This is a genomic window from Vibrio sp. 811 (assembly GCF_033339195.1).
On sequence record NZ_JAWOUB010000024.1, the window covers coordinates 1 to 54038 of the forward strand.

Annotated in this window: 47 protein-coding genes and 1 riboswitch; of the genes, 31 read left to right on the top strand and 16 right to left on the bottom strand. The window is 44.7% G+C overall.

All coding sequences use genetic code 11. The annotated features are described in order from the left end of the window. Positions 1 to 953 precede the first annotated feature (953 nt). Both R7Q46_RS21915 and R7Q46_RS21920 read right to left on the bottom strand, forming a co-directional pair. Entirely contained in the window at positions 954 to 1562 is a 609-nt protein-coding gene (locus R7Q46_RS21915) for an ImmA/IrrE family metallo-endopeptidase (protein WP_050549972.1), read from the bottom strand. Positions 1563 to 1579: 17 nt separating this feature from the next. Beyond that, a complete protein-coding gene (locus tag R7Q46_RS21920; protein WP_031779440.1) occupies positions 1580 to 2257 on the bottom strand; it encodes a hypothetical protein in 678 nt (225 codons plus the stop codon). A 343-nt stretch (positions 2258 to 2600) separates the two neighbouring features. Between R7Q46_RS21920 and R7Q46_RS21925 the strand changes: the two genes are divergently transcribed. The 4 genes from R7Q46_RS21925 to R7Q46_RS21940 all read left to right on the top strand — a co-directional run bounded on the left by R7Q46_RS21925 (position 2601) and on the right by R7Q46_RS21940 (position 5259). Continuing rightward, complete coding sequence (locus R7Q46_RS21925) at positions 2601 to 3851, top strand: site-specific integrase (protein WP_042779172.1); 1251 nt, start codon at positions 2601 to 2603, stop codon at positions 3849 to 3851. An 82-nt stretch (positions 3852 to 3933) separates the two neighbouring features. Continuing rightward, on the top strand, positions 3934 to 4317 hold the full coding sequence (locus R7Q46_RS21930; RefSeq protein WP_031829737.1) for a hypothetical protein: 384 nt from the start codon (positions 3934 to 3936) through the stop codon (positions 4315 to 4317). A gap of 12 nt (positions 4318 to 4329) precedes the next feature. Next, on the top strand, positions 4330 to 4758 hold the full coding sequence (locus R7Q46_RS21935) for a hypothetical protein (RefSeq protein ID WP_031779441.1): 429 nt from the start codon (positions 4330 to 4332) through the stop codon (positions 4756 to 4758). 60 nt (positions 4759 to 4818) lie between these two features. Beyond that, a complete protein-coding gene (locus R7Q46_RS21940; protein WP_031779442.1) occupies positions 4819 to 5259 on the top strand; it encodes a DUF2787 family protein in 441 nt (146 codons plus the stop codon). A gap of 601 nt (positions 5260 to 5860) precedes the next feature. On the opposite strand, the gene R7Q46_RS21945 is transcribed toward R7Q46_RS21940, so the two are convergent. Beyond that, the gene (locus tag R7Q46_RS21945; RefSeq protein WP_031779443.1) at positions 5861 to 6742 is read right to left on the bottom strand and encodes a WYL domain-containing protein; all 882 of its coding nucleotides are present in this window, start codon (positions 6740 to 6742) and stop codon (positions 5861 to 5863) included. A gap of 264 nt (positions 6743 to 7006) precedes the next feature. Here R7Q46_RS21945 and R7Q46_RS21950 point away from each other — a divergent pair, with 264 nt between their 5' ends. The 15 genes from R7Q46_RS21950 to thiH all read left to right on the top strand — a co-directional run bounded on the left by R7Q46_RS21950 (position 7007) and on the right by thiH (position 24455). Then, on the top strand, positions 7007 to 7273 hold the full coding sequence (locus R7Q46_RS21950) for a hypothetical protein (RefSeq protein WP_318077792.1): 267 nt from the start codon (positions 7007 to 7009) through the stop codon (positions 7271 to 7273). Between the two features lie 293 nt (positions 7274 to 7566). Further along, a complete protein-coding gene (locus R7Q46_RS21955) occupies positions 7567 to 7764 on the top strand; it encodes a hypothetical protein (RefSeq protein ID WP_017084383.1) in 198 nt (65 codons plus the stop codon). 639 nt (positions 7765 to 8403) lie between these two features. After that, entirely contained in the window at positions 8404 to 8865 is a 462-nt protein-coding gene (locus R7Q46_RS21960; protein WP_031779444.1) for a hypothetical protein, read from the top strand. Between the two features lie 19 nt (positions 8866 to 8884). Continuing rightward, the gene (locus R7Q46_RS21965; RefSeq protein ID WP_031779445.1) at positions 8885 to 9160 is read left to right on the top strand and encodes a hypothetical protein; all 276 of its coding nucleotides are present in this window, start codon (positions 8885 to 8887) and stop codon (positions 9158 to 9160) included. Positions 9161 to 9372: 212 nt separating this feature from the next. Further along, positions 9373 to 12267: a DNA polymerase gene (locus tag R7Q46_RS21970; RefSeq protein ID WP_064490065.1), complete on the top strand. Its 2895-nt coding sequence runs from the start codon at positions 9373 to 9375 to the stop codon at positions 12265 to 12267. A 332-nt stretch (positions 12268 to 12599) separates the two neighbouring features. Next, the gene (locus R7Q46_RS21975) at positions 12600 to 13721 is read left to right on the top strand and encodes a nucleoid-associated protein (RefSeq protein ID WP_031829733.1); all 1122 of its coding nucleotides are present in this window, start codon (positions 12600 to 12602) and stop codon (positions 13719 to 13721) included. Then, the gene (locus tag R7Q46_RS21980) at positions 13721 to 15229 is read left to right on the top strand and encodes a hypothetical protein (RefSeq protein ID WP_031849573.1); all 1509 of its coding nucleotides are present in this window, start codon (positions 13721 to 13723) and stop codon (positions 15227 to 15229) included. The genes R7Q46_RS21975 and R7Q46_RS21980 overlap by 1 nt, the downstream gene beginning before the upstream one ends. 685 nt (positions 15230 to 15914) lie before the next feature. Beyond that, positions 15915 to 17297 carry a multicopper oxidase family protein gene (locus R7Q46_RS21985; RefSeq protein WP_213872151.1) on the top strand — a complete coding sequence of 461 codons (1383 nt, stop codon included), beginning with the start codon at positions 15915 to 15917 and terminating at the stop codon, positions 17295 to 17297. 123 nt (positions 17298 to 17420) lie between these two features. After that, positions 17421 to 17804 (top strand): fluoride efflux transporter CrcB, encoded by a 384-nt coding sequence (gene crcB / locus R7Q46_RS21990; RefSeq protein ID WP_005378811.1) that lies wholly within the window; start codon positions 17421 to 17423, stop codon positions 17802 to 17804. 60 nt (positions 17805 to 17864) lie between these two features. Further along, positions 17865 to 17963: riboswitch (TPP riboswitch) on the top strand. A gap of 163 nt (positions 17964 to 18126) precedes the next feature. Continuing rightward, complete coding sequence (thiC, locus tag R7Q46_RS21995; RefSeq protein WP_262638963.1) at positions 18127 to 20067, top strand: phosphomethylpyrimidine synthase ThiC; 1941 nt, start codon at positions 18127 to 18129, stop codon at positions 20065 to 20067. Next, complete coding sequence (locus R7Q46_RS22000) at positions 20067 to 21482, top strand: thiamine phosphate synthase (protein ID WP_262647733.1); 1416 nt, start codon at positions 20067 to 20069, stop codon at positions 21480 to 21482. The genes thiC and R7Q46_RS22000 overlap by 1 nt, the downstream gene beginning before the upstream one ends. Then, entirely contained in the window at positions 21469 to 22242 is a 774-nt protein-coding gene (locus tag R7Q46_RS22005) for a HesA/MoeB/ThiF family protein (protein WP_213883941.1), read from the top strand. The genes R7Q46_RS22000 and R7Q46_RS22005 overlap by 14 nt, the downstream gene beginning before the upstream one ends. A gap of 38 nt (positions 22243 to 22280) precedes the next feature. Continuing rightward, positions 22281 to 22535, top strand: a complete 255-nt coding sequence (gene thiS, locus R7Q46_RS22010; protein ID WP_005378804.1) for a sulfur carrier protein ThiS — start codon at positions 22281 to 22283, stop codon at positions 22533 to 22535. 5 nt (positions 22536 to 22540) lie between these two features. Further along, the gene (locus R7Q46_RS22015; RefSeq protein ID WP_017821779.1) at positions 22541 to 23308 is read left to right on the top strand and encodes a thiazole synthase; all 768 of its coding nucleotides are present in this window, start codon (positions 22541 to 22543) and stop codon (positions 23306 to 23308) included. A 34-nt stretch (positions 23309 to 23342) separates the two neighbouring features. After that, positions 23343 to 24455 (top strand): 2-iminoacetate synthase ThiH, encoded by a 1113-nt coding sequence (gene thiH, locus R7Q46_RS22020; protein ID WP_213904156.1) that lies wholly within the window; start codon positions 23343 to 23345, stop codon positions 24453 to 24455. A gap of 157 nt (positions 24456 to 24612) precedes the next feature. On the opposite strand, the gene R7Q46_RS22025 is transcribed toward thiH, so the two are convergent. Then, the gene (locus R7Q46_RS22025; RefSeq protein WP_262628230.1) at positions 24613 to 26403 is read right to left on the bottom strand and encodes an aminopeptidase P family protein; all 1791 of its coding nucleotides are present in this window, start codon (positions 26401 to 26403) and stop codon (positions 24613 to 24615) included. Positions 26404 to 26606: 203 nt separating this feature from the next. Further along, positions 26607 to 27548, bottom strand: a complete 942-nt coding sequence (locus tag R7Q46_RS22030) for a LysR family transcriptional regulator (RefSeq protein ID WP_005378791.1) — start codon at positions 27546 to 27548, stop codon at positions 26607 to 26609. A 107-nt stretch (positions 27549 to 27655) separates the two neighbouring features. On the opposite strand from R7Q46_RS22030, the gene R7Q46_RS22035 reads away from it, so the two are divergent. Both R7Q46_RS22035 and R7Q46_RS22040 read left to right on the top strand, forming a co-directional pair. Further along, a complete protein-coding gene (locus R7Q46_RS22035; protein ID WP_005382927.1) occupies positions 27656 to 28849 on the top strand; it encodes a multidrug effflux MFS transporter in 1194 nt (397 codons plus the stop codon). 91 nt (positions 28850 to 28940) lie between these two features. Beyond that, positions 28941 to 29222, top strand: a complete 282-nt coding sequence (locus tag R7Q46_RS22040; RefSeq protein WP_005378786.1) for a hypothetical protein — start codon at positions 28941 to 28943, stop codon at positions 29220 to 29222. 31 nt (positions 29223 to 29253) lie between these two features. On the opposite strand, the gene R7Q46_RS22045 is transcribed toward R7Q46_RS22040, so the two are convergent. The 4 genes from R7Q46_RS22045 to R7Q46_RS22060 form a co-directional block, all read right to left on the bottom strand. Continuing rightward, positions 29254 to 29709 (bottom strand): DoxX family protein, encoded by a 456-nt coding sequence (locus R7Q46_RS22045; RefSeq protein ID WP_104979859.1) that lies wholly within the window; start codon positions 29707 to 29709, stop codon positions 29254 to 29256. Between the two features lie 10 nt (positions 29710 to 29719). Continuing rightward, the gene (locus tag R7Q46_RS22050; RefSeq protein ID WP_005382923.1) at positions 29720 to 30478 is read right to left on the bottom strand and encodes a DNA-binding domain-containing protein; all 759 of its coding nucleotides are present in this window, start codon (positions 30476 to 30478) and stop codon (positions 29720 to 29722) included. Beyond that, the gene (locus tag R7Q46_RS22055) at positions 30475 to 31347 is read right to left on the bottom strand and encodes a DUF692 domain-containing protein (protein WP_318077795.1); all 873 of its coding nucleotides are present in this window, start codon (positions 31345 to 31347) and stop codon (positions 30475 to 30477) included. The genes R7Q46_RS22050 and R7Q46_RS22055 overlap by 4 nt, the downstream gene beginning before the upstream one ends. A 99-nt stretch (positions 31348 to 31446) precedes the next feature. After that, the gene (locus tag R7Q46_RS22060; RefSeq protein WP_005378779.1) at positions 31447 to 31707 is read right to left on the bottom strand and encodes a DUF2282 domain-containing protein; all 261 of its coding nucleotides are present in this window, start codon (positions 31705 to 31707) and stop codon (positions 31447 to 31449) included. Between the two features lie 281 nt (positions 31708 to 31988). Between R7Q46_RS22060 and uvrD the strand changes: the two genes are divergently transcribed. After that, entirely contained in the window at positions 31989 to 34163 is a 2175-nt protein-coding gene (gene uvrD / locus R7Q46_RS22065; protein WP_005378778.1) for a DNA helicase II, read from the top strand. Positions 34164 to 35144: 981 nt separating this feature from the next. On the opposite strand, the gene ggt is transcribed toward uvrD, so the two are convergent. The 4 genes from ggt to rarD all read right to left on the bottom strand — a co-directional run bounded on the left by ggt (position 35145) and on the right by rarD (position 39560). Then, positions 35145 to 36911, bottom strand: a complete 1767-nt coding sequence (ggt, locus tag R7Q46_RS22070) for a gamma-glutamyltransferase (protein WP_171345145.1) — start codon at positions 36909 to 36911, stop codon at positions 35145 to 35147. Positions 36912 to 37022: 111 nt separating this feature from the next. Then, the gene (locus R7Q46_RS22075; RefSeq protein WP_005378776.1) at positions 37023 to 37682 is read right to left on the bottom strand and encodes a LysE family translocator; all 660 of its coding nucleotides are present in this window, start codon (positions 37680 to 37682) and stop codon (positions 37023 to 37025) included. 91 nt (positions 37683 to 37773) lie between these two features. Continuing rightward, positions 37774 to 38571: an AraC family transcriptional regulator gene (locus tag R7Q46_RS22080; protein WP_005382915.1), complete on the bottom strand. Its 798-nt coding sequence runs from the start codon at positions 38569 to 38571 to the stop codon at positions 37774 to 37776. Positions 38572 to 38642: 71 nt separating this feature from the next. Further along, positions 38643 to 39560, bottom strand: a complete 918-nt coding sequence (gene rarD, locus R7Q46_RS22085) for an EamA family transporter RarD (protein ID WP_005378774.1) — start codon at positions 39558 to 39560, stop codon at positions 38643 to 38645. A gap of 178 nt (positions 39561 to 39738) precedes the next feature. Here rarD and recQ point away from each other — a divergent pair, with 178 nt between their 5' ends. From recQ to R7Q46_RS22100, 3 genes are all read left to right on the top strand, one after another. Next, positions 39739 to 41574, top strand: a complete 1836-nt coding sequence (recQ, locus tag R7Q46_RS22090; RefSeq protein WP_005451195.1) for an ATP-dependent DNA helicase RecQ — start codon at positions 39739 to 39741, stop codon at positions 41572 to 41574. Positions 41575 to 41583: 9 nt separating this feature from the next. Continuing rightward, the gene (locus R7Q46_RS22095) at positions 41584 to 41889 is read left to right on the top strand and encodes a DUF3630 family protein (protein ID WP_017633801.1); all 306 of its coding nucleotides are present in this window, start codon (positions 41584 to 41586) and stop codon (positions 41887 to 41889) included. 233 nt (positions 41890 to 42122) lie between these two features. Next, positions 42123 to 42797: a 7-cyano-7-deazaguanine/7-aminomethyl-7-deazaguanine transporter gene (locus tag R7Q46_RS22100; RefSeq protein ID WP_033907317.1), complete on the top strand. Its 675-nt coding sequence runs from the start codon at positions 42123 to 42125 to the stop codon at positions 42795 to 42797. Positions 42798 to 43019: 222 nt separating this feature from the next. Here R7Q46_RS22100 and R7Q46_RS22105 read toward each other — a convergent pair whose 3' ends face one another. The 3 genes from R7Q46_RS22105 to rhlB form a co-directional block, all read right to left on the bottom strand. Then, positions 43020 to 44663, bottom strand: coding sequence for a sugar nucleotide-binding protein (locus R7Q46_RS22105; protein WP_262647734.1), 1644 nt, complete (start codon positions 44661 to 44663; stop codon positions 43020 to 43022). 172 nt (positions 44664 to 44835) lie between these two features. Further along, positions 44836 to 46329, bottom strand: a complete 1494-nt coding sequence (gene gppA, locus R7Q46_RS22110) for a guanosine-5'-triphosphate,3'-diphosphate diphosphatase (protein WP_053306516.1) — start codon at positions 46327 to 46329, stop codon at positions 44836 to 44838. A 20-nt stretch (positions 46330 to 46349) separates the two neighbouring features. After that, positions 46350 to 47669 carry an ATP-dependent RNA helicase RhlB gene (gene rhlB, locus R7Q46_RS22115; protein WP_213872146.1) on the bottom strand — a complete coding sequence of 440 codons (1320 nt, stop codon included), beginning with the start codon at positions 47667 to 47669 and terminating at the stop codon, positions 46350 to 46352. A 111-nt stretch (positions 47670 to 47780) separates the two neighbouring features. Here rhlB and trxA point away from each other — a divergent pair, with 111 nt between their 5' ends. From trxA to fre, 6 genes are all read left to right on the top strand, one after another. Further along, positions 47781 to 48107 (top strand): thioredoxin TrxA, encoded by a 327-nt coding sequence (gene trxA, locus R7Q46_RS22120; RefSeq protein ID WP_004745500.1) that lies wholly within the window; start codon positions 47781 to 47783, stop codon positions 48105 to 48107. Positions 48108 to 48303: 196 nt separating this feature from the next. After that, complete coding sequence (rho, locus tag R7Q46_RS22125; protein WP_005378757.1) at positions 48304 to 49563, top strand: transcription termination factor Rho; 1260 nt, start codon at positions 48304 to 48306, stop codon at positions 49561 to 49563. A gap of 106 nt (positions 49564 to 49669) precedes the next feature. After that, positions 49670 to 50662 (top strand): hypothetical protein, encoded by a 993-nt coding sequence (locus tag R7Q46_RS22130; RefSeq protein WP_262647735.1) that lies wholly within the window; start codon positions 49670 to 49672, stop codon positions 50660 to 50662. Between the two features lie 91 nt (positions 50663 to 50753). Then, positions 50754 to 52607 (top strand): 4-hydroxy-3-polyprenylbenzoate decarboxylase, encoded by a 1854-nt coding sequence (gene ubiD / locus R7Q46_RS22135; RefSeq protein WP_085570149.1) that lies wholly within the window; start codon positions 50754 to 50756, stop codon positions 52605 to 52607. Beyond that, positions 52604 to 52873: a 2Fe-2S iron-sulfur cluster-binding protein gene (locus R7Q46_RS22140; protein ID WP_206954917.1), complete on the top strand. Its 270-nt coding sequence runs from the start codon at positions 52604 to 52606 to the stop codon at positions 52871 to 52873. Before ubiD ends, R7Q46_RS22140 begins: the two co-directional genes overlap by 4 nt. Before the next feature lie 14 nt (positions 52874 to 52887). Next, positions 52888 to 53601, top strand: coding sequence for an NAD(P)H-flavin reductase (fre, locus tag R7Q46_RS22145; protein ID WP_005382872.1), 714 nt, complete (start codon positions 52888 to 52890; stop codon positions 53599 to 53601). The last annotated feature ends 437 nt before the right edge of the window (positions 53602 to 54038 follow it).

A 54038-nucleotide genomic window follows, 5' to 3' on the forward strand; every position in this document is an offset into this window, starting at 1 on the left:
GGGGTGTAGCTCCAATTGGCAGAGCAGCGGATTCCAAATCCGCGTGTTGGGAGTTCGAATCTCTCCACCCCTGCCATTTTTCCCTTAGGGGATATGAAAAGCCTCAACTTCGGTTGAGGCTTTTTGCCATCTAGTATTATGAAAATAAAGAGTTTCAGATCTCTTGCCTATCAACCCCATCAAAAGCTCATCAGAAACGTTCATAAAGCCTCTCCAAAACACTTCCGGTACATATCCTGAACTTTCAGCTTCGACCTCGTGGTGAGCTATACAGCTATGAATAGCGCTTGCGGCTACCTAGGGTTAATATTGCCAACAAACACCTTTCATAGAAATTCGCGACTGGTATGGTCTATATCCGGTCACGATGTACTACCGATCTGGTGAGCGAGACGAGTTCATATCCCACTGTTCTTTTAGTCGATAGAGCTAAGGCATGTCGACACTCATCAGACGGTGAGCTACGGGGCATCGTTTATATGGTTTACCTTTATCCGAGTTGTGTAAGGTATCCGGGGATAAATCTCAGTCCTTGTTATAGCAATGTAGGAGTGTTGCCGATGTTTGTTTATTCATGCTGTGGTGATGATTAGAAGTGAGATTACAACGCTGAGCAAAACGAGAATGACGGCAATATACTATTGCTAAAGACTGCTTTTGAGATTTATCCCGAATCCCTTCGATATAAACCGTTATAGTACTTTCTGTGAAGTATGGAGGGTGGTTAAAAGTCTATGTAAAAATTAACAAGTATCTCTATTGCTAGGTGCTTACCTTTAGGGTTATTCGAACTTTTGGAACTGAATGCGGGGCTCACACACAACCAATCACTTAAATTGTTTGAGGGGGGAGGTGTGTTTGTTGGGGGAGGGAGGCGTGTCATCACTTGAATGTGAGAACTATATACTAGTAGATATGAAAACAGCTCGGTTAGAGCCGAGCTGTTATAGATATTAGCTAATAATATTTAGGTTTTTTAACCTAAACTTCATAGCATCTTTAGATGTATCAAATTTAGATGCTAATTCTTCAATAGCTTGTTCTAGTGAAATCTTTTTATTTTGCTTTTTGTAGAGGCTTACAAGCTTAGATACTTCTTTTTTAACAAGCTGTGCAGGCATCAAAAGCTGAGCTGCAAATCTATTTGCACGTTGTTCAATGTAACTATTGCTTCCTTCTTTTCGGTTCAACCGTTCAATGAACTCTTCATTGACATTAGTGTCATTTAAAGAAGGGAATATATCGAAAACAAGGTGCCCTACTTCATGCGCTTTCGTAAAGCGCATTCTTGTGTCTGCTTCAGTCGGGTTTGTCCAGATACGCACGTCTTTGACGTTATTTTCATTGTCACGTTTTACGTGAATAAAGCCAGCAGTATTTAGATTTGATAAGTCCAGTTCTTCGCTAAGACTTACGCCTTCAATGCTGTTGATGATCAAATCAATATCGATTGGAAGCTCGATTGAATCAAGATCACCGTATACTTTTTTCAGAACATCTTGCGCTGAAGTAATTTCACTAATTTCAGAAAAGGTGATTTTTTTGTTGACAGTTATCAGCATATTACCCCCTCTTACTATTATTGTATTATGTCTGACAAATTACCGTTGTCGCTGCAATCCGGCGAATCTGTGCGCTGATTATACAGCTCTTTGTCTTTTATTCTATTGATAATCTGTTGTTCTAAGCCATCTGCGATGGTGTTCAACCTTGTATCGAGAAGTTCTGTTACTTTTGAATCAGTTAAAGATGTCTCTACAAGATTCCTCACTAAACCTTCTTTAGTCAGAGTTGCTCGTACATGAGTTAACGTTTCATCTTTTAAATCATTAATTTCTCTTTTTTTGTATGCTTTTGCTCCTAGAAAGAAAAATATACCAGCACATGCCAATATAATACTGAGCCCTGTTAGGTGATTAGCGTAGCTGTTTTGAATAGTTTCGAACATTGATGTGAAATTGTCCACACTTTGTTCCTGCACGGTCGCAACATTTTCTATCTTACTATCGAAACTCGAGGACAACATCACTATTTTGGTTTCAAATAGTTTCTCTTGATTTGAGATTGAGTCATTGAGGCTTTTGATATCAGACGAATTAGACTTTAGCGATCCTTCTAGTTCGTCGGTTTTGGTCGTAAGATTATTGATTTCATTGATTAAACACTTGTTGTACGCCACAAGTGAAGGAATGTCATTAGAAGTATATATAGACTTTCTATCAATTAGAAAGTTGAATTCGCTACAGTTGCTAGACATCTTTATCTCATATGAAATTTTGTTGCTATATTCTCGCTTAGTTAGCCAAATTCTTCAAACGTTTGATATGTTCGATAAGCATACATATTAGATTTATTACGCTAGGATTTTTGGATTATAACGTTAAGTAAATTTTCTTCGCTGTCGCGGCGGGTATCAACAATGAGATATATAGAGAATTACGAGATTTTGTTAAAGACTGTTTCTGAAATTTATCCCTGAGTCCCACCATAACAATCCACCTCAACGGCTTCCACATACTACATCCTTCACATTCGAGTATAAGTGTCCCTTCAAACATATATAAAAATTAAGTGACTGATAGAAATAGGAGCATTTTGTCATGACGCTTAATAGAACAATCAACCTGACCAATTCGATAATGAAAACCTTATCTGGTCCCAGTGCGGACTCTCGCTCTAACGATTTGGAGTGGTCTGACGGTGGAGGAGATAACAGTGTAATTGGTTTGAAGGTGCTCGTTGGACGTACTGGGAATCGGCGCTTTCATTTACGTTATTTGTCACCTGTGAGCCGGAAGAAATCAAGCATCACCATTGCTAGGTGGCCTGATCTCACGGTAGAAGAAGCTAGAGCTAAAGCGCGTAAGTTCAAGGTACAAATCGCTGATGGTATTGATCCGAAGCTAGAACGTGATTCCCGCTCTGCTATTGTGATGCCAGATGTGTACACTTTTTTCCACGAAACATATCTACCTTGGGCGAAAAATCGTAAGAGGTCATGGCGTGATGATGAAACACGGTTCTTGCGATGTAAGCCCATCTACAAAATTCCCATGGATAGACTTTCTGCTCATGCCATCATGAAGCTTCAATCCCACCTCGCCACTGAAACCTATAATGGTAAACCGTATTCTGTAGCCACGAATAACAGGGTTATTGCACTTGTTAAGGGATTTTGCTCACTATCATCTAAGGTTTTTGATCTGCCTAATCATGCAACTAAGGTTAGCTTACTGCCTGAGAATGGTGCCCGTGAGCGATTCTTAAATGTTGAGGAAACTGCTTTACTGATAAAGGTTGCTCGAACTTATTACTGTAAAGTGAAAGGGAATCTGATTGCGCTATTGTGGTTAACAGGTTGTAGAATATCTGAGTTAATGGAGAGGCAATGGAGTGACGTTGATTTTGATAATCGTACACTTTTCATCAAAACGACCAAAAATAAGAAACCCCATTTAGTCTATTTATCGCCACTGATGTTGGAGTTACTTTCTGAGCTTCAGGACTTAAAGAAACCGGGGAATCCACATGTGTTTCCCGGTAGTCGAGATGGGACACATATATCACCGCCACGTAAAGCTTTGAGGTTGATACTTGATCGTGCTGGTATCGACCCTGAGGGGGTTGTTTTCCATACTGCGAGGCATTCGGTAGCGAGTAATCTACTGAACTCTGGGATGGATGTTACGTCGGTTCAGCGCGTTTTAAACCACGCTGATATGTCGAGCACGCTTTTTTACCGAAAATTTGATAGGACAGCGCTAGAACGTGGAGCGAATGCTTTGTCTGATATGGTTGAGAGAGCCAGTGAGAATATAGCGCTACCCGAACCTAAGTCATCTGAAAACTAATATTAAATGAAATAGATAGCCCCTGAATAGTTAGTTCTATTCAGGGGCTTTTTTGTATCTGGAATTTAGATGGAGAGATCGAATGAAAATTGTGAAAAGTCTTATTGATACTGAACAGTTGGAGTTGCCCTTACCGATTAAAGAGCAACTGATGTATCAGCTATTGCTTCCTTGGTCTGGCGATCGTGATGAGGCTGAGAAATTTTGGGAGGAAGTTTCCACCTGTCTGATTTTGATTGAGCGAAATGATACCGATCAAGACTTAGTTGACGTTGATGAAGATACGGAAGTCATTCTGTCATATGCGTTAGAAAACCCTGAGTTTGTCATTTTGCTACCAGACGAGACTGAACCCTATGTCTTTGCGTGCTGTGTCCATGCTGACGATGGCAGTGGAAGTTTTGTGGTGGGTTCTACGAGTAACACTACTCAAGCGATTAAAACGTTAATTGAACTGGCTGAATAAGGGGGAATTTGTATGAGCCAAGAACCTGTAACTGAGAACGAAGTTGATCTATTCACCATTGTTAAAGAAGGGCAGAGTCCAAAGCTTAGTCCTAAATCTGAGAGCTTCCTTGAGTACCAGATTGCCTATAAAGAGGATGATCAGGAGTTCTATATACGTGTTTCTAAAAATTCGTCGTCGGGATTGTTCTCGAACAGTTGGGTGCGTCTTGAAGCTATCTTTACGCTACTTGATGGTCAAGTTGGTAAAACTCTTAAGTCAGCAGCGTTGAAACCCGTAATAACAGGTGGAAGTAGTAATTCGTGTGGGTTCTTAGCGGCTATCCTGCGAACTATCTCTATCCTCGATCCTGTACCCGATAATGTGTTCTTACATCAGGTGTCTGGGCGCTATGAAGTGGTGAAGACTGAGCTTCGAGCACTAGCCTCTAACCCTGACTAATCTTTCATACCTAGCCTCGTTCTGAGGCGGTTTACTTAATTATTACAACGAGAATTTATTATGAACTTAACTCTTCAATTTGATGTTGAGCGATTTGTGCTGCCTATTAGCATAGACCTTCAAAATGCTTTAAACCGTATTTGTAACGAGTCGGGAAAGGTGTCGTCTTCAACTCAAGCTGTAACCGTCAACTTTCGAGAGCGTGCTTACTGTCCTGAAAATGGAGGGTATCACCCTGTCGAGATTCGTATCACTAGGCTTAATGATCAATGGGTTTTCGATTACATCACTGACTTTAGTTACTGTGGATTGATGCCTGAGCTAGAGAAAGAAATCGACTTTGATTTTGGGAATGGTGTGGCTTACATCCGATATATGGGTGAAGTTCCCATTACTGAATCCAGTGTCGCTGAGTTCTATTCGATGTGGGAGAGTAATTTTCTGTCCTACCTATCAATGGACTGCTTTGATGAGATTAAGGTAATGGCGGAAGATGCATAACGCTTATTAGCGTTGCGATGAACAGGAACTTGACCGGAGCGAGTAAGGGAAAAGTGCTCTACGGCTTTATCCTGTTCATTAGTTCAAGTAGGTGAATGAGTGATGGGATATTTGCTCTTAATTGATAAACCTAACTCAAGGATTGTACATCCGTTGCACCATGTTGGAACGTTTATGGACTGATAGAAAACTCCCATTGCGTCAGTGGCAATGGGAGTGAATTTAGTGGTTCTAAAATGAAAGTTTTTATACGTCGAATTATTTGATTGGTGAACTTATTTTGCATTTAGTTGTGAGTTTGCTGATAAATTAGTCATTTAATCGGACCTGGCTCAGCCAGTTATTTATTAGTTTATTAGCGTTAGCTTAAAAACAGCATCGTTTTGAGTTTTACCTTGCTCGGTATCGGTTTGTGATTCTGCTAAATCAGTCACTTTCCATACCCAACATAGGTGACTTAAAAATCAGAGCATAGTGGTAAGTTCTTGGTGAGGGAGGGCTGTAGTGGCCCAGTGAAACATCATTATGTCGCGGTAACTGGACAGCATAGTGCTCTACCATCAAGAAGGTACTGTTCACCGTCACTCAGTGTGCTGGCCTTCTACTTGGTTGAATCTAAATACGCTTGAAGCTCTTGCTTCAACAAGTAACCTATCCAATCAGGCGAGAGTACCTCTGCATGAGGTAGCCACGTTTTAAGTTGGCGTAGTAATTCTGGAATATCCTTGGTTTGGTGACTAATTAACACATCACCGGAATCTAGCTCTTTCAACATTCGGAAGTCATCAGCGTTACCTTCATTTAAGAAGGCTTCTACCCCTTTGGCGCTCATTTGAATAAGGACATCAATGGGGGTGAGTAACTCACCTTCGTATTCACAACCAGTCAGCTTTTGCTCAATGCTAGGGTCAGGATAGTATTTATCCTCGTAACGCACTAACTCACGAATCTTAGCCACTCTGAGAGACTCTAGACGGTTTCTGTGTGTCCCAGCGATGTACCACAATCCGCGTTCATTCAACAGTTTGTAGCTGTGGAACTCCTCGTAGGTTTCCCCTTCATGGCTAAAGCTAATCACGTTTCGTCGTTGTATCGATTCGATAAGTTTCTCGAACACTGAAGCACATTCACTGATGTCCTCGACTTGTGGGTTCTTGAAGAGAAAGGGTGGTGTGGTTTTGTTGTTCAATACGCCATTGCTTAGATAGTGCTTACCCGAAAACAACGTATCGAATCCCATGTTTAACAGTAGGAGAGATAGCTCATTATTAGTCTGTCTGCCTAGGAACTTGGGGTCTAACGAGTAACAAGCACCATCACGCTGAATCGGTAGGTAGTTTAACCGTTCATTGAAGTCACGATTTAACGTCCTTCTCGCTACTCCAAATTCACGACTTAAATCGTCCAGATGCAACTTCTCACCTGTATTCAAACGGGTCAGGATGATGCCAAGTCTTTTCGCTAGTTTGTCATGCTCTTTCATTCTACGCATTGTAGTTAGGTCACTCGTCAGGTGATGTCGTGGTCGGAAAGAACCTGATTATTTCTAGCTAATTTTCATAAGGTTACTGATATTGCTATAGCTTTCATCGGTTACCCCAAGGTATGTCTTACAAGGCATTCATCAATCATTTCAATATTTCTACATCTGAGCGACACACCCTGTCGTTCACCCCTTCTAAACTAATCATTCACGTTAACGCCGTCTCTTATAAGTGGCGTCATTACGTATTTAAGGAAAACAACAATGAAAAAATCAATCATCCTGCTAGGTCTAACTTCGCTATTCGCACCTTCAGTATTCGCAGGCGGCACGTTCGGTGGTAATCCGGGCGATATCTCGAAAATGAAAGAACTACTAGAGCCACAATGGAATGGCAAGGCAGGTATTCAGAACACAGCATCTTACGGAGTTATCGTGCAATGGAAAGCGGATGTCTGTGGAACAATGAATGGTCATGTTACGGATGTGACTCAATGCGGCCCAGATACTCCGAAAGGTAAAGCACAATAAGTTTTGTTGCGGAGCTTGGTTCACGATATCCCAGTTTCGAAATTGGAACTCTCTAGGCTGAGGTATCAATGAGCTCCGCAACACCCACAATCAACCAACAAGAAGGAGCCTTAACATGGCGATTAAATCAATTACAACACTCGTTACAACCTGCCCTGCATGTGGTGAGCGTGCTTATGATGATGGTAGCTGTCAGGTGTGCGGTCACTCTCATTAGGTAGTAATCGTAATTATCTAAGGGCGATATCGAGAGGTATCGCCCTTTTAGATTTCTAGAGGAAAGGAAAAACATTATGGCGAAAACACATTTTCATTCTAACTCTCAGCAGCGTTGGTTTAAGCCTAGCGTTTCAATGGGATTAAAAGGGGCACAGTATAGTTCTATTGCTGCATCTCGTGTTTGCCCTCAATTTATCGTTCTTGCGGGAGCTGTGGGGTTTGTTACTGGCGCTGTCATTGGTGGTGTTCTGGATGAGCTAGACGTTCTCTAATGATTGAAGGAGTGGGGGTAACTCTGCTTCTTTTTTTTTTTTTTTTTTTTCTTACGTTGATGGCTCAGAGTTCGTATTGACTATGGCTTTGATATGTCGAGTTAAGAAGATATTAAAGATAAATTTCACAACCAGTATTAGCAATGTAGAAGTGTTGCTGATGTTCGTTTCATTATCTAGTCACGATGATTCACTTTGTCATTGTTGTGCTCATTCTGTTCTAAATTCAGCACTGTTCCATTGCACTAAAAACAATGTTTGAAATTTAGTGTAGCAGGGTTTGGTTTTGTTGCTTCTAAGTAGTACAGCTTTACGTTTTTCAGACGTATCCAGTCTATAAGAAGAGGTTTTCTGGTCGATATTTGTTCGATCAGACAAGAAAGAGAAATTATTTTAACGAATGGCATCCTGTTTATGCATTCAGAACTATTTCGTATGTTTTTTGTTCTAAGAACTTTTACGGCAAGAAGAAGGCGCAACCCGTCGTTATTAAAATGCAGCTATTCACTATTTTGGTTTTTTAGTCATTACCTTTAGTTTAATTCGTTTAAAATCAGTGGTTTGAGTTTGGTTTGGGTGTTGATTATATTCTTTGAAAGATTAATATGTGCTTTCTTTAAACAACGGAGGGTCTGAAAAATGACACGTAAAACAAAGAGAAAAGGTTTCATCCATACACTAGATGGCAACACACTAGCTATGAGACTAATTGCCTCAATTATTCGATTAGAAGACTTAATTATTTTTCTCGAAGGTAAAGGACGACAAGTTTCCTACGCAAAGCTTTCAGATAAAGAGGGTAGAACTGTTGCCGATGCTGATGCTTGTACTGATGAGGTGATCAACTCAGATAGCTTTATCAACCTAGGCAAAGGTAATCACGTTCGTTGTTCTACTATCGAGGCGGTCGAGACCTGTAATGGTCAAGATCATAAAGGCATTCTGATTCGTGGTGAGGGTGATGCGATATTGAGCTTCCTGCCTATCTCCCAATTAGAAGCCCGTGAGAAGGTCGCTGAAGCGTTACATGATGCGCTGGTTTCTTATGAAGCTGGTAAGTTTGTACAACCTGATCTAACTAAAATCCTATCCACTCACTAATCGTACGAAGGTAAATGATATGAACACTCTAAAACTGAAAGACTTAATCGAAATGATCAAAAAATGTGGTCAAGATTGTCCGCAGGGTAACCGCAGAACAATGGGAGGACTACTCGTTCACTGTATTGAGAGTTACGAAGATGAACACGGAACAATGCAGCAATCTGCGTATTTAATGAAATATGTTCGTACCTGTATGAATAACAACGTTGAAAAGAAAGGTGTCGATAGCATTGGCTATTTGCAACTAATCAAGTTTGTTAAGTCATGGGCTCGCACAGCAAAGTTTAAGTAAGGATAACATCGCTGTAATACGGTCTAGCAAGCCACTGCCTACGTGCATTAGTCTCATCAGAGCATCAGTCCTTCGGGCGCGAAATTTCCTAAACTAGTCTCATCTCCGAGCACCCCTTTATTACCAATCTTTCTATATCCGATAACCGACGAAGTATGTCCGGTAATGGATGTACTTCGTCTTTTTTATTCTTAACGAATGGGTAAATAAAGATGAAAACGTTAGAAACAGTCCCAAAAACAGCCTATCAATTGATGCGAGAAACCGAGCGTGAGTTAGAAGACTTCTTTCAATCCACATTCTTCGATACAAAGTCGTTGCTTTTGGATGATCAAGTTAGCAAGTTCGAAGCCGAGCTGCGAGGGCGTGAGGAATCTAAAAAGGAAATAGATGAACGTATTAATCAATACTTAGAGGGGATTAAATCTGCTCCGTGGGCTTCAATGCGTGGTAAGGGTAAAGCTATTCATATATCGATAGACTCTGAGTGGGTATTTAACCCTGAGACGGGTAAGAACGATATTCTTTGCTACTCCTACAGTGTTCGCATTGGTGATAAGTCGTTTAGTGGCGTGAAACATACCGACATGGCGAAACTGATTAAGCAGTGTCGTGATCAAGGTCTGTCGAAAGAAGATGAAATGGATAAGCGTAAGCAGCTTACCCAGAAAGGTTATAAGGACAGCTTTGACAAATTCATCCAAGAGTTGCTTATAAAAGCTAAAGCTCGCGGTTTCATCGATGAATGGCCTGAGCATACCTTTATCTACGCCCACTTCTTACGTGCCGATATCGCTTCTTTCGAAGAGTTTTGGAACATTGGTAAAAATAACAAGAACCATAAGAACGCACTGACAACGGTTCAAGGTACTGTCACATCTGGTCGTGGTGCTTACGGTATCGATCTGGACTCAATCGGTCGCAGTAAGTACAAAATAGAAAACACTAAGTTCTACTCTTCATCAAATAACGCTTTCGAAACCAAAGTTCGCTTCGTCGATACCATGTTGCTGAGTAGCAAGGCGTCGCTTGATGAGATCGGTGAGTTGGTTGGTTTTCCTAAGATGACGCTACCGGACAACATGATAGAGCGAATGGATGACCTGTATTGTAAGGATACTAGTCTGTTTAATCGTTACGCGATTCGTGATGCGGACATTGCTTTGGAATATGGCTTGCGAATGCAAAAGTTCGCATTGGTTGACCTTCGTGAAGATATTGGTCTGGAGCTGAATAGCTTACCTTCGACATTAGGCAATCTTGGTGTATCGTTGTTCCGTGATTCATGTGGTGGTGCGGCTGAGATGCATCAGTTCTTAGGGTATGAGAAGCGCAAGAATCAGTACTACCATGCTAAAAGTAATTCTATCCGCAATTCCGTTGAACTGGCGAAGACGGTGAGCCGTGAGTATACCGATGCACTAGCTGTGTCCGCATTTTATGGTGGCGCTAATTTTGGCGCGTACTTTGGCCCCACGGAGGTCGGTGATTACAACGATTTCGACCTTTCCGGTGCTTACACCACGGCTCTCGTCGATATTCTCGAAGCAGACTATTTGAATTCGTTTGAGTCTAAGGATATTGAAGATTATCTCGGTCATAAGATGGGCTTTGCTTATGTTCGCTTCAAGCATGATGACAAGGAAAATTTTGGACTTTTGCCTTGCCGCACTTCACTTCGAGGGATCTACTATCCACTTGAAGGTGAAACGTACGTAACAGCGCCGGAACTACAATTAGCTCATGATGCTGGTGTAGAGATCGAGATACTCCATGGTCAGGTGATCCCGTGGAAGAATGGCTCTACATCTAAGTTTAAAGAGTTTACCAAGACGATTCGTAAGCAACGAGCTAAGTATAAAGAAAAGGGCAATGAGCTGTACGAGAAGCTTTGGAAGCTCATTGGTAACACTCTTTACGGAAAGGTTGGACAAGGCTTACGTGATAAGTCTGCTTTCGATTTAGCTTCAGGTTTAAGTAGTAAAATTCCTTATTCACCAGTGACTAATGCGCACTATGCGGCACATGCTACAGGTTTTGTTCGCGCAACCATGTTAGAAGTTATACGTAAGCTCAATGAACGTTACGGTGATGACATTAAGATAATTTCAGCCACAACAGACGGCTGGCTTTGCAAAGCCACAGAAGAGCAATTAGAGCCATGCTTAGATGGTCCATTAGCGCGTCGGTTCCAGCAGATCTGTACCGAAGTCAGTGGCGAAGACATGATGCAACTAAAGCACCATGCTAAACAGATTATCTCTATGAGGACTCGTGGACAATTGACTGCTGAATTGGGTGATACAAAACCGGTATGTGCTAAAGCAGGGACAAAAGCACCGAAAGGCGTTGATGAAAATGAGTGGATGGTTGAGCTGTTCTTAGATCGTTATCCGGGTCAGAAGGTCGCACGTAAACACTTAGCATCAGCACGTGACCAATGGTTAAAAGAGATGGATCTTGTCTCTATCCATACCGAACAGACACTTAACCTCGAATATGACTTCAAGCGTCGTCCTGTAAACCCTCGTATGGTGGAAGTTCGCCACCCTAAAAGCGGTGGAATGGTAGAGCACCTATCTTTCGATACGGTTCCATGGAATACCGTTGATGAGGGTTTAGATGCTCGTACTTACTTCGACGAGTGGCGTGTAAACAACTGTCTAAAAACGATGGAAGATTGGGACAATTGGATGGACTTCTATAAGGTTCGTAGTTATCTCAAGGGAACAGGTGTTAAATACCTAGAAGATGGCTCAGAGGGCATTTTCAAGGTGCAGATGTTACGAGCTATCACTCAAGGTAAATGGGGGCTACCAGAGACACCTAATCGCGCTCCTCGTGGTTATTACCCAAGCTTGATGGAGAAATTGGCAGATGGTGGCATTCAATTAACCAGCACTCAGGACTTGAGCAATGCTAAGGGACGTAAGCTACTTGAATCAGCGTTGCCAATCACGAGTCGCATGTTGCCACTGCTTTCTTGGTTTGTTCGTGAATATCCGATGGTAGATATGTCGCTTATTTTCCATCCAGACGAGGTTGATGAAGCGGTATTGATGCTTGAAGAATACAACCTTGACCATACTGAAAAACTCGCTGCGTAGTATCACGAAACACTCTCTAAGCCAGATTCCGAAAGGGATCTGGCTTTCTATTTCAGAACCAGTGGTAGCAATGTAGTGGAACGATTGCTGTTGTTTATCTGCCGTGTGCTGGTGGATTGCCCGAAGATAGTAGAGTAGCAATCTTGCTGAAGTAATCACGCACTCTACGACTGCTACTATCAGGGTTTGAAATTTTGGGTGATAGAAGTACGGAGGGTGACCTGCTTAATAGTTCTATGATTTTTATGGCTCATCTGAGCTATCTAGTATGAAACTGTATGATCTTGTAATAACATTTGTAGAAAACAGTAACGTATAGATCTGGAAGCAAGATGGCAGTTTTAAACCCTACCGTAATTGAATCACTTCAAATCGAGAATTTTATTTATCATGTCATTCGTCATGATTTAGAAGAGCCTTCGTTCAATGATGAAGTGACTTTAGAGCAGGAGCAGAAGGAGTTTTTTGAGCGACAAATACGTCGAGCCTGTGAAGGAACACAGTTTTTGTTTTCTAACCCTGAAGATAATACTTGTCGAATTGACTGCCTAGATATCCTAGGAGATATCACTACGCTCGTCCCTAAATCACGAGTTTTAACTCAACGTTTTTTTAGTGCTCACAACCGCACTATGAGTGATGGAATCTTTATTGTTGCAGTAGTATCTGTTCTGGTTGGTGATAAGCGACATAAGTTGCTTTCTTTCCTGAAAATTGACTTCACGACAGTATATCAACAGCAGAGAAATGAAGTTAATGGTCGACATATCGTATCTTTAACCCGAATTATTGACTCTTTGGCCGATACCCCGAGAGCTTTGCAAAAGTGGGCGATTCTAGATCCAGGAACTGAATTTGCTTGGGACGTAATCGCATTGCAGCGAGGAAAAACTGATAAAGTTAAAGATACCAATGAGGCTATCTCTGACTACTTTCGAAACTTCTTGCAAGTGATTGTGAGGGATAACCCATCGTCGTTAACTAAGAAGACTGTTGCAAAGACTTCTGATTGGTCAAAAGAAGTTGCGGGTTTGTTGCCACCGCATGTTAAGCATACAGATATAAAAGCACGTTCTGTTTCTTTCTTTGACTCTCACGACCAATTTGATACGGACAGTTACGTAGAACATGTTCTTGGTTCATTTATCCCGCCAGAGCTAAAAGAGGATGAACTGACAGAAGAGCAGCAACAACAAAAAGCTATATATCTACAACAGCAGACGGAGTGTAAGGATTCTCTTATTGATATGCTTACTACTAGTGAAATATCTGGACAGGTTTTCGAGTGTCGTCCAAACTCCATACCGTCTGCAAATCGCAAGAGTAAGTTAGTTACTGGTGAGGATGTAGCCATTTTCTTCAAAGGTGAATTGGCAGACAATAACATTAAGATCGACGAAGAAAACGGTGAGAAGGTGATTACCATTCGAACCACTCAGTTTGAAATGACCTAATGATGTTAGAGACGCTAAAACTACTGCAAATGCATTCAAATATGTTAGAGCTCGATGATCGTATCGAGTTCAACTTTTGTCCGCCTCAAATTCGTGACATTTATGGCGAAGATAGAAGTAGGTTTAGTTTCTTAAAGCTGCGTTGGGAAGGGGAGCTTCAAGATGACTGGAGTGTCTTTGAACAGATTCCTGATAACGCTCGCTGCAAAGCTGTAGTAAATAAAGGTGATGTATTAAATAGTGAAATATCAGTAGATGTTCAGGAAGGGGTCAACCAGTACCTATTTTTTTCAGAAGATGCTTACTCAACCTGGCTACAAAGAAATATTTCCGGCATTTTCGATCGAAATTGCTGCTTAAACTCTTCAAGTCCAATAGTCATCTGGCTTGGTTTTGGTGATGTTGATGTTAAAGGTGAGCGTTTATCCATCATCTCCTTGAGTAAGCAAAGTTCCCCAATTTTTAATGTAGCTAGTGGTATAAATATTCCTTCTAGTGACGATGTAAAAGCTCAGACCCACTTTGTGGGTCAGGCTGAAACAGTATGTGAACCTTTAAATTATCGATTACCTAGGGATATTGACGTATGTCCTTTGACCCAGCCTTTTTACAACGCGTATGAACAATTGCTTGCAGTTTCTTTATCCAAAGAGTTTTTAGGTTCGAATAGCATTGTTGTATCTGGTATTAAACGATTGAGTTTGAAATTGGTAGCAGATAATCATGTTTGCGATACTGCCCAACTAGGTTTGTTGGAATCTGTTGTTTCTTGGGTTTACGAGGAAAGAACCCAAGTTCGGCTACTTTTAGTGATGGATAGAATTAGTCTAGATCTTGCGGATGATTGTTGTTTTATACCTAGTATATACAGTCAGTTAACTAAAGCTCTGGAGCAAGCTAAAGATAAGTACGAGTTTGTAATAAAGGATAGAAAGGAAGCTCATGCTAAGGAAATATCTGACTTCCAAAAAGATATAAAGTCTGCTACCGATGGTTATTCTAAGTCTACAAATGATTTAGTATCGGGATTATTTAAAGATGCTTTATCTGCAATTTTCTTTTTAGCAATAATGCTGTTTTCTCGACTGATCGGGAAAGAAGATCTACTGGACTCTGAAAATATACATTGGCTTTTCAAAATACTCTCCGTGTATCTATTACTTAGTCCGGTGATCAGGATTTATTTTGAGAGACAGACTTTAAGTCTCTCCTTGGGTGATTTAGAACATTGGAAAGATACAACAAGAAATCATATTTCACATAAAGAAGTGAAGGATCTTATCGATTCTCGAACAAAGCCTTATAAATGTTTGTATAGAAAGGCAATGCTGCTAGTTTTTGGTGCTTCAATTATCTTGTCTATCTTTGCTTGGAATATACCTAGACTTATGAATCACGCTGCGCATACTGAAGAGCAGGTAGAGCAGGTAGAGCAGGTAGAGCAGGTAGAGCAGGTAGAGCAGGTAGAGCAGGTAGAGCAGGTTAGTAAAGCTCAATCTACTAATTAGTTGTCAAAATCGATATGCAATACATCACAATTCCCTAGGTAACTTAACAACGTACTAAATCTCAGATCCTGTTAATGATAGGAGTGCAGCGCTTCGACTATTAGTGATTACCAGAGTGTCATTGTCTTCTGGCAGTCTCGTAGGATTCTCGCTGGGAGGGTTTCACTAATCGCTGGTGGAGTTATAGCAATGTATCATTGCTAAAGACATATTCGGAAATTTAGCTCTAAGCCTTAGTGTGGTGGTAGCTGGTTAGCGATTTTCGATACGCTCTAGCAATGTCATGCCGTGGTGGAAGTTACCCAAAATATTAGCTTGTGAAATTGCCCATATGGCTCATGCCAACATAACTGACTAGTGCGATTGGTTATATCTTTAATGCAGCGAAATTATTTATTCCAAATCCGCGTGTTGGGAGTTCGAATCTCTCCACCCCTGCCACATATCAGGCTCTGACTTAGGTCAGAGCCTTTTTTGTATCTGGTTTCTTCTCATTATTACAGCTTATTTCTACTCTTATCCCGTAAGTATGGCTTTCTGCTGTACTTTGGCAGCATTTAATCTACTGAACGAACGAAACTACAGTTAGCTGTAATGATCAGTGGCCCGAAATTTTAATAATAAAGGGGAATCACTATTTATATTTAGTTACACTCAACCGATCTGGATTAATGAGTAACTATGTATGGATATATCTCGTCGACGCTTTCTTCAATCATCCTTAGCAATCTCCGCGCTTGCCGTTCTACCTGCATGTTCTCTATCTAGGAGCACTAATAAGCAGGGGCAATATATATACGATATCACTGCAGAGCCTTCTACTGCAGAATTGGTCCCTGGGTTTAACACAGACGTACTCGCATTTAATGGTTCGATTCCAGCGCCTGTGATTCGTTGTCGCCAAGGCGAGAAAGTTATAATTCGGTTTACTAACAAGCTTTCAGAGCCGACTACAATCCACTGGCATGGCTTGCGAATCCCTATTGAAATGGATGGTGTACCTTTCTTAAGTCAGTTGCCTATCATGCCGGGTGAAACATTCGTTTATGAATTTACACCACCAGATGCGGGCACATTTTGGTATCACCCACATATGAATAGTGTGAAGCAGCTTGGTAAGGGCTTAGTTGGGCTAATTATCGTTGAAGAGGCTGAGCCTGTTCTATTTGATGAAGAACAGGAAATAGTTCTAAAGAATTGGCATTTAGACAAACAAGGTCAGTGGAAGAACCTTATGGTACCGCGCTTGAGCGCTCGTATGGGGACTCCCGGAGAGTGGAGTAGCGTCAATGGTGTGCATGAACCTGTTTATACGCTGAAGCAGAATGCTACCACGCGATTAAGAATTGCTAATGTCGATAACACCATTACTTACCCGATCGCTATAGAAGGGGCAGAGGCTTGGGTTATTGCTATAGATGGTAATCCTGTTAAAACGCCTTATAAGCTCACTCAGCACAAAATTGGTCCAGGAATGAGGTTAGATATCGGATTGATTGCTCCGAAGGTTGGAAAACGTGTTTATGTGCGTCAAATGAAAGGACGCTTCCCATTCCCTTTGTGCGAGTTTGACGTTGTTGAGTCTGACCTGCCGAACAACCAGAAACTGCCTTTATTACCTCTCAACCCTGTGCCAGCTCTCGATTTGAAAAATGCAGAGCAAATCGATTATGTGTTTGAGTGGGAGGGCGCGATCACTCCTGCTGATAAATCGGGCAAAGCGATACCTAAATTCTGGCTGATGAACAAACGGGCTTGGGAGGGAATGAGCAAAGATAATATTCCAGCGCCGCTTTCAACATTGGAGATGGGAAAAACCTATATCTTCAACCTAAAGAACGTCACCCAATATCATCATCCTATTCATCTTCATGGACACACATTTACGGTTCTTGAGTTAGATGGCAAAAAACTCGACGAACCGTTTCATACCGATACGGTCTTACTTGGAAAAAACGGCAGTGCGAAAGCGGCATTTGTTGCAGATAACCCAGGGTGTTGGATGTACCATTGTCATGTAATTGAACATATGAAGACGGGTTTGATGGGTTACATTGAAGTAAAGTGACTCCTGTAACTTTTAAAATCTTGATAAGTTTTAAGCGCTATACTTTGCTGAATTCTAAGATTGTATAATCACTATTGCCGTAAATTTGATTACAATGTCGCCATTAACTTTTCTGGGGGAATTATGGGACAACTATCCGTTTTGGGTTTTATTGCATTGGGTGGTGCATTTGGTGCATGTTCTCGTTACTTAATTTCTGAACTTTGTGTCATTTTATTGGGGCGTGGTTTTCCATATGGTACGTTAACCGTTAACGTTGTTGGCTCATTTATGATGGGCTTATTGATAGCAGCTTTCGATAATGAACTTTTGGCAACGGAACCTTGGCGACAAGTGATTGGCTTGGGTTTTTTAGGGGCACTAACGACGTTTTCCACCTTCTCGATGGATAATGTGTTGCTCATGCAGCAGGGCGCTTTCTTTAAGATGGGATTGAACGTATTGTTGAATGTCGTGTTAAGTATTTCAGCTGCGTGGATAGGCTTTCAATTATTGATGCGCAGCTAGCAAAGTAGTTAAAAATTGAACAGGTCGGCTTGGTTTCACCAAGCCGTTTTTATATACTGATATCACTTGTCGGAGTGCCATAAGGCTGAGACCGTTAATTCGGGATCCGTTGAACCTGATCAGATTAGAATCTGCGAAGGGAACAAGAGAAGATATTCACACCGGAGTTCCTTCTGGTTGACCTATCAAAAGTCGAATGTTGTTACAGGCAAATATCGTAAGCTTTAACTAGCCTTAATTTGACTCCTCTTGTCGCATCTATCCGCCAAGCATTTTTATCCAATTACTTTTTATCTAGTATAACAAAGCAAGGAAAAATGCTATGTCGAGTCGCAAACAAGCGAGACTGGAAGCAAAACAGTTCATTGATACACTCTCGGTACAACCGTACCCCAATTCAAGCAAAGTCTACGTAGAAGGCTCACGTCCAGATATTCGTGTACCAATGCGTGAAATATCACTCGCTGATAGCCTTATTGGAGGCACAAAAGAAGCGCCTATATTCGAACCTAATGAGCCAGTACGCGTTTACGATACGTCGGGTGTATACACAGATCCAGAGCACACCATAGACCTCTATAATGGCTTACCAAAGCTGAGAGAAGGGTGGATTGAAGAGCGCGCCGATACTGAGCTACTTGATGAAGTAAGCTCGGTGTACACCAAAGAACGCTTAGAAGACGAAACACTAGACGATCTTCGTTACGGTAATCTACCACGTATTCGACGTGCCAAAGATGGCCATTGTGTGACTCAATTGTACTATGCTCGCAAAGGTATTATTACCCCAGAAATGGAATATATCGCGCTGCGTGAAAACATGGGGCGTGCCAAGTATCGCGATGAAGTGCTGAATCAACAGCATCCGGGTCAAAGCTTCGGAGCGAACCTACCAAAAGATATTACCGCCGAATTCGTGCGCAAAGAAGTCGCCGAAGGTCGCGCTATTATCCCTTCCAATATTAACCACCCAGAATCCGAACCAATGATCATTGGACGTAACTTTTTGGTCAAAGTGAACGCAAACATCGGTAACTCATCGGTCACTTCTTCGATTGAGGAAGAAGTAGAGAAGCTCGTTTGGGCGACACGTTGGGGTGGCGATACCGTTATGGATCTCTCTACTGGACGCAATATTCACGAAACTCGCGAGTGGATTCTACGTAACAGTCCGGTTCCGATCGGTACCGTGCCAATGTACCAAGCGCTTGAGAAAGTGAACGGTGTTGCGGAAAACCTTAACTGGGAAGTGATGCGCGATACCCTGATTGAGCAAGCAGAGCAGGGCGTTGACTACTTTACTATCCATGCCGGTTTACTACTTCGTTATGTGCCAATGACTGCAAAACGCGTTACTGGCATCGTCTCTCGTGGTGGTTCTATCATCGCGAAATGGTGTTTAGCGCATCACCAAGAAAGCTTCTTATATACCCACTTCCGAGAGATCTGTGAAATCTGTGCTAAGTATGATGTCGCACTATCTCTCGGTGATGGTCTGCGTCCTGGTTCGGTTGCCGATGCTAACGACGAAGCGCAATTTGCAGAGCTTCGTACTCTTGGTGAGTTAACCAAGATAGCGTGGGAATACGACGTACAGGTGATTATCGAAGGTCCTGGTCATGTTCCAATGCACATGATCAAAGAGAACATGGAAGAACAGTTAGAGCACTGCCATGAAGCTCCTTTCTATACCCTTGGCCCATTGACGACAGACGTTGCTCCAGGTTACGACCATATTACTTCAGGTATTGGCGCTGCCATGATTGGCTGGTATGGCTGTGCGATGCTTTGCTACGTCACTCCTAAAGAGCATCTTGGTTTACCAAACAAAGAAGACGTGAAAGTAGGCATGATAACTTACAAGCTTGCTGCGCACGCCGCGGATTTGGCGAAGGGACATCCTGGTGCACAAGTTCGTGATAACGCGCTTTCTAAAGCTCGCTTCGAGTTCCGCTGGGAAGACCAATTCAACTTGTCACTCGATCCAGATACCGCGCGCGCTTTCCATGACGAAACCTTGCCTCAAGAGTCTGGAAAAGTTGCTCACTTCTGTTCGATGTGCGGGCCAAAGTTCTGCTCGATGAAGATCTCGCAAGAGGTTCGAGAATATGCGAAAGACACAGAGCAAGTTGCTGCGGACCAAGCAATCTCAATCAAAATGCTGGATGACCCTCTTGAGGGGATGCGTCAGAAATCGCAAGAATTTAGAGAGTCAGGTTCCGAGCTATACCACCCAGCAGCACATGCCGAGGTAAGTGACTAATGAGCAAAATCCTTATTCCGTCATCATTGATTGAACTGACTGGTTTAGTTCAGCAATGTTTGTTGTTGGCGAAAGAACAGGGTTTTAGCATCGAAGACATTGAGTTGGGTGTGAGCCCAACTCAATCTATTCAGCTTGTTCGCGACCAACAGACCACACGCATAACGACAGATCTTATTAATGGTTATGACTCTGAGAATGAGAGTTCATTTGTGCTCTATTACCGCTCTGCTTTATCGGTAGAAGCGTGTGCTAAGCAACCGTCGAAAGCGATTTATATTGGCATTGCTGATACGCATGTATCCGATGAAAAGGAGAAAGTGCTTCAGCTTGATATCTGGCGTCACCCAATTAACAACGAAGTGAGAGCGCTTTCCGTTAAGTCCAAATTCAACGCAATGTTCGATCCCGAACATCACCTTGCTTGGATAGTAACGCTGACAGTACTCGATTTTCCTATCGAAGATGCGTTAACACTTGCTCGAGGAATGCTAACTCAACAAGCGAATGTTTCACGTGAAACACTGTCGAATGACAACCTTGGTGAGGGAAGATCTACTCAGTGGGCTGACCAATTTGATGATTTCCCCACACCTGTACTAGAGGATAACCGGCTAGGTATTCAAGTTGGTTGGTCTGCACAAGGTGAGAGCGTTAGCTTTCCAACTCTAACTAAGCAAAGTCTAGGGCTTTATCCAGTCGTTGATGATGTTGCTTGGATTGAGCGTCTACTGCCATTAGGCATCAACACTATTCAACTGCGAATCAAGAACCCACAACAAGCCGATTTAGAACAACAGATCATTCGAGCAATTGAGCTAGGTCGTCAGTATCAAGCACAAGTGTTCATCAATGACTATTGGCAGTTGGCAATCAAGCATGGAGCTTATGGCGTTCACCTAGGACAAGAAGACATAGAAGAATCGAATTTGGCTCAGATAACTAGAGCCGGCATTCGTCTTGGTCTTTCTACGCATGGTTATTACGAACTACTGCGCATCGTACAAATTCATCCTAGCTACATCGCACTAGGGCATATTTTCCCAACCACCACAAAACAGATGCCATCGAAACCACAAGGTTTGGTGCGCTTGGCTTTGTATCAAAAGCTGATTGATAGCATTCCTTATACAAATACAGAGGCTGCTTTCAGAACTTCAAAAGACAAAGAAGTAAGTGACTATGTGCTTGGCTTTCCGACGGTTGCGATTGGTGGTATTGACCAATCTAATGCAGACCAAGTTTGGCGCACGGGCGTCTCTAGTTTGGCAGTTGTGCGAGCTATTACGTTGGCAGAATCACCTCAGTCCGTCATTGAGTTCTTTGCACAACTGATGAAAGAAAGACAGCTAACGTTTACTGATCAGAATAGTGAATTAGCGCATACCAAGAGAGGCGAGAATGCTCACGGATAAGCAGTTCCTTCGCTATCAACGCCAAGTAGCTCTGCCTGAAATTGCTGAAAGTGGGCAAGAGCGTTTGAGCAAATCGCATGTGCTGATCATCGGTTGTGGTGGGTTAGGGAGCGCAGCGAGTTTGTACTTGGCATCAGCGGGTGTTGGTAAATTGGTTGTGGTCGATGACGATGAAGTTGATAGCAGTAACCTGCAACGCCAGATCATTTATCGCGAACAAGACCTCCAAGTTGCGAAAACAAAAGCGACTGTAAAGCAACTGACTGACCTTAATTCTATGGTTCAAATTCGCGCTCTTAATAAGCGATTAGACAAAGCACAGCTGCAGCTTGAGGTGATGCTAGCGGATGTGGTGCTCGACTGCACCGATAACATGCCAACGCGCCAGCTAATTAACCAAGTTTGTTTCGAGCAAAATACGCCGCTCATCTCGGCGGCGGCAATTGGTTGGCAAGGGCAATTCGCTGTCTTTGATTACCAAACACCAAGTGAACAAGAAGCGCAGAGTAAAGCGTGTTACCGCTGTTTGTATCCGTTCGACGAATTACCGCAAACGCAAAAGTGCAGTGAGAGCGGTGTCGTCGGTCCGGTGGTCGGCACACTTGGTAACTACCAAGCGATAGCAGCAATTCAAAAACTGGCGACGGGAAAGTTTCATGTCGAGACTGCCAAGTTGCATCTGTTTGATGGGTTGAAACTGCAATGGCAAACCATGGCGATAAGCAAAGATAAACAGTGCCAAGTGTGTGCTCAGATTTAGCTTGTGAGTAATGGGCAGAATTAAGATAGTTGGAAGCAATGACGTTATCAGAACAACAAACAACACAAATGACCGCTGCTGACTTAGATGTGATCACTATTGTCATCAATGACCAGTCACATCAAGTTGCCAGTGAGTCGAATCTACAGCAAATCATTAGTCAATTTGCGCTGCCTGAAATGGGCTGTGTTTTTGCAATTAATAACAATGTTGTGCCACGCAGTGAGTGGGCTAGCACAGTTCTTTCACAGGGAGATAGCATCTCTTTGTTTCAAGCGATCGCAGGGGGTTAAAGTCGATGCTTAAAATTGGTGATAAACAATTCGAATCAAGACTGTTCACGGGAACAGGGAAATTTGCCAGCAGCCGATTAATGGCAGAAGCGATTCAAGTATCGGGTTCTCAACTTGCGACCATGGCGTTGAAGCGTGTGGATGTGAATGACCAACAAGACGATATTTTGCTGCCGCTAGTAAAAGCGGGGGTGAACTTATTGCCAAACACATCAGGAGCAAAGAATGCTAAAGATGCTGTGTTTGCTGCACAACTGGCGCGAGAAGCGTTGGGTACTAACTGGCTAAAACTGGAAATTCATCCAGACCCGAAGTACTTGATGCCCGATCCAATTGAGACACTTGCAGCCGCTGAACAGCTGGTTCGTGAAGGCTTCATTGTCCTTCCTTACTGTCATGCTGACCCGGTTCTGTGTAAACGATTGGAAGAGGTTGGCTGCGCTGCTGTCATGCCATTGGGTGCTCCGATTGGTTCCAACAAAGGGATAGTTTCTCACGATTTCCTAGAGATCATCATCGACCAAGCTAATGTTCCTGTCATTGTTGATGCGGGTATTGGTGCTCCTTCACATGCCGCGCGTGCGATGGAAATGGGCGCGGATGCCGTGCTCGTTAATACTGCGATTGCAGCTTCGAGCGATCCCGTTGCGATGGCGAAGGCATTTAAGTTGGCGGTAGAGTCGGGGCGTATGGCTTATGAAGCCGGACTTGCTGGTAAGGTTTCTCATGCGGTTGCGTCGAGTCCACTGACGTCATTCCTAGATGAGCTTTAGCCCTAGATTGATTTAGCTAATAAGCGAGGAAAACATGAGCTTCGTTGAACAATTTAAGCAGCTTAATTGGGATGACATTTCGATGTCTATCTATGCGAAAACGGCAAAAGACGTCGAGCGAGCATTGAATAAACCCAAGCGTGATTTGGAAGACTTTAAAGCGCTAATTTCACCAGCGGCTGAAGCGTACTTAGAGCAAATGGCGCAGCTGTCATATTCGGCAACTCGTAAGCGCTTTGGTAATACCATGTCGCTTTACATTCCATTGTACCTTTCTAACTTGTGTGCCAATGCTTGTACTTATTGTGGCTTCTCGATGGAGAATAGAATCAAACGTCGTACTTTGAATAGGGACGAAGTGGCTGCAGAAGTTGAAGCCATTAAACGCATGAAGTTTGATAGCGTATTGCTGGTGACTGGCGAACACGAAACCAAAGTGGGCATGAAATACTTTCGCGAAATGGTGCCGATGATTAAGAAGCGCTTTAACTATTTGGCGATGGAAGTACAGCCACTTGATCAAGACGAATACGCTGAGCTCAAGACATTGGGTTTGGATGCGGTGATGGTCTATCAAGAAACGTATCACCCTTCGACTTACGCCGAGCACCATTTGCGTGGCAATAAGATGGATTTTGAATACCGATTGGATACACCCGATCGTCTTGCAAAGGCGGGCATCGATAAGATCGGTATTGGTGCTTTAATAGGGTTGGAAGAGTGGCGAACAGATTGTTTTTATGTGGCAGCGCACTTGGACTATCTTGAGCGCACATATTGGCAGACTCGTTACTCAATTTCTTTCCCACGTTTACGTCCTTGTAAGGGCGCGCTCCAACCCAAATCAGTCATGACGGATAAACAGCTTGTGCAGTTGATCTGCGCTTATCGCTTGTTGAATCCAGAAGTGGAGTTGTCATTATCGACTCGTGAATCACCAAAGTTCAGAGACAATGCATTACCGTTAGGTATCACCAGTATGTCTGCTGCATCTAAAACTCAGCCGGGTGGTTATGCGATGGATGATGTTGAACTCGAGCAGTTTGAGATCAGTGATGAGCGAAGTGCTGGTTCTGTGGAAGATATGATTCGAGCCAAAGGCTTTGATCCTGTATGGCGAGATTGGCACTCGGCTTATTCTGGTTAATCAGCAAATAAAGACACTGGTCATCGTTATGTTTCACGTGAAACATAAGTAAAGAAAAGAGGGTTGATGCAAAACATCAACCCTCTACTTTTTTCTAGCTTCTAGCTTCTAGCTTCTAGCTTCTAGCTTCTAGCTTCTAGCTTCTAGCTTCTAGCTTCTAGCTGTGTGCTACTGGTAGCGTTGCTTGACGAAGCCACTCTTTCACATCACCTTCAACAAGTGGGCTGATCTCATCCCATACTTTCTGATGGTAATCATTCAGCCAAGCAAGTTCTGGACGAGTTAGCATATCAACGTTGATATTGCGCTTGTCGATTGGACAGCGCGTTAGCGACTCAAATGACAGAACAGGGAAGTCACCGTTAGTTGGGGTTTCAACAACAAGCTCTAGGTTCTCAATACGGATACCAAACGCATCGGCACGGTAGTAACCTGGCTCGTTGGATAGCACCATGCCTTCTGTTAGAGGCACGTCGACTTGCTTCTTCGAAATGCTCGCTGGACCTTCATGAACACTTAGGAAGTGACCAACACCGTGACCAGTACCGTGATCGTAATCGTAGCCTTCCGCCCATAGGTGCTGACGAGCTAGCGTATCGATTTGGTAACCACGTGTGCCTTTCGGGAAACGTGCACGAGCAACACCGATGTGACCTTTTAGTGCGAGAGTGAATTGTTTAATCATCTCTTGTGAAGGCTGACCGATCGCAATGGTACGCGTGATGTCTGTCGTGCCATCTAGGTACTGACCGCCTGAATCCACTAGGTAAAGTGTGTTCAGTTCTAGCTTGCCAGGTTCAGGTTGGTTCTCGTGATTATAGTGGCACATCGCCGCGTTGCCACCTGCTGCCGAGATAGTATCGAAGCTAAGATCCATAAGTGTCGGTTCTTCGCTACGGAACGCTTCCAGTTTGTCTGCCAGCGTCGCTTCATCATGCAGGTTACCAGTAGCGACTTCAGCATCTAACCAAGACAGGAACTTACTCATCGCTACGCCATCGCGGATATGACATGCTTTCATGCCTGCGATTTCAACTGCGTTCTTTGCTGCTTTTGGCATTAGGCATGGATCAGCTTTACTCACCACAGATGCGCCAGCGTTTTGTAGAACCAGCTTAAACCACGCGTTACTTGTCGCAGGGTCAACCAGTACATTCTTGCCAGTTAGGTTTTCTAGTCGTGCTTGCAATGCTTCTGGGTGATGAACCGTCACGCCGGCACCAACATGAGCGTCAAACTCAGCAGGTAGGCGAGCAGGATCTAGGAAGTATTCCACGCTTGAGTCTGAATGCAGAATCGCGTGAGAAAGCAGAACTGGTAGACGTGAGACATCTAGACCACGAACGTTGAGCAACCAACAGATAGAATCAAGTGCTGTGATCACTGCGCTGTCTGCACCGGCTTTTTTCACGAGCTCTGCGATTTCTTGGCGTTTGCTTTCACTTGATTGTCCAACTGTTTCTGTTGCCATTAGGCGAACATCAGAAACCACAGGAGCAGGGCGGTCGTGCCACAGTTCATCAATTGGGTTGCTATCGAGAATCTTAAGCTCAAGGGCACCTGCAAGTTTTGCTTGTGCCATGTCTAGCCAAGCAGAGTTGTGCATGCGAGGGTCGATTGCCACAGACGCGCCATTTGCAAGATGGTCTTTAATCCAATCTAGTGCAGGCTCTTCAATCAAGTGACGGTATTCGAATAGATCAGCAGGAACCTGCTTTGTTACTTGTACTGTGTAGCGACCATCAACAAAGATAGCGGCTTTGTCTTTGGTGATTACCGCAGCACCAGCAGAACCGGTAAAGCCAGTTAGCCAATGTAAACGCTCGTTGTGCGCTGGTACGTATTCACCCAAGTACTCGTCTTCATGAGGGACAAGTAGGGCATCAATATTATGTTGTGCTAGCCATTCGCGAATTGCATTCACGCGGCTTTGGGTATCGTTGTGCATCTGTGTTATTCCTTCAAATTACCGCTCCTTCATGCTCAGGTGTGGGAGCTGTTTCCATCTGCTTCATGCAGTTTACGATTCCATTGAGGTTCGCAATCACTTCAATAGAGTCGGAGTACAACTAGGCCATAGATGAGCCAAAAAGGACTACGACAGTTAAGCTACTCATTTTAGCCGCTAAGCGCAAATTGAGCGCGGTGTTTTTATCTAAGGTGATCGGTTTTTTGTGTGATCATCGTACGTAGCCAGCCTAATGCAGGGTCGTTTTCTCTGTCTCGGTGCCAGAATAAAGTGTAAGCCATAGGTGGGAATTCTAACGGTAGTGGCAGCACGACCAAATCAAGCTGTTTGGCCGCAAGTTGCACAAAATGACTTGGCGCAGTAAAGATAAAGTCGGTGTATGAACATAAACTTGCGGCACTGTTAAAGTCGGGCACAGTGACGGCAATATCGCGGTCGGCGCCAATATCTGCAAGGCGATAATCCAGCAACCAACGGTCGTTGCCATCACAACGTACTTGTACATGGCGTAGGGCGAGATAGGCTTCCAGATTCCAAGGTTGTTTTAGCGCAGGGTGGTTTTTGCGAATAATGCACATTTGGTAATCACGATAAATTTCCAACTCGCAAATGTCATCGGGTGGTTGAAGAGTCAGCTTGGCATCGTTTATATCGATATCTTTTCCAGTTAAGCCTAAATCCAGTTCGCCGCGTTGAAGCATTTTAAATGTATTATCCGACCACGGGTGTGTGCTAATTGTCACGCCAGGTGCTTGTTGAAAAATCGCCGGTAAGAAATGGGGTAGAATGAGAGGGTAGACACTCTCTACCGCTGCTATTTGAAAACGGTATTCGCTGCTTTGCGGAGAAAACTCTTCGGGTTGAGTCAGCACTTCTAACTGATTTATCAACAGATCCAGTTTCGGTTTAAGAAACAATGCGCGCGGCGTAGGTGTTAATCCATGTGAGTTTCGAGTGAAAAGCGGGTCATCAAATTGAATGCGCAGTTTAGCCAGTGATTTACTTACGGCGGATTGGCTTAAGCACAATCGGTGGGCCGCACGAGTGACATTTAACTCTTCAATCAGCACTTTAAAGCAGACCAATAGATTTAAATCGATACGAGCCAGTTTTTCGACGTTCACAGTGAGTTTCCTCTGAGGAATAATGCTCATGATTATACATCATTTCCATTCATATCATCAGATGATTAAGCTTTACCCAAAGTTCTTTATCCAATTCGGAGTGTTGTGTGTCTAGCCAGTTTTCTAATAGTAAAAAACAGATGGCGTTATTGACCCTTTTGGTTCTTTTCAGTCCTTTAGCGATTGATATTTATCTACCTGCTTTACCTCTTATTGCTTCCACTTTTCAGGTCGATAATGCGCTAGCACAAGACACGATCACTTGGTTCTTATTTGCTATGGGTGTTGGTCAGCTATTCGCAGGTCCCTTAGCAGATAAACTCGGACGTCGAACTGTTGCATTGGGCGGTATCACCATTTACGCGATGAGCGCTTTATTGGCGTGGAGTGCTCAAAATATTGAGTGGATGTTGGTTTCCCGACTGCTACAAGGCTTAGGTGCGTGTGCGACATCGGTAGCAGCCTTTGCAACAGTTCGCGATATTTTTGGCCCGGAAAAAAGCGGCAAAATGATCAGCTACCTTAACGGTGCGATTTGTTTTATTCCGGCTTTAGCTCCAATTCTAGGTAGCTGGTTAACTCAGCAATTTGACTGGCGTGCTAACTTTAGCTTTATGGCTGGTTTTGCTGTGGTGTCTGGATCATTGATGTTTTTCATGATGAAAGAGACTAACCCGTCAACAGAAAAGCAAGCCGTGTTTAAGCTTAGTCGGTATTGGGCAGTGCTTAGCACACCATCTTTTGTTTTCCATGCGTCATTATGCTTGATGGCGATGGCGGTTATTCTTGCTTACGTTACCTCAGCACCGTCGGTATTGATGACGGGGATGGGGCTGTCGATGAATGAATTCACTTTCTGGTTTGGTGTAAATGCGGTGATAAACATTGCGGCATGTATGCTGGCGCCTAAGTTTATGGAGCGCGTTGGAACTCACAACACCTTGGTCACCGGGATCTCAACTCTGGGTCTCGCAGGTGTGATCATGCTAGTGATGAATGGTCAGAATACCGCGCTTTCTTTCATGCTACCTATCTTCATGTCTTCTGTAGGTTTTGCATTCATTCTGGGTGCAGCGGCAGGGAAAGCGTTAGAACCGTTTGGTGATAAGGCGGGCACGGCAGCTGCACTGCTTGGATTGTTCCAAATGAGTGGCTCTGGTTTGTTGGTGGGTACACTGCAACGCTTATCTCTGGATCCACAAACCTTGATCGCAATTCATATGTGGGTCCTATTACCTGCGTTGGTCGTTCTGTTTACAAAAGCAGGGAAGAACTGGCACTCGAGCTTTGCGAAAGCGTAAATCAGTGTAATTTAGTATTTTCCAATGTAAGTAAGGCGTGTATATTTGTCACTCAGACTTTTCCTGACACCATAACGGAACTCAAAAAGTAATGTCGTTAACCACGTATGAAATGGCTCGTATTCTAGAGCAAATGGAAGATTCACCAGAAAAGGTGATGTTTGGCAAGTTGCTTAATGAGCTGGGTAATCAAAGCTCCGAGCGTATTCGTAGTGCGGCTAAACAAGTACCTCTGCCAATTTTGCGTGATATCGTGTACCAATTTCAGCAAGTGATTGAGTCACGCAAAGATGAACAAGTCGAGCAGATGGCAAAAGACCTCGCTCAGCAAGGTATCTCAGCAGAAGAGCTACTGGCTTACTTGAATAAATAATAAAAAATCCCCGCATGATGCGGGGATTTTTTTAGCTCGTCATTTTCTTTTTCAGGATGTGGTCCAAAGACAGCGGTCCTGGCCCCCATACGATTACGATAAGAATCATCAATCCCCAAAGTTGGTGGTCATAAAAACCTTTCTCCCACAACAGTGGGTAAGAGATCACTGCGATGATGTTGAACACAAACAGAATTGCTGCCATCGGGCGGGTAATCAATCCCAGTGCCAAGAACACCGGTAGAACCAACTCCGCAGCCGTACCTAAATAAGCCGCCAATTCCCATGGCAAGATTGGCACTTGGTATTCCAGCTCAAATAAGTACAACGTGCTATCCCAAGACGAGATTTTGATTAGTCCTGAATTGAAGAACACCCAAGCAACCCAAAAGCGGCAAAAGAGAAGTAGTAAAGGGACAAAGCCAGCTTGTAAGGTACTGATTAAATCGTCATACCGATTCACTAAGTTTTTAACCGTATCCTTCATAGAGTGCTCCTTAGATTGATTGCAATGTAAAGCCGTCAACAATATCGAGTGCCATGATGCGATTGAGATGAGCGAGTAAAACTTCAGGTATTTCGCTCAAACTCTGCTTCTGCTCTAAACATTGCAGCAGTTGGAACACATCAGCATCGAGTGCGTGACACAAGGCTTCTCCATTGGCTTGAATCGAGATGACACCTTGCTGTAATTGGTTGATATTAAGTTGTTCGAATTGCCCAGTTTGAATCGCGCTAAATAGATCGAATACTGCGTAGTTGGAGTCAAAGCTGCGGCAGCCCTTTTTAAGGTGTAAGACTAAAGTGGGTTGTTGCTCTTCACTCACTTCGCCAAGTAACGCAAGCGGTTTTAATTCCGCTGCATTGGATTGCTCATACTGTGCTTGACGAGCTAGGTCGATATGCCACTCGAAGCGTGCGACTTCAGGGCTGTAAGGTGCTTTTGCGATCACCTGACTGAACTGCATGATGGTGTCTTGAAAGCCTTCGCCATAATGCACCACATTTCCTTCTTCTAATGGGTAAGAAAGAACATGCTGGCGAGCTATCTGTTCAAAGCATTCTTCACCAAGCAGCGCTTCAACCATCGGGTAGGTCGCGGATAACACCTCGCTTAAGCTGACGATAAAGTTATTGCGGTAAATCTGCATGCGTTCATCAGCGGTAAACGTATCACTGGCAATATCGCAATCTTCACCGAGTGCTTGATAGTGTAGGGCTTTAGCAAACTGGCTTTGTAAGGTGGCTAGATTCATGATGCCTTCCTTGGTTCGCTTTGTTCACTTGGAAGTGTGCCTTGCAACAGTAGTTGCGATGCTTTCTGTGCTTCTTCGAGCAAGACTTCTGGCGCGGGGATATCCAAATCCCATTCAATCAACGTATGACGTGGACCGTGTTTTTTTGTCCACTGCGCGAACAGTTGCCAAACTTCATCACTAACTGGGCGGCTATGGGTATCAATCCATATCTCACCTTTGTCGAGTTGTTTGATGGTAAAACCTGCCAAGTGAATCTCATCCACTTTGTCGGCTGGAATCGCATCTAGGCATGTGTCGCAATCAAAACCGTGGTTGAACGCCGAAACATAAACATTGTTTAGATCGAGCAATAAACGACAGTCAGTGCGCTTTTGCACTTCGGTAAGAAACTCCCATTCGCTGATGGTCGAATGTTGAAACTTCACATAACTAGATGGGTTCTCTATCAAGATCTCGCGTTGCAAATATTCCTGCACTTCATTCACGTTACGAGTGAACACGTTGAGCGCTTCTTCCGTATACGGAAGTGGAAGCAGGTCATTAAAGTAGTGACCGCCGTTTTCACTCCAACTTAAATGGTCAGAAACAAGGATTGGGTCGATTGAGTTAATCAGTGCTTTAAGTTGCGCAAGATGCTTTTGACTAACACGTTCCACCGAACCTAGCGACAAACCAATACCGTGGCAGCTAATTTGATATTGCTCGCGAAGCGTTTGTAGCTGATGGCGCTCTGTTGCATTGGGTTGGAAATAGTTTTCACTGTGGATTTCTAACCAAGACAACTCGGGTTGGTTTTGGCTAAAGTAATCGAGGTGAGGGGTTCTTAATCCAACTCCAACAAGGTCGTGGAAGGTGTGGTGTTTCACGTGAAACTCCTTTTCAAATCGTGCGGGAAGAGAAGGATGCGTCTTGGCTTTGCGTTGGTTGAGCGTCAACGCATCCTCACAATAGCTAGCGATAAAAGATTATGAAGAAGAAGTGCTACCGCCAGCGAGTTTGTCACAAAGACCTTTTGGTACGACTACGAATGCGTCTTTTTGGTTATCTTCTTTAGAAGTACCAGCGCATGAGCTGCTTTTTGTTGCACAGTCGTTTTTACCTGCTTTAGAAACGCCATAGCACTTTTCTTTTTCAGCAGCGACAGCTGGAGCTGCAGTTAGCATTGTGCCACCAAGAGCTAGAAGACCAGTAACAGCAGCAGTAACAGCTAGATTCGACTTTTTCATAATAAATTCCTCTGAATGATTTCCTTTACTTTAAGTTGGCAAGATGAATCGCCTGTTTTGGCGTTTTTGTTATCAACTTGCTTAACTTAAAAGATAGGAAACTGGCTAAAAAACTTTCAGAAAAATTTCTGAAGTAAATAGGTTTGTAGGGTCAAATAGGTATAACTAATTGATGTGTTGGGCAAAAAAACATCGATTTTTTTATCAAGTTTTGTCTAAACAGCACCCGGTTGTTTAGGTTATAATCGGTTTTTATGTATAAATAACCAGTAGCTCTCATCATGATGGATCCATCTCTATTACTCGACGGTTTGAACGATAAACAACGTGAAGCCGTTGCAGCACCTCTAGAAAACTTGCTCGTTCTTGCTGGCGCAGGAAGTGGTAAGACACGCGTTCTTGTTCACCGTATCGCTTGGCTGATGTCGGTCGAGCAAGCTTCTCCGTTTTCAATCATGTCGGTAACCTTTACCAATAAGGCGGCGGCAGAGATGCGTGGACGTATCGAAGAGCTAATGATGGGCAGTGCAGGCGGTATGTGGAATGGTACTTTCCACGGCATTTGTCACCGTATTCTGCGTGCACACTATCTTGATGCGAAGCTACCGGAAGATTTCCAAATCATTGACAGTGACGACCAGCAGCGTCTGCTAAAGCGTTTGATCAAAGCGCAAAACCTCGATGAGAAGCAATGGCCTGCACGCCAAGTGGCATGGTGGATTAACGGTAAGAAAGACGAAGGTCTGCGTCCGTCGCACATTGATGCGTACCATGATCCAGTGACCAAGACATATCTACAGTTGTACACCGCTTACCAAGAGGCGTGTGACCGTGCTGGTTTAGTCGATTTTGCGGAGATCTTGCTGCGCGCACATGAGCTACTGCGTGATAACAAGTTCGTTCGTGAACACTACCAAGCACGCTTTAAGCACATCTTGGTGGATGAGTTCCAAGATACCAACAACATTCAATATGCTTGGCTACGTATGATGGCGGGTCCTGAGTGTCACGTGATGATCGTAGGTGATGACGACCAGTCGATTTATGGTTGGCGTGGTGCAAAAGTCGAGAACATTGAGAAGTTTACGCTCGAATTCCCAAGCGTGAATACCATTCGTCTTGAGCAAAACTACCGTTCCACTAAGACCATTCTGGAAGCATCTAACACCCTGATTGCGAATAACACCGAGCGTATGGGTAAAGAGTTGTGGACGGATGGCGTGGTCGGTGAGCCTATCTCGGTTTACAGCGCTTACAACGAATTAGATGAAGCCCGTTTTGCGGTGAACAAAATCAAAGAGTGGCAAGACAAGGGCGGTGCTCTGAATGACGCTGCGATGCTTTACCGTAACAACGCCCAGTCGCGTGTTCTGGAAGAAGCGTTAATTCAAGCCGGTCTGCCTTATCGTATCTATGGCGGCATGCGATTCTTCGAACGTCAGGAAATCAAAGATGCCTTGAGCTACATGCGTCTGATTGCCAACCGTAACGATGATGCAGCGTTTGAACGTGTGGTGAATACGCCAACGCGTGGTTTGGGCGATAAGACGCTTGAAACCATCCGTTTTGCGGCTCGTGACCGTGGTTGCACCATGTGGGAAGCGAGTGTAGCTATGTTGGACGAGAAGGTGCTTGCTGGTCGCGCTGCTGGTGCTCTGAGCCGTTTTATCGAGCTTGTCACCGCGCTAGAAGACGACACCTTAGAGATGCCGCTGCATCACCAAACTGACCATGTAATTAAATACTCGGGCTTGTTCGCGATGTACGAGCAAGAGAAGGGCGAAAAGTCTAAGGCACGTATTGAGAACTTGGAGGAATTGGTGACCGCAACTCGCCAATTCGAGAAACCAGAAGAAGCCGAAGACATGTCACTGCTGACGGCATTCCTAACCCACGCAGCACTAGAAGCGGGCGAAGGACAAGCGGACGAATTTGAAGATGCGGTTCAGCTCATGACATTACACAGTGCGAAAGGTCTAGAGTTCCCATTGGTGTTTATGGTCGGTGTGGAAGAAGGCATGTTCCCAAGCCAAATGTCGGCAGAAGAAGCAGGGCGCTTAGAAGAAGAACGCCGTCTGTGTTACGTAGGCATGACCCGTGCAATGCAGAAACTGTACATCACTTATGCTGAAATGCGTCGTTTGTACGGTCAGGATAAATACCATAAACCGTCTCGCTTTATCCGTGAACTGCCAGAAACTTGTTTAGATGAAGTACGAATGAAGGCGCAAGTTAGCCGTCCTTCAAGCAGTGGTCGATTTAGCCAAACTGTTGTGAAAGAGAGCTTTAATGAAACCGGCTTTACGCTAGGTTCTCGTGTGATGCATCCAAAGTTTGGTGAAGGCACCATCATCAACTTCGAAGGCAGTGGTCCACAGAGCCGTGTACAGATTGCCTTTAACGGTGAAGGCATCAAATGGTTGGTAACTGCTTACGCACGACTAGAGAAACTGTAAGACTTGACCAAAACTCATACCAATCTTAGTAAATAACTGGTCATTCTAGCTTGTTAAAATACTCGATAACTGCGTTGCAATTTTTGATTGTAGAATAACTACTTATCGAAAAATTGCGCCTTGTTCTCAAGCATTTTCCCTACGCTATTTCTGATCCTTATTTACTGTGATTGGTATCATCAACTTAAGAGCTGCTTCGGCGGCTCTTTTTGTTTGTGCAGTTTTGGTGTCGCTAACGCAGTAAAAAATGGAATGATAAATGGAGTACAAAAGCGCGACTTAACGATGCCGTTTGAAGTGAAAGGTGGGCGTTGTGGGTGAATGCCTGTTTTCAGCAGATCTACTGAGAAAAACTTTAGGCAAAGAAAAACCCCGAGGGCTTGCGCCCATCGGGGTTATAGTCTTACTCGCAGCAATCCAGCTACTAAGAGTGCTCCATGCATCTAATCCATGATAGTGTGCTGAATCCGTCAGCTTAATCCTTACGTCGCCTTCCTAGCGGTGTCCTTAGTGACCTTATCCTGGTCTGCTAACTATCCTCGTTAGCTCTCATCACTTGTTCCCTGAGCGGTGTCCCTGACATCATCCTGATGTTCAAATCCTTGCCTCGTCCAGAGGTGTCCATTTCCCGTCCTTAGTAGCAACCATCCTAGTCACTATTGATTTCGTTCAATGTCCAATTTTGCAATCCATGCTCGACTATTCATCCTGAATAACCGTTTCTTCTTCCTGAAGTTCACCAAGTCCGTGGTGTTTCCTGTTCCGTGTCAGCATCCTTCCGACAGGTTTAATATTACGTGTTTAACGATTTCCAACAACGGGCTAATCTCACATTTTTTTACACTCTTAGCGTTCAAAAAAGATACATAAGTATTAAATTCAATGGCTTATTATCTTTGTTGTACGGTTTTACCATTAAAAAAGAGAGGTTTGCTCAACCCTTTGTGAGAGATCTCGCACAAGGGGTCGAGCGAAAGACTCTTACTGCCCGATAGCGGCACCTTCACGTCTTGGATCCGCAGCGCCTTCAAGACCGTCTTTTGTTATGCGTATCGCATGCAGACCAGAGTTCAAATCCCGAACATCGGTTTTAAAACCCATCTTCTCCAGAGCAGGCTGTAAGCCCTCTGCGGCGGTACCTTGCTCAATATCTAAGGTGCCAAAACGGTTCAGCAATCGTGGCTGATTAATCGCGCTTTGGATGTCCATATCCCATTGCGTATGGGCGATAATGGCTTGTGCGACGTAACCAATAATGCGGCTGCCACCCGGTGAGCCAATTGCCATGTAAGGCTTGTCATCCTTCATCATAATGGTTGGTGCCATGGATGAACGTGGGCGTTTTCCCGGTTCTAAGCGGTTCGCGATTGGCACACCATCTTGATGCGTGCGGAAAGAGAAATCGGTCAGTTCGTTATTGAGCAAGAAGCCGCGTACCATCAAGCGTGAGCCAAAGGCGTTCTCAATGGTTGTTGTCATTGAAACCACATTGCCTTGCTTATCGACGATATTGAAATGGCTGGTGGAAGGCAGCTCGATCGATTGGTCCATGCTTAAGTTCATCGCGTGCGACCAAGGAGGGTTGCCGGCTTCAACCTTACTCAAGGCTTTACCGACTTGAATGAGCTCAGCACGTTGTTTGAGATAATCTTTATCAAGCAAGCCTTCGGTTGGCATTGGCACATAATCTTGGTCAGCCATGTACTTACCGCGATCCGCAAACGCAAGGCGCGATGCATCGGCGATCACTTGCCATGATTTTGCGCTTTCGGCTCCCCAACCTTTAAGATCGTATTGCTCGGTGATCGCGAGAATCTGTCCAACCGTCAATGCGCCAGAGCTAGGTGGTCCCATGCCGCAGATGTCATAGCTTTGGTAAGCCGCACAAACCGGTTCACGTTGCTTGATTTGGAACGCATCAAAGTCAGGTTGTGCCAATACGCCAGGATTGCCCGGTGCATTCTGTACGGTCTTGATGATGTCTGTAGCGATATCGCCTTGATAGAAAGCTTTTGCCCCTTGCTCTGCAATTGCCGTCAGAGTTTGCGCGTATTCAGGGTTCTTCAACAACGTGCCTTCGGTTTTTGGTGAGCCGTCTGGATTGAAGAAGTAAGCCTTAGTCGCAGGGAAGCGTGATAGGCGCTTAGTATCTTTCTCAATCAGACTCGCGAGGCGAGGACTGACTTCGAAACCTTGCTCAGCCAAGGTAATCACAGGTTGGATGATCTTCTTCCATTCCAACTTGCCGTATTTCTGGTGCGTGTCCCACAGCAGTTTCACTGTACCAGGAGTGGCAACGGAGCGCCCGCCGACAACCGCATCGTAAAATTGTAGGGGTTGTCCTTTTTCGTCTAAAAAGAGTTTCGGCGTCGCGGCGAGCGGTGCGGTTTCGCGTCCATCATACGTAGTTAGTTTTTGTTTCTCACTGTCCCAATACACTAAGAAGGCGCCACCACCAATACCTGATGATTGCGGTTCTACCAAGCCCAGCATCAGCTGCACGGCAACCATAGCATCAATAGCATTACCACCTTGGGCAATAACATCCGCACCAGCTTGGGTTGCAATTGGGTTAGCAGCGGTAACCATATAATCTTTCGCTTTGATCAATTGTTTTTGCTCGAAGCCAGTGCTGTGCTCCGGCGCAACCGCATCTGCTGCTTGGTTAGCAAAGACTGAGGTAGATAAGATTAGTGGGGAAGTAAGAAAAAGACCCGTGGTCACGAGTCGGTTGAACGTCCAATGCATGATGACTCTCCATGTTGCCAGTTTTGTGCTTTGAGCTTGGCAGTTATGGAGAGTCACGTCGAGTCAGCAATCTTAGAAATGTCGATTGTGCTACGCTTTTAAATCAGTACTTTATCCGATAAAAGTATTGATAGTTTGGTATAGAATACTGCCGCCCACTAGAGTAAATACCACGCCGCATAGACCGTCGATGTAGATACCCGCTTGTTGCAATTTACGCTGTAAGCGCTGTGTCGACAGCATCCATGCAAGGCTAGAGAACCAGAATAGCGACAAGCCAAACAGGATGACCAGTGCAATACCTTTGCCAGTAATCGACATACCTGCTGGGACTAAACTCGACATCAAACTGACAAAGAACACCAGGGCTTTTGGGTTAAGAATGTTGGTCGCAAACCCTTTAGCAAACGCTTGACGCTTATTGCTGATCACTAGGTTATTTTGCTTCTTAGGTTGATCCGTCAGTGGGTTTTGGATCATCGAGATCACGGCACGCAATGCGCCAATTCCTAAGTAGAGCAGGTAACTACCACCGAGCAGTTGTACCACGGAATACAGCACTGGGTGTTGGTGGACGACAAAACTCACACCTGTCAGGCTGAACAAAGAGTGCAGCAAAATACCGACGGACAATCCCAACGCAATGTACAAGCCAGTTTGACGACCATGACGCGTCGCATTTTGTACGACCAGCGCAAAGTCCGGACCTGGACTCATTAGGGCAATAAAATGAATGCTGGCGAGTGTCAGCAATATGGTGGATTCATTCATAACACATCTCAAATTTAACCAATGCGGCTATTGTCGTGGTAAGTCACCTGTGGCGCTTGTAAAAAACTGACAGCTTTCTCGGTAAATGAAATTAACGAGCCACTTGAGAAGGGGAAACGCCGTAGGTCTGTTTAAACGCTTTGCTGAAATGCGCTTGATCATAGAAACCGATTTGATGAGCGACGTCGGTACCACATTGACCAGCTTGCAGTAACTTCATGCCTTGTTCAAGGCGCAGGCGTGCGAACCATGCATAAGGCGTCATGCCAGTTTGCGCTTTAAAGTGGCGCTGGAACTGAGTTGGGCTCAGTTGGCACAGCTCTGAAAGTGAATCCAAACGCACCGCTTGGTCAAGGTTAGCCATTAGATAATCTTTTAACGTCCCAAGCGATTGGTTTCCTAGCGGCACCACTTTTTGTCGCTCAAGCGATCCGTAGCGATCAAAAAGTTGGTTAAATCCTTCAAAAGGAAGGCAATCTTTGGTGAGTTGGCTGAGGTTTTCACGACGAAGCAGCCCGTGTAAGTTACTAAGTTGTGAAAATATCTGCGGATCCGAGATGATCAGTTCGTTGAAGTGTATTATTTGACCGTTTTGCTTAAGATCAGCCAGATCGCTCAATAGATGAGGTTCGATCGCAAACACATTTACTTCGTAGCCACTCTCGAGCTTAGATTGCCCGTCGTGCAGCTCATCCGGCGGCATAATCACAATTTGCCCGTGACCAACTTGGTGGCTGTTACCTTGGTATTGGAACTTCTGCGCACCATGCGTGATCAGGCCGAGATGAAAATCCAGATGGTAATGCCTTTGAAAAGCAAATTTCTGGTATTTCGCCTCTATTAGACTCAAGTTGTCATGGTCGGTTGCGTAGTACTGAATATGTTCCATTAAATAAAAAAGCTTGGTCACATTATGACCAAGCTTATCTGGCAATTTCTAACTTGTCTTGTAAAAAACGATCACTGTGGCTGAACGATTCGGCGTGAGCGACGGTTATTACGTAATCCATCAAAGCTAAACACGACTAGTGCTCCCCAAATAAAGACGAAAGTGATCGCTTTATCCATGGTAAAGGGTTCGCCATACATCAATACTGCAAGTAAAAACATTAAGCTTGGGCCTATATATTGGAAAAAGCCCAAAGTCGATAATTTGAGTCTTGTTGCTGCACCCGTAAAGCACAGCAGTGGCAGGGTTGTTATAACCCCAGCCGCGATCAACAAACTATTTAACGTAAGTGGATTCGTAAGCATATTTGAGGTTGGTGTATCGGCAATAAAAAGCAAATAAACAGCGGCCACTGGCAGTAGAAGTAATGTCTCGATAAACAAGCCAGTTTTTGCATCGACACTGACTTTCTTTCTTAATAAGCCATAAAAGCCGAAGCTCATTGCTAACGCCATCGCAACAACAGGTACGGAGCCAAATACAATCAGTTGAACGAGTACGCCACAACCTGCCAATACAACCGCGAACCACTGTAATTTACGCAGTCGCTCACCAAGGAAGACCATCCCGAGTAAGACGTTGATCAGTGGGTTAATGTAATAACCTAAGCTGGCGTCGAGCATATGATTCGAGTTTACCGCCCAAATGAAAATCAACCAATTACCGCCAATTAGCATGGAACTTGCGATCAGGTAAGCGATTTTCGTTTTGTCTTTCGCGATGTGGTAAGCCGAGCGCCAGTGACGGCCAAAATGGAGGAGTGCAGCAAGCAAAAAGAAAGACCATATCACTCGGTGGCTTAGAATTTCCAAAGGAGATACTTGTGCGATGGACTTAAAGTACATCGGCGCAATGCCCCACATGGTATACGCACCAATCGCTAGCAAGATACCTTGCCGCGCGCGTTGTTGTTCGTCTTCTGGTGTCATGAAGTGTCACCTAATTGTGTGTTTTATAGAGCAGAAAATCAGTATACGAGTCGTGATGCGAAACACCTAACAATTTGCGGTTTTATTCACCATGAAACCCCATTACAATGTGCCCTCACTTTGTGTGCCAGTGGTATGCATAAGCACCTCTTTTTTAAGACCCAATCTGAGACTTTTCATGACCTCGACCTTGTTAGCCGAACAATCTGATTCGCCTGTAACGCCTCAACGTGTGTTGGAGGATGTGTTTGGTTACCAAGAGTTCCGTGATGGTCAGCAGTTGGTGATTGATGCTGCGGTAGAAGGTCGCGACAGCTTAGTTATCCTGCCTACTGGTGGCGGTAAGTCGCTGTGTTATCAAATCCCTGCTTTGGTTCGCTCTGGCATTACTTTGGTGATTTCTCCGCTTATTTCGCTGATGAAAGACCAAGTGGACCAGCTTAAAGCCAACGGTGTAGCGGCTGAATGCATTAACTCGACCATGCCTCGTGAAGAACTGCTCAGCGTGTATAACCGCATGCACACTGGTCATCTTAAGTTGGTGTACGTCTCGCCAGAACGCGTATTGATGCGTGATTTCATTGAGCGCTTGGAAAACTTGCCGCTATCGATGATTGCCGTCGATGAAGCGCACTGTATTTCCCAGTGGGGACACGACTTCCGTCCAGAATATGCCGCGCTTGGTCAACTTAAGCAGCAGTTTTCCCATGTGCCATTTATGGCGCTGACGGCGACCGCAGATGACGCAACGCGCCGAGATATTCTTGAACGTCTGCAACTGAATAATCCAGAGGTTTACCTAGGCAGCTTCGACCGTCCTAACATTCGCTACAACTTAGTTGAGAAGCACAAGCCGGTTTCGCAAATCGTTCGTTATCTTGAAACCCAAAAGGGTAACTGCGGCATCATCTATTGTGGTAGCCGTAAGAAAGTTGAGATGGTGACCGAGAAGCTGTGCAACAACCACATTCGTGCTGCTGGTTATCACGCCGGTATGGACGCTGATGAGCGCGCTTACGTTCAAGAAGCTTTCCAACGTGATGACATCCAAATTGTAGTGGCGACCGTGGCATTCGGTATGGGCATCAACAAACCAAACGTGCGTTTTGTGGTTCACTTTGATATCCCGCGCAACATCGAGTCTTACTATCAGGAAACGGGTCGTGCAGGGCGTGATGGTCTACCTGCCGAAGCGATGATGTTGTATGACCCAGCGGACATCAGTTGGCTGCGTCGTATGTTGGATGAGAAAGACGATGGTCCACAGAAGCAGGTGGAAACCCACAAACTGAATGCGATGAGTGCCTTTGCTGAGGCGCAAACTTGTCGTCGTCAGGTGCTATTAAATTACTTTGGTGAGTATCGTGAGAAGCCATGTGGCAACTGTGATATTTGCTTAGATCCACCGAAGCACTTTGATGCAACAGAAGAAGCACGTAAGGCGTTGTCTTGTGTGTACCGAGTGAATCAGAGCTTTGGTATGGGCTACGTGGTAGAGGTGCTACGTGGTATGCAAAACATTCGTGTACGTGAAAATGGGCACGATAAGATTTCTACCTACGCGATAGGGCGCGATCACAGCCACGATTACTGGGTGAGTATCTTCCGTCAGTTAATCCACAAAGGGCTGTTGTTTCAAAACATCACGCGTAACTCAACGCTGCAACTTACCGAAGAGGCGCGTCCGCTGCTGCGTGGCGATGTGACTCTGGAGTTAGCGGTTCCGCGTTTAGACACCGCAGCACGCGCGGCGAAGTCGGACAAACTGACCAGCAAGAACTACGACAAAAAGCTGTTTGCTAAGTTACGTAAGCTGCGTAAGTCGATTGCTGATGAAGATGGTTTGCCACCATACGTGGTCTTCAGTGATGCGACTCTGATTGATATGGCGGAAATTCTGCCAACGTCTTACGGCGAAATGCTGGCAGTCAGCGGTGTTGGTCAGCGCAAACTAGAGAAGTACGCCGACCCATTCCTCGATTTGATTCAAGAACACATTACTCACCACGGATAAGGAACCAAGATGCAAAAGGAATTTGGCTTAGCGGACTACATGGCACAAGAAGGGCGCTTAATCATTACCGCGCCGAGCTTTGACCTTGATAGCTTTCCTGCTTTAGGTGAGCGTTTAGTTAGTTTGCTTTCTGCTACTGTGGTGGAAAAGCAGTGGGATGCGGACATTCACTCTTGGCTGATCGACTTTGAAGGTTGCCGACTGTTTATGAAAGCAGAGCATTACAGCGAAGCGATTTGGTTTGAAGCGTTAGCGATTGAAGAGAGCAGGGAAGAGTTGGATTATCTCGCAGGATTGTTTCAACGCGGCTTCTAAAAATAGAACTTTCTTGAAAGGGTGTTTCACATGAAACACCCTTTTTTATGCTCAAACGTTTGCGTAAAACAGACGACTTGCGGCGAAAAGTGGTTAATGTATAATCGCCCACCGCTTCGCTCAGAAAGAGCCAAGCCAGTTTATTTTTCATTTTACATTGTTGGTAAGAGCCACTTTATTCAGTGACTCGATTTGGGTTCCCTCACCCCCAAACCAAACTAAAAAGGTATCGCATGAGTAACTTTACCCCTGCGCAGCAGCGCAACGCCCTTATCTATCTGGTTCTATTCCACCTAGTCATTATTGCATCTAGCAATTACCTAGTTCAGCTACCGTTTACTATTTTCGGTTTCCATACCACTTGGGGCGCATTCACTTTCCCATTTATATTCCTAGCGACTGACTTAACTGTGCGTATTTTCGGTGCTCAGTTGGCGCGTAAGATCATCTTCTTAGTGATGTTGCCTGCTTTGGCAGTGTCTTACTTCTTATCGGTGGTGTTCTTCGAAGGTCAATTCCAAGGTTTTGGTCACCTAGGGGAATTTAACTTATTCGTTGCTCGTATCGCGATTGCTAGCTTCATGGCGTACCTACTTGGTCAGATCATGGATGTGCACGTGTTCAACCGCCTACGTCAAATGAAGCAATGGTGGGTGGCACCAACGTGTTCAACGCTTTTCGGTAATGCACTTGATACCATCGCTTTCTTCGCCATTGCGTTCTATCAAAGCCCAGATCCATTTATGGCAGAGCATTGGACGGAAATCGCGCTGGTGGATTACGGCTTCAAACTGATTATCAGTCTTGGTTTGTTCGTTCCGATGTACGGCGTATTACTGAATTACCTAATTAAGAAGCTGACTGAGGTGAACCCTGACTTTAAGGTGACGACAAGCGTTCAGTCTTAATATCAGTGGGAACCCCGAAAGCCGCTTGCTCAAATCAAGCGGCTTTTTTGTGCCTGTTTACTTGGGTTTAGAGCGTTTTGTACAGCGTGGGGAGTAATTAGATCATGGGTGTCCAAAAGCTCCCTGAGCTGTACGAAGGTAAAAATGAGCAGTAAAAAAGGTCCCGAGTGAGACCTTTTAATCGAAGGTACGGCACGTAGAGGAAGCTCGCTGGTGAAATGGCTAACAGAGCATCTTCTCAATCAAAATGGCTTTTTGCGCATCGAAGGCGCCAAGTTGCAGGCCGTTATCCCAGCTGATGCTTTGATTGAACATCGCCAACATCAAACCGACACTGCGTTGATTGGCGTCCTGCCAGCAATCAGACTCGCTGTACTCTCCATCATTTATCGCGTTGCCATTAACGAGAATGGGCTCGAAACGCCATTTTTCTCCGACACGGTAGTAGCCTTTGCTGGTTAAGGTCTGGTTGGATTGAATCGTTAGATTGTGCTCGATGCCCGGTTCACCTGTTAGTTCAAATACAAACCTTAGCTGGTGGTCGTCACATTGCAGCTCAACGATCAGTTGGCCGTTTTCCTCAACCAGTGTTGATTGAGAGTAGTCTCCGAAGCAATGCAGCAACCAAGAAATAGGGTGGCTAGCTGTCTCAAGAAACCACTCTTTGAGCGTGAAGGTGCCTGGTAGATTAACTTGGGTGACTAGATTGACCACACAAGGTTGGGTTTGCGAGGCGAGCCACTTCTCTATCGTCTTGGCGGTCTCTAGCTGAGCAAAGGCGTAATTAACCAATAGGTTGGAGTTCGGTTGCTGCCAGTGAGTGATGTCGGAATTCAATCCCACCAATGGCTTTTCACAAATTAGCTTGGTTGAACCTAACTTCTTAATTATCTCTGCATGAGTATGCGCAGGTGTCGCGATTGTCACTACATCAAGTTGCTTGAGTGCGCTGATGTTCGTTTCTGCCTTTGGGATTGCTTCTTCACTGCACGCTTGCTGAAGCGGTTCTATTTGGTTGGCGCATAACGTTGTGACCGATACACCATTGTTTCTATAGTGCGGAATGTGCGTGCGTCCCCAGTTGATTCCTATGATGCCGGCTTGCTGGATTTGCTCTGATTTGTTGAAACGTTCACTCAATGGCGGCAAGGCAATTCGTTCATCGGTTAGACGTTGGTCATGGTGATAGTCATTGCTTGGCAGCACTTGCCATGGCTTGTTGTAATGCTGTTTGAGTGCACAAACGAGTTCGTAGAAATTCCACTTATCCTTTAAGTTGCTATCAAGATGGTATAAACCGGCTTCGTTCCGCTCAATAAGCTGCAAAAAGGCGAGTGCAGTATCGTCCATATGAGAAGTCGCGGGATACCAAGCTGTGCTAGCGGTAATAACGCCGTACTCTTCATGTTGGCGGTTGAGATGCGCCAACATGTTATTGCCTTCTGCTTGGTGATGGAGCTGCCAACCAATTCGAGCAACCATCGCATCTGGATTTGCTTGCCAGATTGCATCTTCACAACGAACTTTGTATTTGCCGTAATCATCTTGGGTGTTTCTTTCTTCAAAGATGCCATAAGGCCCGTTTTTTGTGGCATCAAATACCATTGCTGTGCTGACAAAGAGGTAAGGAATATTATGGCGTTTGCAGTGCTCACCAAGCCACGCTGCCCACGCTTCACTCCCCATCGCCATATGGCACACCGCATCAATGTGGTGCTGCTGCCAAAATTGCTCACTTTGCTGTAGATCATCCGGCGGGATTTGATGGTGATTCCATTCCAATACATTCCAGCCGCGAAGTTGGAACTGATGAGCAACTATAGGGGCGAGAGTGCCAGTTAAGCCAGTCATTAAAACGGTTTTCATTATGGTGCATCTTGGTTGGCTAAATCGTGTTTATCAATAAAGCATGGCTGTTTTTCGATGTAGAGCGGAGAAGCTGAGATTTTTGCTGGGCAGCACGTTTTGTAGGGGAAATAGAAGCAAAAAAGCCCAAGCGAACGCCTGGGCTTTAGTATTGTAAGGCAGTGATATTCGCTTATTTTGCTACGATATTTAATGGCCAGCCGATGTCTGTCTGACGGTTGGATTCAATTTCCAACTCAGCCGCAGTCAGTGGGTTTTTCTCTAGCCATTGCGCATCAATGTGTAACGTTAGATTGTCGCCTTCAACCGTTAGAGTCACATTTGGCTCTAGATCAGGATTGCGACGATGGCTGAGCAGAACCGCAAGACGCAACAATCTCAATACTCGTTTTGCACTCGAGCCTGATAATGCATGCTGCTCAGGTAAAGAAGTGAGTTGTTCGCGATAGCGACGAGCCACTTCACCAATAAAGAACTTCTGCGCGCGCGTGTAACCAGGCAGATCCAAATTCTGCAGCAAGTAAGCACTATGCTCTCCGCCTTTTTTGAAATCGATAGTTAAGCCAATTTCATGCAGTTTTGCGGCGGTCTCGAGTAATATCTTGCCCTGAGGCTCTGTAATCCACTCATCGCCCCCAGCTTGCTGTAAAAGCGTGTGTGCCAGACTAGCGACTTGTTCACCGTATTGGTGATCGAGCTGATAACGATTTTGTACGCTAGCGATAGTGCGGGCACGAATGTCTTCTTGACGAAGCTCTTCAACCATCTCATACACTAAGCCTTCGCGTAGTGCGCCGCCAGCCAGTGTCATAGCATCGATTTCAAGCAATTCAAAAACGGCAATCAAAATAGAGAGGCCACTAGGGAACACTAATGCGCGCTCAAGTGTTAAGCCTTCAATATCGAGCTCTTCTAAATGGTCGGCCAACATGGCTTGCTTCTGTAGACGCTTGAGTTTGGAGTGAGTGATTACTTCGTCCATGCCTTGCGCCAGCATTATCTCTTGCAATGCCTGAACAGTGCCTGATGCACCAACGCACACATCCCAACCAATTTCTGTATAACGTTCTAAAATCGGCTGGATGGTCTGTTTCGCTCCTTCAATTGCCGCGTCAAAGTTACGAGCATTCAATTGGCGATCTTTAAAGAAGTTTTCAAGCCAAGTCACGCAGCCCATTTTTAAGCTGGTCAGTGCTTTGGCTTCGAAACCTTCACCGATAATCAGTTCGGTACTTGCTCCACCGATATCGACTACAAGGCGACGACCACTACCGCCAGAGGTGTGAGCGACACCTTTATAGATAGTGGCAGCTTCTTCTTCACCAGTAATCACTTCGATAGGCTGGCCTAGAATTTGGTTAGCCTTTTCTAAAAATACATCTACATTGGTCGCGGTACGTAATGTTGCAGTACCGACGATGCGAATGTTTTGTTTAGGAATGTCCTGCAAGCGTTCCGCAAATAGACTTAAGCAGTCCCATCCTCGCTGCATAGCTTCCATACTAAGAGAATTATGTTCATCTAAGCCCGCTGCTAGACGAACTTTGCGCTTAATTTTAGCCATTGTTTGAACGCTGCCATCGATGTGACGCACAACGAGCATGTGAAAACTGTTCGACCCGAGGTCGATGGCGGCATATAGCGGTGATGATCCTGCTTGACTCATAAAACGAACTCAGTTTCCTATTACGATTGTTTTGGTGCCGATTGACGCGGTTGGCGTGGACGACGTCCCTGCGGCTTACGGTTACCAGAACCAGAACGGGTACCGCCAGTATTCGTGCGGCGCTGTTGGTTGCGTGGTGCACGCATACGAATCGGAGCTGGTAGATCTTGAATCAGTGCCGACGAATCGTACTCTGAAACTGGGATTGTATGCTCAATGTATTCTTCGATTGCTGGTAGGTTAACCGCGTACTCTTCACAAGCAAAACTGATCGAATGACCGCTCGCACCAGCGCGACCAGTACGGCCAATACGGTGAACATAATCTTCACAGTCGTCAGGAAGGTCGTAGTTGAAAACGTGCGTTACCTGAGGAATATGCAGACCACGCGCTGCAACGTCAGTTGCAACTAAGATGTCGACATAACCTTTGGTGAATTGCTCAAGAATCTTCTCACGCTTCTTCTGCGGTACATCGCCAGTAAGAAGGCCTACACGATGTCCATCGGCAGCCAAATGACCCCAAACCGATTCACACTTATGCTTGGTATTGGCAAAAATGATAGCGCGATCTGGCCACTCTTCTTCAATTAGTGTTTGAAGCAGTGCCATTTTGTCTTCATTCGAAGGGTAGAAAAGCTCTTCCTGGATACGGTGGCCAGTTTTTTGTTCTGGTTCGACAACGACATGCTCAGGAGTATTCATGTGTTCGAATGCCAGTTCTTGAACGCGGTAAGAAAGCGTAGCTGAGAACAGCATGTTCAAACGCTCTTTTGGTTCTGGCATACGACGGAACAAGAAGCGAATGTCTTTAATAAAGCCAAGATCGAACATGCGGTCGGCTTCGTCCAGAACAACAGCTTGAATGTTGTTGAGGTTAAATACGCGCTGTTTGTAGAAATCGATGATACGGCCTGTTGTTCCGATCAGAATATCTACGCCGTCTTGCAGTTTCGCAAGTTGCTTGTCGTAGCTTTCACCACCGTAAGCTAGAGCGGTTTTTAGACCTGTGCTTTCAGTTAATGATTCTGCATCATTGTAAATCTGAATAGCGAGCTCACGTGTAGGCGCCATAATAATTGCGCGTGGCTGTGTAGGCTTACGACCTTCATGTTCCGGAGTCGTCAGAAGGTGGTTGAACGTAGCAGTAAGAAACGCGAGCGTTTTACCAGTACCCGTTTGGGCCTGGCCTGCGATGTCTTGGCCGGTGAGCAGGACCGGCAACGCCAAGGCTTGGATAGGGGTACAAAATTCGAACCCTTTTTTGTCCAATCCTTCAATAACTTGGGGCTTTAAGCCCAAATCGGCGAACTTTTGCTCTGTGATATGCGTCTTTTTCATGGCTATAGAATATCAGCTAAAGCTTGCAATACGAAAGTAAATACATTCCAATAGGGCATCTAATTACTGGTTATCATCCAACCAGTTTCGAAAAACACATTGGAGTGGAAGATGAGTGATAAGATTTTGCAGCTAACTGATGACGGTTTTGAAAACGATGTAATCAACGCTGCAGGCCCGGTTCTAGTGGATTTTTGGGCAGAATGGTGTGGTCCTTGTAAAATGATCGCTCCTATTTTGGACGAAATCGCAGACGAGTACGAAGGCAAACTCACTATCGGTAAACTAAACATCGACCATAACGCAGGTACACCACCTAAGTTTGGTATTCGCGGCATTCCAACGCTATTACTATTTAAAGATGGTAACGTAGCGGCAACGAAAGTAGGTGCTCTGTCTAAAACTCAACTGAAAGAGTTCCTAGACGCAAACTTATAATCACCAAGTGATTACAGATAAAACCGTGCAAAGTTACAATGCACGGTTTTGTTTTTCTAACTCTGGACTAGAATACTAATTAGTGCTAACTTATCGCGCGTTAATTGAACAAATTTCTCTTCTTGGTCGATCCTGAGACCAAATCCATCTTAACTAGAAAACAGATCTTATTTTGACTAAACAAGAATCCACCACCATGAACCTTACCGAACTGAAGAACAGACCTGTGTCTGACCTTGTAAAACTGGGCGAAAGCTTAGGATTAGAGAACCTAGCTCGCTTAAGAAAACAAGACATCATCTTCGCGATTTTAAAAGCGCACGCGAAAGGCGGCGAAGACATCTTTGGCGATGGGGTTCTGGAAATTCTGCAAGACGGCTTTGGTTTCCTACGCAGTGCAGATAGTTCATACCTTGCGGGTCCGGACGATATCTACGTATCACCAAGTCAGATTCGTCGCTTTAACCTACGTACTGGTGACTCTATCGCTGGTAAAATTCGTCCACCAAAAGACGGTGAACGTTACTTTGCCCTTCTAAAAGTCAATACCGTTAACGACGATAAACCAGACAACGCCCGTAACAAGATCCTATTTGAAAACCTTACCCCTCTACATGCGAATGAGCGCATGGTTATGGAGCGTGGTAACGGTTCAACAGAAGACATTACAGCACGTGTTTTAGACTTGGCATCGCCAATCGGTAAAGGTCAACGTGGTCTGATTGTTGCTCCGCCTAAAGCGGGTAAAACAATGCTTCTGCAAAACATCGCGCAAAGCATCGCGTACAACCACCCAGAGTGTGAGTTGATGGTTCTTCTTATCGACGAACGTCCAGAAGAAGTAACTGAGATGCAGCGCCTAGTTAAAGGTGAAGTGGTTGCGTCGACTTTCGATGAGCCAGCATCTCGTCACGTACAAGTAGCGGAAATGGTGATCGAGAAAGCAAAACGTCTTGTTGAACATAAGAAAGACGTGGTTATCTTGCTTGACTCTATCACTCGTCTAGCTCGTGCTTACAACACCGTAGTGCCTTCATCAGGTAAAGTACTAACTGGTGGTGTGGATGCAAACGCATTACATCGTCCTAAGCGTTTCTTCGGTGCTGCACGTAACGTAGAAGAAGGCGGCAGCCTAACTATCATCGCAACGGCACTAGTAGATACTGGTTCTAAAATGGATGAAGTTATCTACGAAGAGTTCAAGGGTACAGGTAACATGGAACTGCACTTGAACCGTAAGATTGCTGAGAAGCGTGTATTCCCTGCGATTGACTTTAACCGCTCAGGTACACGTCGTGAAGAGCTACTGACGAAGACTGACGAACTACAGAAGATGTGGATTCTGCGTAAGATCGTTCACCCAATGGGCGAAATCGACGCAATGGAGTTCCTAATCGATAAGCTAGCGATGACGAAGACCAACGATGAGTTCTTCGATGCGATGCGTCGTCAATAATCTCAGATAAGTGATTCTGCGAAAAGCCACCGTATATCGGTGGCTTTTTTATTGCTTTCTCCCGATAGAAGTATCAGAATGAAGGAAATGTTATCGGGAGGTTAACATGCAACAAGGAATGTTGTCGTCATTACTCCTGAGCTTGTCACTTATCACTCTACCTGCGACATTATCTGCCAAGGAAATGCATGAGTCTGTAGTAGAACAGTGGCTTCAGGATACTCAAATACAGACTAAAGTCTCTGAACTGCTTGATTACGCTGTCAGAGATGAAGTCGACTCGCTTAAATTTGCCCTTGATCGACTTGCTTTGCCTCAACAAGAGGTGGTGCGCTTTCAATTATTGGAAAAGCTTGAAAAGCAAGATGTGATTCTCACGCCTCGAATGGCTCTGTTTGTTGAGTCCCAGATCCGTATGACCCCGACTTATCAAGTGTTAGAGCGAGGTGATGGGTATGAATTTAGTGTGCCCGCTTTTAACTTTCCCGTTATTGCGAGTCGCTTGATTAAGCGTTGGAAACAAGACCAAAGTACCTTGGACTTTGTCTTACAAGCTGAACGAAGAGAGCTTAACTTAAAGCAATGGCTTACAGGGCCATCTCAACAAGCTCAAGCGCGTGAAGCGCTTTTGATTCGAGAGTTAGACAGCTTATCACCCAATGCGCTTGCTGCATTAACGGCCCAGTTAACCAAAGCAAATGTGACCAGTTGGTTACCCTCGACGGCCGTGATAGTCAGGTTGGCACAAGTTAGTCAGGATGAGGAAGTGTACAACTTACTCTGGCGGATGAAAGCCGATTACAACAGCCAGTCCGAACTTGAGCGTTTAGCTGCGGTTGGAGACGTTTTTTCCATTCAGCAACTGATGAATGCCACAGTTAACCCATCACTCAAGCCAGAAGCTATTAGTCTACTTACAAAATCTAACCCTCTATCTCCGCAAGTAAAGCAGTTTCTAGTTAGAAAAATGGCGTTATCAGAAGAAGCAACCATGGTTGCTCGAGAGCTTGCTCAACAAGGGCATCAAATCTGGTTGGAAGAGTTAGTATCTTCGAACCATCAGATAAAGACTCGGCAGATTGAACAAGTATTAAAGTAATCTTGCTCACATACCCACACAAAATAGGAGGATCTTAGCGTCCTCCTATTTGTTATACTGCGGACAGTTTAATCAGCCAGCATGAAGGCCTATGAGTTTTAAGGATTTACGCGAATTTATCGACCACCTAGAACAGAAAGGTCGACTTAAACGCATCACTCACCCTGTCGATCCCGCTTATGAAATGACAGAAATCAGCGACCGCACCTTGCGTGCTGGTGGACCTGCGCTGTTGTTTGAGAACCCAATCGGCTACGACGTACCTGTTTTGACTAACCTGTTTGGTACACCAGAGCGTGTCGCAATCGGTATGGGACGTGAAGACGTTAAAGAATTAAGAGAAGTCGGTAAGCTGCTGGCTTATTTAAAAGAACCTGAGCCACCAAAAGGCTTCAAAGACGCTTTAGAAAAACTGCCTGTGTTCAAACAAGTATTGAACATGCCGGCTAAGCGTTTACGTAAAGCACCATGCCAAGACATTGTTTGGCAAGGTGATGAAGTCGACTTGGATAAAATTCCGGTAATGAGCTGCTGGGCAGAAGATGTAGCGCCGCTGCTTACTTGGGGCTTAACCGTAACCAAAGGTCCAAATAAGAAACGTCAGAACCTAGGCATTTACCGTCAGCAGAAAATTGCCAAGAACAAAATCATCATGCGTTGGTTAGCCCATCGTGGTGGTGCGCTTGATCTGCGCGATTGGATGGAAACCAACCCAGGTAAACCTTTCCCAGTTTCGGTCGCGTTTGGTGCAGACCCAGCAACCATTCTTGGCGCAGTAACACCAGTGCCAGATACGCTATCGGAATACGCATTTGCAGGTTTGCTACGTGGAAGCAAAACGGAAGTCGTGAAGTCAGTCAGCAACGATTTGGAAGTGCCAGCGAGCGCGGAAATCGTGATGGAAGGCTATATCGACCCGAACGAGTTTGCTGATGAAGGTCCTTACGGTGACCACACTGGCTACTATAACGAAAAAGAAAAGCACCACGTATTTACTATTACGCACATTACTATGCGTAAAGACCCTATTTATCACAGCACCTACACAGGTCGTCCGCCAGATGAACCAGCTGTATTGGGTGTGGCATTAAACGAAGTGTTTGTGCCTATTTTGCAAAAGCAATTCCCAGAGATTGAAGACTTCTATCTTCCGCCAGAAGGTTGTTCGTACCGAATGGCCGTCGTCACCATGAAGAAGCAGTACCCAGGACATGCCAAGCGCGTAATGATGGGCGTGTGGTCTTTCTTACGTCAATTCATGTATACCAAGTTTGTTATTGTGTGCGATGAATCGGTAAACGCACGAGATTGGAATGATGTCGTGAAAGCCATGTCAGAGCATATGGATCCTGTACGTGATACCTTGATGATAGATAACACGCCAATCGACTCGCTCGACTTTGCTTCACCAGTGGTTGGGCTTGGCTCCAAAATGGGCTTGGATGCGACCATTAAATGGGATGCCGAGCTGGCGACGCGAACCGAGGTCACTGAGCGAGACAGCAAAGCGATTACCGAAGCAGAACTGAATGAGTTGAAACAGCAACGCCCTGAGATTGTTGACGTCTATCTTCCAGTTACAGCAAACAACCAATTTGCTGTCGTGACTATGAAGAAAGACCAAGCTGGTCAATCCCAAGAATTGATGGAATATCTATGGGGCTTCTTTGCTCAGTACACGGATAACAAATTCATCATTTTGTGCGACGATGACGTTAATGCACGAGATTGGAATGACATCATTTGGGCGGTGACAACTCGAATGGACCCAGATAGAGACACGATTCAAGTGCTTGGTAAGACTGAGAGTTCATCCAAATTAGGACTGGATGCGACCAACAAGTTCGAATCTGAAGTCACGCGCGAGTGGGGTACGCCTATCAAAAAAGATCCTAAACTTGTGGCTAAAGTCGATGAGATTTGGGACCAGTTAGGTATTCTATGAGTCATCAAGTCCACCTTCTACCAATGGACGTTGCATTCCAAGTAAAAGAAGGGGAGACGGTGTTAGAAGCTGCGCTCAACAACAATATTCGCTTCCCACACCGTTGCCAAGTTGGCGCTTGCGCCATGTGCATGTGTAAAAAGCTAACGGGCGAGGTGAGCTATCACCTCGAACCTATGCTAACCGAAAAAGAGCAACAGCAAGGTTGGATATTCCCTTGCCAAGCCTATACAGAAAGTAATTTAGTGCTTACTTTTGACGAGTAAGCGAGAGGAACACCATGACCATCCAATGTAAAGTAAAGTCTATTCAGCCGTTAGCTTGTAATACTTACCAAATCCTTCTTCATCCAGAATCACCAGTGCCTTTTAAAGCGGGTCAGTACCTAATGGTGGTGATGGGTGAAAAAGACAAACGTCCTTTCTCTATCGCAAGCAGCCCTTGTCGTCATGAAGGTGAACTTGAACTGCACATCGGTGCGGCGGAACACAACGCTTATGCACAAGAAGTTGTCGAAGCAATGCAAGCGGCGCTTGAAACTGATGGTCAGATTGAAATTGATGCGCCACATGGCGATGCTTGGGTTCAAGAAGAAAGCGAACGCCCATTATTATTAATTGCTGGTGGTACAGGCTTCAGTTATGTTCGCTCGATTCTGGATCACTGCGTAGCGCAGAATAAAACCAATCCTATCTATTTATATTGGGGCGCGCGCGATAACTGCCAGCTTTATGCTAAAGACGAACTGGTCGAGATTGCCGACAAGTTTGCCAATGTTCACTTTGTGCCAGTAGTAGAAGAAGCTCCTGCAGACTGGCAAGGTAAAGTTGGTAACGTGCTACAAGCTGTAGCTGAAGATTTCGAAAGCTTAGAAAACTACGATATCTATATTGCAGGTCGTTTTGAAATGGCTGGCGCAGCACGTGAACAGTTCACTCAGAACAAGAAAGCGAAGAGCGAACGTATGTTCGCAGACGCGTACGCATTCATTTAAATACGGCTTTTAAGGCAGAAAAAGAGGGTTTTTTACCCTCTTTTTTGCTTTTTTGATGAAATAGTCATCGAACAGTCATTTTTTTCCATTTTTTTTCAAAAAAGGGTTGCGAACGGATCTGAGTTCCCTATAATGCGCATCCACCGACACGGCAGATGCGATAAGGCTTCAGCAGGGTCGGAGAGGTGAAAGCTTCTACGAAAAATAAAATTGAAAAAGTGTTTGACACTGTCAATTAAATCGCTAGAATGCACCTCCGCTTTGAGAGAAAAACTTCTCGCAAAGCAAGCTCTTTAACAATATAGACCTATCAATCTGTGTGGGCACTCGTTGATGATAATCCAATTAGAAGCTTCGGCTTCAAATTAGGTTTCAATGAAACGAAGTGACCATTGAATCGAAAGATTCAGCACAGTCAATTCAAACATTACTTATGT

What these genes read in the sequence shown, in the direction of transcription:
- R7Q46_RS21915 (WP_050549972.1), bottom strand. Translation starts at nt 1,562, where the DNA reads ATGCTGATAACTGTCAACAAAAAAATCACCTTTTCTGAAATTAGTGAA.
- R7Q46_RS21920 (WP_031779440.1), bottom strand. Translation starts at nt 2,257, where the DNA reads ATGTCTAGCAACTGTAGCGAATTCAACTTTCTAATTGATAGAAAGTCT.
- R7Q46_RS21925 (WP_042779172.1), top strand. Translation starts at nt 2,601, where the DNA reads ATGACGCTTAATAGAACAATCAACCTGACCAATTCGATAATGAAAACC.
- R7Q46_RS21930 (WP_031829737.1), top strand. Translation starts at nt 3,934, where the DNA reads ATGAAAATTGTGAAAAGTCTTATTGATACTGAACAGTTGGAGTTGCCC.
- R7Q46_RS21935 (WP_031779441.1), top strand. Translation starts at nt 4,330, where the DNA reads ATGAGCCAAGAACCTGTAACTGAGAACGAAGTTGATCTATTCACCATT.
- R7Q46_RS21940 (WP_031779442.1), top strand. Translation starts at nt 4,819, where the DNA reads ATGAACTTAACTCTTCAATTTGATGTTGAGCGATTTGTGCTGCCTATT.
- R7Q46_RS21945 (WP_031779443.1), bottom strand. Translation starts at nt 6,742, where the DNA reads ATGAAAGAGCATGACAAACTAGCGAAAAGACTTGGCATCATCCTGACC.
- R7Q46_RS21950 (WP_318077792.1), top strand. Translation starts at nt 7,007, where the DNA reads ATGAAAAAATCAATCATCCTGCTAGGTCTAACTTCGCTATTCGCACCT.
- R7Q46_RS21955 (WP_017084383.1), top strand. Translation starts at nt 7,567, where the DNA reads ATGGCGAAAACACATTTTCATTCTAACTCTCAGCAGCGTTGGTTTAAG.
- R7Q46_RS21960 (WP_031779444.1), top strand. Translation starts at nt 8,404, where the DNA reads ATGACACGTAAAACAAAGAGAAAAGGTTTCATCCATACACTAGATGGC.
- R7Q46_RS21965 (WP_031779445.1), top strand. Translation starts at nt 8,885, where the DNA reads ATGAACACTCTAAAACTGAAAGACTTAATCGAAATGATCAAAAAATGT.
- R7Q46_RS21970 (WP_064490065.1), top strand. Translation starts at nt 9,373, where the DNA reads ATGAAAACGTTAGAAACAGTCCCAAAAACAGCCTATCAATTGATGCGA.
- R7Q46_RS21975 (WP_031829733.1), top strand. Translation starts at nt 12,600, where the DNA reads ATGGCAGTTTTAAACCCTACCGTAATTGAATCACTTCAAATCGAGAAT.
- R7Q46_RS21980 (WP_031849573.1), top strand. Translation starts at nt 13,721, where the DNA reads ATGATGTTAGAGACGCTAAAACTACTGCAAATGCATTCAAATATGTTA.
- R7Q46_RS21985 (WP_213872151.1), top strand. Translation starts at nt 15,915, where the DNA reads ATGGATATATCTCGTCGACGCTTTCTTCAATCATCCTTAGCAATCTCC.
- crcB (WP_005378811.1), top strand. Translation starts at nt 17,421, where the DNA reads ATGGGACAACTATCCGTTTTGGGTTTTATTGCATTGGGTGGTGCATTT.
- thiC (WP_262638963.1), top strand. Translation starts at nt 18,127, where the DNA reads ATGTCGAGTCGCAAACAAGCGAGACTGGAAGCAAAACAGTTCATTGAT.
- R7Q46_RS22000 (WP_262647733.1), top strand. Translation starts at nt 20,067, where the DNA reads ATGAGCAAAATCCTTATTCCGTCATCATTGATTGAACTGACTGGTTTA.
- R7Q46_RS22005 (WP_213883941.1), top strand. Translation starts at nt 21,469, where the DNA reads ATGCTCACGGATAAGCAGTTCCTTCGCTATCAACGCCAAGTAGCTCTG.
- thiS (WP_005378804.1), top strand. Translation starts at nt 22,281, where the DNA reads ATGACGTTATCAGAACAACAAACAACACAAATGACCGCTGCTGACTTA.
- R7Q46_RS22015 (WP_017821779.1), top strand. Translation starts at nt 22,541, where the DNA reads ATGCTTAAAATTGGTGATAAACAATTCGAATCAAGACTGTTCACGGGA.
- thiH (WP_213904156.1), top strand. Translation starts at nt 23,343, where the DNA reads ATGAGCTTCGTTGAACAATTTAAGCAGCTTAATTGGGATGACATTTCG.
- R7Q46_RS22025 (WP_262628230.1), bottom strand. Translation starts at nt 26,403, where the DNA reads ATGCACAACGATACCCAAAGCCGCGTGAATGCAATTCGCGAATGGCTA.
- R7Q46_RS22040 (WP_005378786.1), top strand. Translation starts at nt 28,941, where the DNA reads ATGTCGTTAACCACGTATGAAATGGCTCGTATTCTAGAGCAAATGGAA.
- R7Q46_RS22045 (WP_104979859.1), bottom strand. Translation starts at nt 29,709, where the DNA reads ATGAAGGATACGGTTAAAAACTTAGTGAATCGGTATGACGATTTAATC.
- R7Q46_RS22050 (WP_005382923.1), bottom strand. Translation starts at nt 30,478, where the DNA reads ATGAATCTAGCCACCTTACAAAGCCAGTTTGCTAAAGCCCTACACTAT.
- R7Q46_RS22060 (WP_005378779.1), bottom strand. Translation starts at nt 31,707, where the DNA reads ATGAAAAAGTCGAATCTAGCTGTTACTGCTGCTGTTACTGGTCTTCTA.
- uvrD (WP_005378778.1), top strand. Translation starts at nt 31,989, where the DNA reads ATGATGGATCCATCTCTATTACTCGACGGTTTGAACGATAAACAACGT.
- ggt (WP_171345145.1), bottom strand. Translation starts at nt 36,911, where the DNA reads ATGCATTGGACGTTCAACCGACTCGTGACCACGGGTCTTTTTCTTACT.
- R7Q46_RS22075 (WP_005378776.1), bottom strand. Translation starts at nt 37,682, where the DNA reads ATGAATGAATCCACCATATTGCTGACACTCGCCAGCATTCATTTTATT.
- R7Q46_RS22080 (WP_005382915.1), bottom strand. Translation starts at nt 38,571, where the DNA reads ATGGAACATATTCAGTACTACGCAACCGACCATGACAACTTGAGTCTA.
- rarD (WP_005378774.1), bottom strand. Translation starts at nt 39,560, where the DNA reads ATGACACCAGAAGACGAACAACAACGCGCGCGGCAAGGTATCTTGCTA.
- recQ (WP_005451195.1), top strand. Translation starts at nt 39,739, where the DNA reads ATGACCTCGACCTTGTTAGCCGAACAATCTGATTCGCCTGTAACGCCT.
- R7Q46_RS22095 (WP_017633801.1), top strand. Translation starts at nt 41,584, where the DNA reads ATGCAAAAGGAATTTGGCTTAGCGGACTACATGGCACAAGAAGGGCGC.
- R7Q46_RS22100 (WP_033907317.1), top strand. Translation starts at nt 42,123, where the DNA reads ATGAGTAACTTTACCCCTGCGCAGCAGCGCAACGCCCTTATCTATCTG.
- R7Q46_RS22105 (WP_262647734.1), bottom strand. Translation starts at nt 44,663, where the DNA reads ATGAAAACCGTTTTAATGACTGGCTTAACTGGCACTCTCGCCCCTATA.
- gppA (WP_053306516.1), bottom strand. Translation starts at nt 46,329, where the DNA reads ATGAGTCAAGCAGGATCATCACCGCTATATGCCGCCATCGACCTCGGG.
- rhlB (WP_213872146.1), bottom strand. Translation starts at nt 47,669, where the DNA reads ATGAAAAAGACGCATATCACAGAGCAAAAGTTCGCCGATTTGGGCTTA.
- trxA (WP_004745500.1), top strand. Translation starts at nt 47,781, where the DNA reads ATGAGTGATAAGATTTTGCAGCTAACTGATGACGGTTTTGAAAACGAT.
- rho (WP_005378757.1), top strand. Translation starts at nt 48,304, where the DNA reads ATGAACCTTACCGAACTGAAGAACAGACCTGTGTCTGACCTTGTAAAA.
- R7Q46_RS22130 (WP_262647735.1), top strand. Translation starts at nt 49,670, where the DNA reads ATGCAACAAGGAATGTTGTCGTCATTACTCCTGAGCTTGTCACTTATC.
- ubiD (WP_085570149.1), top strand. Translation starts at nt 50,754, where the DNA reads ATGAGTTTTAAGGATTTACGCGAATTTATCGACCACCTAGAACAGAAA.
- R7Q46_RS22140 (WP_206954917.1), top strand. Translation starts at nt 52,604, where the DNA reads ATGAGTCATCAAGTCCACCTTCTACCAATGGACGTTGCATTCCAAGTA.
- fre (WP_005382872.1), top strand. Translation starts at nt 52,888, where the DNA reads ATGACCATCCAATGTAAAGTAAAGTCTATTCAGCCGTTAGCTTGTAAT.